The sequence below is a fragment of the Chromobacterium piscinae genome (assembly GCF_021129175.1).
Taxonomy (GTDB): Bacteria; Pseudomonadota; Gammaproteobacteria; order Burkholderiales; family Chromobacteriaceae; genus Chromobacterium; species Chromobacterium piscinae.
Genome location: NZ_JAJOHV010000027.1, coordinates 1 through 41,513, shown reverse-complemented (window position 1 = coordinate 41,513; position 41,513 = coordinate 1). Strand labels below are relative to the sequence as shown.

Annotated in this window: 41 protein-coding genes; 15 read left to right on the top strand and 26 right to left on the bottom strand. The window is 65.0% G+C overall.

Features of this window, described 5'->3' with window-relative positions; genetic code table 11:
* Both mmsB and LQR33_RS09950 read left to right on the top strand, forming a co-directional pair.
* A partial coding sequence (mmsB, locus tag LQR33_RS09955; RefSeq protein ID WP_231468757.1) for a 3-hydroxyisobutyrate dehydrogenase occupies positions 1–749 on the top strand: 749 nt, incomplete at its 5' end.
* A gap of 141 nt (positions 750–890) precedes the next feature.
* Positions 891–3,404 (top strand): alpha/beta hydrolase family protein, encoded by a 2,514-nt coding sequence (locus LQR33_RS09950; RefSeq protein ID WP_231468755.1) that lies wholly within the window; start codon positions 891–893, stop codon positions 3,402–3,404.
* 57 nt (positions 3,405–3,461) lie between these two features.
* On the opposite strand, the gene rsgA is transcribed toward LQR33_RS09950, so the two are convergent.
* Positions 3,462–4,487: a ribosome small subunit-dependent GTPase A gene (rsgA, locus tag LQR33_RS09945; protein WP_231468753.1), complete on the bottom strand. Its 1,026-nt coding sequence runs from the start codon at positions 4,485–4,487 to the stop codon at positions 3,462–3,464.
* 424 nt (positions 4,488–4,911) lie between these two features.
* Between rsgA and LQR33_RS09940 the strand changes: the two genes are divergently transcribed.
* The gene (locus LQR33_RS09940) at positions 4,912–5,277 is read left to right on the top strand and encodes a hypothetical protein (RefSeq protein ID WP_166440768.1); all 366 of its coding nucleotides are present in this window, start codon (positions 4,912–4,914) and stop codon (positions 5,275–5,277) included.
* Positions 5,278–5,322: 45 nt separating this feature from the next.
* On the opposite strand, the gene LQR33_RS09935 is transcribed toward LQR33_RS09940, so the two are convergent.
* From LQR33_RS09935 to rpoE, 21 genes are all read right to left on the bottom strand, one after another.
* On the bottom strand, positions 5,323–6,129 hold the full coding sequence (locus LQR33_RS09935) for a carcinine hydrolase/isopenicillin-N N-acyltransferase family protein (protein WP_231177973.1): 807 nt from the start codon (positions 6,127–6,129) through the stop codon (positions 5,323–5,325).
* 303 nt (positions 6,130–6,432) lie between these two features.
* Positions 6,433–6,984 carry a hypothetical protein gene (locus tag LQR33_RS09930; RefSeq protein WP_231468751.1) on the bottom strand — a complete coding sequence of 184 codons (552 nt, stop codon included), beginning with the start codon at positions 6,982–6,984 and terminating at the stop codon, positions 6,433–6,435.
* Positions 6,985–7,076: 92 nt separating this feature from the next.
* Positions 7,077–7,832, bottom strand: coding sequence for a competence/damage-inducible protein A (locus tag LQR33_RS09925; protein WP_231468749.1), 756 nt, complete (start codon positions 7,830–7,832; stop codon positions 7,077–7,079).
* Positions 7,832–8,260 carry a hypothetical protein gene (locus LQR33_RS09920; protein WP_231468747.1) on the bottom strand — a complete coding sequence of 143 codons (429 nt, stop codon included), beginning with the start codon at positions 8,258–8,260 and terminating at the stop codon, positions 7,832–7,834. Before LQR33_RS09920 ends, LQR33_RS09925 begins: the two co-directional genes overlap by 1 nt.
* On the bottom strand, positions 8,247–8,732 hold the full coding sequence (locus LQR33_RS09915) for a hypothetical protein (RefSeq protein ID WP_021478020.1): 486 nt from the start codon (positions 8,730–8,732) through the stop codon (positions 8,247–8,249). The genes LQR33_RS09920 and LQR33_RS09915 overlap by 14 nt, the downstream gene beginning before the upstream one ends.
* A 1-nt stretch (position 8,733) precedes the next feature.
* Positions 8,734–9,822 carry a beta-N-acetylhexosaminidase gene (gene nagZ / locus LQR33_RS09910; RefSeq protein WP_166440772.1) on the bottom strand — a complete coding sequence of 363 codons (1,089 nt, stop codon included), beginning with the start codon at positions 9,820–9,822 and terminating at the stop codon, positions 8,734–8,736.
* Positions 9,823–9,933: 111 nt separating this feature from the next.
* Entirely contained in the window at positions 9,934–10,311 is a 378-nt protein-coding gene (gene acpS, locus LQR33_RS09905; protein ID WP_166440773.1) for a holo-ACP synthase, read from the bottom strand.
* Positions 10,308–10,871, bottom strand: a complete 564-nt coding sequence (locus LQR33_RS09900; protein WP_221666342.1) for a metal-dependent hydrolase — start codon at positions 10,869–10,871, stop codon at positions 10,308–10,310. Before LQR33_RS09900 ends, acpS begins: the two co-directional genes overlap by 4 nt.
* On the bottom strand, positions 10,871–11,599 hold the full coding sequence (gene pdxJ, locus LQR33_RS09895; RefSeq protein ID WP_231468759.1) for a pyridoxine 5'-phosphate synthase: 729 nt from the start codon (positions 11,597–11,599) through the stop codon (positions 10,871–10,873). The genes LQR33_RS09900 and pdxJ overlap by 1 nt, the downstream gene beginning before the upstream one ends.
* Positions 11,600–11,624: 25 nt before the next feature.
* Positions 11,625–12,362 (bottom strand): DNA repair protein RecO, encoded by a 738-nt coding sequence (gene recO, locus LQR33_RS09890; protein ID WP_221668780.1) that lies wholly within the window; start codon positions 12,360–12,362, stop codon positions 11,625–11,627.
* On the bottom strand, positions 12,359–12,634 hold the full coding sequence (locus LQR33_RS09885) for an antibiotic biosynthesis monooxygenase family protein (protein ID WP_221666344.1): 276 nt from the start codon (positions 12,632–12,634) through the stop codon (positions 12,359–12,361). Before LQR33_RS09885 ends, recO begins: the two co-directional genes overlap by 4 nt.
* Positions 12,634–13,527 carry a GTPase Era gene (gene era, locus LQR33_RS09880; RefSeq protein WP_021478027.1) on the bottom strand — a complete coding sequence of 298 codons (894 nt, stop codon included), beginning with the start codon at positions 13,525–13,527 and terminating at the stop codon, positions 12,634–12,636. The genes LQR33_RS09885 and era overlap by 1 nt, the downstream gene beginning before the upstream one ends.
* Positions 13,524–14,234, bottom strand: coding sequence for a ribonuclease III (rnc, locus tag LQR33_RS09875; RefSeq protein ID WP_051238483.1), 711 nt, complete (start codon positions 14,232–14,234; stop codon positions 13,524–13,526). The genes era and rnc overlap by 4 nt, the downstream gene beginning before the upstream one ends.
* Positions 14,235–14,241: 7 nt before the next feature.
* The gene (locus LQR33_RS09870) at positions 14,242–14,601 is read right to left on the bottom strand and encodes a DUF4845 domain-containing protein (RefSeq protein ID WP_104947022.1); all 360 of its coding nucleotides are present in this window, start codon (positions 14,599–14,601) and stop codon (positions 14,242–14,244) included.
* A 40-nt stretch (positions 14,602–14,641) separates the two neighbouring features.
* The gene (lepB, locus tag LQR33_RS09865) at positions 14,642–15,613 is read right to left on the bottom strand and encodes a signal peptidase I (protein ID WP_021478030.1); all 972 of its coding nucleotides are present in this window, start codon (positions 15,611–15,613) and stop codon (positions 14,642–14,644) included.
* Entirely contained in the window at positions 15,614–17,407 is a 1,794-nt protein-coding gene (gene lepA, locus LQR33_RS09860; RefSeq protein ID WP_104947021.1) for a translation elongation factor 4, read from the bottom strand. It abuts the gene before it with no gap.
* Positions 17,408–17,565: 158 nt separating this feature from the next.
* Positions 17,566–17,805 (bottom strand): glutaredoxin family protein, encoded by a 240-nt coding sequence (locus LQR33_RS09855; RefSeq protein WP_021478032.1) that lies wholly within the window; start codon positions 17,803–17,805, stop codon positions 17,566–17,568.
* Entirely contained in the window at positions 17,802–19,214 is a 1,413-nt protein-coding gene (locus LQR33_RS09850; protein WP_221668782.1) for a DegQ family serine endoprotease, read from the bottom strand. Before LQR33_RS09850 ends, LQR33_RS09855 begins: the two co-directional genes overlap by 4 nt.
* A 262-nt stretch (positions 19,215–19,476) precedes the next feature.
* Positions 19,477–20,373, bottom strand: coding sequence for a MucB/RseB C-terminal domain-containing protein (locus tag LQR33_RS09845; RefSeq protein WP_221668783.1), 897 nt, complete (start codon positions 20,371–20,373; stop codon positions 19,477–19,479).
* Between the two features lie 68 nt (positions 20,374–20,441).
* Positions 20,442–20,924 carry a sigma-E factor negative regulatory protein gene (locus LQR33_RS09840; protein ID WP_231468745.1) on the bottom strand — a complete coding sequence of 161 codons (483 nt, stop codon included), beginning with the start codon at positions 20,922–20,924 and terminating at the stop codon, positions 20,442–20,444.
* 2 nt (positions 20,925–20,926) lie between these two features.
* A complete protein-coding gene (rpoE, locus tag LQR33_RS09835; protein WP_021478036.1) occupies positions 20,927–21,526 on the bottom strand; it encodes an RNA polymerase sigma factor RpoE in 600 nt (199 codons plus the stop codon).
* Between the two features lie 244 nt (positions 21,527–21,770).
* On the opposite strand from rpoE, the gene prpB reads away from it, so the two are divergent.
* From prpB to LQR33_RS09805, 6 genes are all read left to right on the top strand, one after another.
* Positions 21,771–22,649, top strand: coding sequence for a methylisocitrate lyase (gene prpB, locus LQR33_RS09830; RefSeq protein ID WP_166440781.1), 879 nt, complete (start codon positions 21,771–21,773; stop codon positions 22,647–22,649).
* Between the two features lie 49 nt (positions 22,650–22,698).
* Positions 22,699–23,847, top strand: a complete 1,149-nt coding sequence (gene prpC / locus LQR33_RS09825) for a bifunctional 2-methylcitrate synthase/citrate synthase (protein ID WP_021478038.1) — start codon at positions 22,699–22,701, stop codon at positions 23,845–23,847.
* A 55-nt stretch (positions 23,848–23,902) separates the two neighbouring features.
* Positions 23,903–24,469, top strand: a complete 567-nt coding sequence (locus LQR33_RS09820; protein WP_166440783.1) for a putative glycolipid-binding domain-containing protein — start codon at positions 23,903–23,905, stop codon at positions 24,467–24,469.
* A gap of 13 nt (positions 24,470–24,482) precedes the next feature.
* Positions 24,483–27,089, top strand: a complete 2,607-nt coding sequence (gene acnD / locus LQR33_RS09815; RefSeq protein ID WP_221666349.1) for a Fe/S-dependent 2-methylisocitrate dehydratase AcnD — start codon at positions 24,483–24,485, stop codon at positions 27,087–27,089.
* A gap of 56 nt (positions 27,090–27,145) precedes the next feature.
* The gene (gene prpF, locus LQR33_RS09810) at positions 27,146–28,336 is read left to right on the top strand and encodes a 2-methylaconitate cis-trans isomerase PrpF (protein ID WP_231468743.1); all 1,191 of its coding nucleotides are present in this window, start codon (positions 27,146–27,148) and stop codon (positions 28,334–28,336) included.
* Positions 28,337–28,533: 197 nt separating this feature from the next.
* Positions 28,534–28,884, top strand: coding sequence for a cupin domain-containing protein (locus tag LQR33_RS09805; RefSeq protein ID WP_161627494.1), 351 nt, complete (start codon positions 28,534–28,536; stop codon positions 28,882–28,884).
* A gap of 18 nt (positions 28,885–28,902) precedes the next feature.
* Here the strand turns inward: LQR33_RS09805 and LQR33_RS09800 are convergent, their stop codons facing one another.
* On the bottom strand, positions 28,903–29,979 hold the full coding sequence (locus tag LQR33_RS09800) for an NAD(P)-dependent alcohol dehydrogenase (protein ID WP_166440786.1): 1,077 nt from the start codon (positions 29,977–29,979) through the stop codon (positions 28,903–28,905).
* 287 nt (positions 29,980–30,266) lie between these two features.
* On the opposite strand from LQR33_RS09800, the gene LQR33_RS09795 reads away from it, so the two are divergent.
* The 3 genes from LQR33_RS09795 to dapA all read left to right on the top strand — a co-directional run bounded on the left by LQR33_RS09795 (position 30,267) and on the right by dapA (position 32,570).
* Positions 30,267–31,124: a DMT family transporter gene (locus LQR33_RS09795; RefSeq protein ID WP_231468740.1), complete on the top strand. Its 858-nt coding sequence runs from the start codon at positions 30,267–30,269 to the stop codon at positions 31,122–31,124.
* 79 nt (positions 31,125–31,203) lie between these two features.
* Entirely contained in the window at positions 31,204–31,590 is a 387-nt protein-coding gene (locus tag LQR33_RS09790; protein ID WP_166440788.1) for a lysozyme inhibitor LprI family protein, read from the top strand.
* Between the two features lie 77 nt (positions 31,591–31,667).
* Positions 31,668–32,570, top strand: a complete 903-nt coding sequence (dapA, locus tag LQR33_RS09785; RefSeq protein WP_231468738.1) for a 4-hydroxy-tetrahydrodipicolinate synthase — start codon at positions 31,668–31,670, stop codon at positions 32,568–32,570.
* An 80-nt stretch (positions 32,571–32,650) separates the two neighbouring features.
* On the opposite strand, the gene LQR33_RS09780 is transcribed toward dapA, so the two are convergent.
* Entirely contained in the window at positions 32,651–33,151 is a 501-nt protein-coding gene (locus LQR33_RS09780) for a YajQ family cyclic di-GMP-binding protein (protein WP_231468736.1), read from the bottom strand.
* Between the two features lie 130 nt (positions 33,152–33,281).
* Between LQR33_RS09780 and LQR33_RS09775 the strand changes: the two genes are divergently transcribed.
* Entirely contained in the window at positions 33,282–33,917 is a 636-nt protein-coding gene (locus tag LQR33_RS09775) for a LysE family translocator (protein WP_231468734.1), read from the top strand.
* 52 nt (positions 33,918–33,969) lie between these two features.
* Here the strand turns inward: LQR33_RS09775 and LQR33_RS09770 are convergent, their stop codons facing one another.
* Positions 33,970–34,308, bottom strand: coding sequence for a P-II family nitrogen regulator (locus LQR33_RS09770; RefSeq protein WP_011135593.1), 339 nt, complete (start codon positions 34,306–34,308; stop codon positions 33,970–33,972).
* Positions 34,309–34,455: 147 nt separating this feature from the next.
* On the opposite strand from LQR33_RS09770, the gene purL reads away from it, so the two are divergent.
* A complete protein-coding gene (gene purL / locus LQR33_RS09765) occupies positions 34,456–38,415 on the top strand; it encodes a phosphoribosylformylglycinamidine synthase (protein WP_166440793.1) in 3,960 nt (1,319 codons plus the stop codon).
* A gap of 78 nt (positions 38,416–38,493) precedes the next feature.
* Here purL and LQR33_RS09760 read toward each other — a convergent pair whose 3' ends face one another.
* On the bottom strand, positions 38,494–39,492 hold the full coding sequence (locus LQR33_RS09760) for an NAD(P)H-quinone oxidoreductase (protein ID WP_221666355.1): 999 nt from the start codon (positions 39,490–39,492) through the stop codon (positions 38,494–38,496).
* 143 nt (positions 39,493–39,635) lie between these two features.
* Here LQR33_RS09760 and LQR33_RS09755 point away from each other — a divergent pair.
* Positions 39,636–41,513 (top strand): heavy metal translocating P-type ATPase (locus LQR33_RS09755; protein ID WP_231468732.1); only part of this gene is annotated, 1,878 nt, incomplete at its 3' end.

The window sequence follows — 41,513 nt, the reverse complement described above, 5'->3', positions numbered from 1 at the left end:
CCTCCAGCGCCGCCGACGCGGCCGAGAGCGCAAGCGTGGTGATTTCCATGCTGCCGGCCGGCAAGCACGTGGCCGGCCTGTATCTGGGCGATAACGGCCTGTTCGCCAGGCTGCCCAAGGGTACGCTGATCATAGACTGCAGCACCATAGACGCCGGCACCGCGCGCAAAGTCGCCGAAGGCGCGCGGGAAAAAGGCCTGTCCATGCTGGACGCGCCGGTCTCCGGCGGCACCGCCGGCGCCGCCGCCGGCACGCTGACCTTCATCGTCGGCGGCGCGGCGGAAGACCTGGCCCGCGCCCGCCCGGTGCTGGAGGCGATGGGCAAGAATATCTTCCATGCCGGCGGCGCCGGCGCCGGCCAGACCGCCAAGATCTGCAACAACATGCTGCTGGGCATCCTGATGGCCGGCACCGCCGAGGCGCTGGCGCTGGGCGTCAAGAACGGCCTGGACCCGAAAGTGCTGTCCGAGATCATCAGCAAGAGCTCGGGCCGCAACTGGGCGACCGAGCTCTACAACCCCTGGCCCGGCGTGATGGACAACACGCCGGCCAGCCGCGGCTACGCCGGCGGCTTCATGTCCGAGCTGATGCTGAAGGACCTGGGCTTGGCCGAGGAAACCGCGCTGCAGAGCCACGCCGCCAATCCGCTGGGCGCGCTGGCGCGCAATCTGTACGAGGAGCACGTGCACCAGGGCAACGGCAAGCTGGACTTTTCCAGCATCGTCAAACACTTTCACTCGCTGAATTGAAACAGGTCCAGATAACTGCCACAGCGATATGACATGTGATAAATTCATGTCATGTCTGCGACAGGGAGGGCGCTCAGGCGCCCTCCTTTCTTGTTTCGGCAGCCCCGAATCGGATAAGAACAAAGTCTACCAAGGATGAATATGTCTCATTCCCTCGCCCTGAAAGGCATCGCCGCCGCGACGCTGCTGGCTTGCGCCTTGCCCGCCGCTATCGCCGCCGGCTACCAGCAACCGCCGGCCAATATCCTCAAAGTGATGCGCGCGCCATCTCTGCCCGGCCCCAGCCTCAGCCCGACCCAGGACAATATGCTGCTGGTCGCCTGGCAGGAATATCCGTCCATCGCGCGCGTGGCCGCGCCCTATCTGAAACTGGCCGGCACCCGGATCGAACCGGCCAACCGCAGCAAGCATGACACGCCGGGCGGCTACGGCATCGCCCCGTGCGCGGAAAGCTTAAAGCTGGTGAGCGTCCCCGGCGGCAAAGAAACGGCGATCGCGCTGCCGGCCGGCGCTTGCCCGGACGCGCCGGTCTGGTCTGCCGACGGCAAACGCTTCGCCTTCGCCAACACCACCAAAGACTCGGTCGAGGTGTGGGTGGGCGACGCCGCCAATGGGAAGATCCGCAAGATTCCCGGCATCCGCCTCAACCCGATGCTGAACGACGAGCTGCAATGGATGCCGGATCAGAAGACCCTGCTGGTCAAGGCGGTGCCGGCCAAGCTGGGCGCGGCCCCGACTCAGGCCAGGACGCAAGACGGCCCCAGCGTGCAGGACAGCGGCGGCGGCCAAGGCGAAAGCAGCACCTACGAAACCCGCGACACGCTGTCCAGCCCGCACGACGAGGCCTTGTTCGACTACTACGGCGCGTCGCAGCTGACGCTGGTGGACGCCGCCAGCGGCAAGGCGACGCCGCTGGGCCAGCCAGCCATCTACGACAGCGTGGGCCCGGCGCCGGACGGCAAGCACATCCTGGTGTCCAGCGTGCGCAAGCCCTACTCCTACGTCACCACCTACGAACGCTTCCCGCATGAAGTGGAAGTCTGGAACATCGCCAACCCCGGCCGCGTGGCCGTCCACGCCATCGCCTCGCTGCCGCTGGCCGACCGCGTGCCGGTGCACGGCGAGCCGCTGGGCCCGCGCGACTTCTTCTGGCGCGCCACCGAGCCGGCCACGCTGCTGTGGGCCGAGGCGCTGGACGGCGGCGACTGGAAAAACACCGTGCAGGCCCGCGACAAGGTGATGATGCAGAAAGCGCCGTTCACCGCGCCGCCGGTTGAAATCCTGCGCACCGCGCAGCGCTTCGCCGGCCTGGACTGGACCGAGCGCGCCGACATCGCGCTGGTCAGCGAGGTCGATCTGAACAAACACTGGCGTCAAACCCGCGTCGTCAACGTCGATCAGCCGCAGCAAGCCGGCAAGCTGCTGTGGGACCTGTCCTACGACGACAAATACGCCGATCCGGGCAGCCCGGTGCGCCGCGCCCTGCCCAGCGGAGAACGGGTGATCCAGCTGGACGGCGACGCCATCTACCTGTCCGGCGGCGGCGCGTCGCCGCAGGGCAACCGGCCCTTCCTCGACAAACTAAACCTGAAGACCGGCGACAGCCAACGCTTGTTCCGCAGCGACAAGTCCGCCTACGAACGCTTCATCGGCCTGTCGGCCAAGGGTAGCGGCAGCTTCCTCACCTGGCGCCAGACACCGGCCGAGGCGCCGAACGCCTTCTTGCGCACCCTGGGCGCGCCGGTCGGCGCCGACAAGGGCGAAGCCGCCTTCGCCTCTACCGAAACCGCCGTCACCCGCATCGTCGATCCGACGCCGGAGCTTCGCCAGATCAAGAAGCGGCTGGTGAAGTACAAGCGCGCCGACGGCTTGGACCTGTCGTTCACGTTGTACACTCCTCCGGGCTATCAGGAAGGCACTCGCGTGCCCGCCATCCTCAACGCCTACCCCCTGGACTACGCCGACGCGGCCAGCGCCGGCCAGATCAGCGGCTCGCAGCAAACCTTCACCCGCCTGTACCAATACAAATACCTGTTGCTGGCCGGCTACGCCGTCATCGACCAGGCGTCGTTCCCAGTGGTGGGCAACCCCAAGGCCGCCTACGACAGCTATCTGGACCAGCTGAAAATGGACGCCGAAGCAGCGGTGAATGAGGCGGTGAAGCTCGGCGTGGTCGATCCGGACCGCGTGGCGGTCACCGGCCACAGCCACGGCGCGCTGATGACGGCCAACCTGCTGGCGCACACCGACCTGTTCCGCGCCGGCGCGGCCACCAGCGGCTCGTACAACAAGACGCTGACGCCGTTCGGCTTCCAGAGCGAGCGCCGCTCGGTATGGGAAGCGCCGGACGTCTACCGCAAAGTGTCCACCTTCTTCTACGCCGACAAGCTGAAAACGCCGATCCTGATCATGCACGGCAGCGACGACGCCAACCCCGGCACCACGCCGCTGCAGGCCAGCAAGTTCTACGAGGCGATCCGCGGCAACGGCGGCACCGCCCGCCTGGTGATGCTGCCGCATGAGCCGCACTGGTACGCGGCCCGCGAATCGAACGAGCAACTGGTCTACGAGATGCTGAGCTGGTTCGACAAGTACGTGAAGAACGCGCCGCCGCGCGCGGTGAAGAGCGCGCAGAGCCAGCCGGCCCAGCTCTAAGCGCCCTTCGTTTCCAATCGAACGCCCCGTCCGCGGGGCGTTTTCACATCCGCCGCCCTAACCCCTCCGCGCCGCCTTGTTGCGGACCTTCCACTCACGCCGCTGTTGTTGCCGCTGCAGCGCGGTCTGCTCATGCCGCTCCATCTCGCGCCTCAGCTTGTGGTAGTTGCGCAGTCGATCCTCCTCCACGCCGGCCCTCACCGCGCAGCCCGGCTCCTCTCTATGGCTGCAGTCGCGGAACTGGCAGCGGCCGGCCAATTCCTCGATGTCGGCGAAGCTGCCAGCCAGCGCGCCCGCGTCCGGCGGAGCCTGCAAGGTGCGCACGCCAGGCGTGTCGATGATGCAAGCGCCGTCCGGGCACTTCAGCAGCGTGCGCGCGGTGGTGGTATGGCGGCCGCGGCTGTCGTCCGCCCTCACCCCGCCCACCGCCTGCGCCTCCTCGCCCAGCAAGGTATTGCTGAGCGTGGACTTGCCGGCGCCGGACGAGCCTAACAGAACCAGCGTCTGGCCTGCGCCCAGCCAGGGCCGCAAAACCTCGCGGCAGGCCGGATCGGTGCCGTTCAGCAGCAGAATGGGCGGCAGAGGCCGCAACCGTTGTTCCAGCTCGGCCAGCCGGGCTTCGGCGTCTGGGCACAGGTCAGCCTTGCTCAGCGCCACCACCGGCGTCACGCCCGCCGCGGCGGCCAGACCCAGATAGCGCTCCAGCCGCCGCGGGTTGTAATCGCCGTCCAGCCCCATCACCAGCAAGGCGGTATCGACATTGCTGGCGTACGCTTGCCGCGTTCCTTCGTCGTTGACGCGGACTAGCTGGTTAAAGGGTTCCAGACGCTCAAGCAAGCGCCAGGGCTCATGCTCCAGCGGCTGGCACAGCGCCCAATCGCCCACCGCCAGTGCGGCGTGAACGCCGGGCAAGGCATGGGCCGGATGCTCGTCATCGCCGTCATGCACCCACGCGCAGTCGCGCTGCACGCGGCATACGCGCGCCAGCTGCCACGCTTCATCGCCGGCCTTGGCCAGCGCCTGTTGCAGCAATACCGGCGTCAGGCCGATGGCGGCCAGACGCGGAAAATCGAAATTCAGCATTGAAACTCCCGCGAACGCTCGCAAGCCAACGCCGCCGGGCGCAGCCAGGCTCGATCAAGCCTTCGGAAATGGATGGGGGAAAACGCGCCTGATGGACAGGCTTAGCCACCGCGTGGATGCGGTGTGAGGAACATGCCGGGGAACGGCCGCCGAGCGGCGCCGCTTACAACTGGGAAACTATCGGGAAATGAAACGACCGGGGCGACGGTTCAAACGGCATGCCCTTGAAATTGGGTATCGCGGCTCATTGGATTCTCCTTTTAGCTATTCGGAACGAAAGAAGATTATGCCAATTGAAAATACCGTCCGCAAGCGGAATCATGTTCGCGCGGCATCGATCCCGGGAAAAGTTCTATAGATAGTAAGACGCCGCCGGAGAGGCGCGCATATCGGGCATCCGCCCCCATCTGGGAGAAATGAAGCGATGAAAACCCTGCCGCTACTGATCGCCGCCGCCATCGGCGCGGCCGCCTTGACCGCCTGCGCCAGCCCGGAGGAAATCCACGCGATGGATCAGCGCACCTGCTCCGGCTACGGCTTTCACCCAGGCACCGACACTTACGCCAACTGCATGATGAAGCAGGCGGACAAACGCGATCAGGACATGCGGGCGAACATGCAGAACATGTCTCACCCCGCCACCCAGCCCGCCGCCGCGCCAGCCGCCACCGTCATCGTCATCCCTGCCGAGGGCAAGCCCAAACTTCCGGACTGCCGGATGCAGGATCCCGGCGTCACGCTCAATATGGACGGCAAATGGGAAGGCCCCAACTGTACGCCGGCGCGCTAACCCAGCCTTTGTTCAAGGCCGGCCAGCAGCAAAACGCCGTTTGTATTACGGCAGCAGCGTTCGCGCCGGCTGCGACCAAAACGCCGCGTCCAGCACGTAATCCCGCTCCAGCGTTTGCTCTCCCGGATTGGCCAGCACCAGATGCAGCCTGGGCGCCGCGCCCGTCGGCAGCGCCATCTGCCAGCCGGCCAGCGTATGCTCGCGGCCGTATCGCCATAGGCTGTTGTCCGGGCCGTCATGATGGTCCTGGCTCAATCTCTCGAACTCCGCGAGCGCATGCGACGGGCGCTGATCCAGTAAAAGCCGGATGCGGGCGAGCCGAGCCTGGCTGCTGGGGCCGATTTTCTGCGCCCCGTCCAGCAAGGACAGATTGGAATAATGGTTGGTGTGCGCCAGCGTGCCATTTCGCTGGCGGCTGAGCTGGTAGCGTCCATTCTGGCCGATTTCCACCTGCATCAGGCCGCCGGCGTCGGCCAGCAGCAGAAACACCGGGCGCGTTTGCGGAAACAGCTTGTCCGCGGCGGCGGCCACCTCGTCCAGCGATCCGTAATCGCGCAGCAGCCGCGTCAAAACGCCATGGCGCGCGCTGTCGGCCCGCAGTTCGCGCGGCAGGCTGCTGGCCTCGGCGCCAACCACCGCCAGCCCCTTCTCATTGACGCCGGCCTTGATGCCCGGCTCGCGGCCATTGTCGGCGTACAGGCCCAGATAGGCGTAGCCATGTTCCGGATGGCGCAGCCGCAACGACTGCACATGGTCCGGCTTCCAGTCACGGTTCTTGGCCAGCAAAGTGCCATCCGCGCTAGCCGCGCCCGCCGCTCCCCACAAGGTGCAGGCCGCGACGGGCCAATGCATCAGGGCAAGCCATGCCGCCGCAGCCAACCATGAAGCGCGCATGACGATCTCCCGCGTGGCGAATGAAGCGATTCTGCCATGGCCGCGCCGGGGGATTTCAATCAACTTGCAAGCAAATGTGAGGCTGATGCGCGCAGCAGTCAGACCTCTGCGGCGGGAAAGACATACTCCAGCATCTCATCCCCGTACTTGTCGACCTGGCCGGTGGAGGCCCTACCGAGATAGCGGTAAAAGCCATGGGAGCGCACTGTGGGATCGCTGCTGCAACCCAATAACAACAGATATTAATCTATGAACTTCAGCTTATTCTATGCAATCAAGCCGTAATTGATCAGGCCAACATATCCTTCCCGCCCCCATATCAATCAACTTGCGTACCTTGGTTTCTTTGTGAAAATTTCGATCCGAAGTCACAAAAACATCATTTCCATAGTACAGGTGACACCACATAGTCAGCACATCACATATGCGATTCAACCATTTCCTATAAACTTTCGCATCCTCGCGCCCTATTGGACCATGCAAACTCGTTACATTTCCAAACAATACGCATCCAATTTCATCCATCAAGTTGGACATAATTTGGTCAGACCACACTGCGCGCTCCCAAAATGTGCAACCCCAAACTGCGACAGGAGGAAGACGAGAAAGTGAACCAATGCCAGCATCTTTCAAAAGTTCTTCGAACTTATCATATCTATCCGGAAATACGCCAAGCTCTCGCATCTCCGATGCGCCAACCTCCACCACAAAGACCTGATGCGTTCCACTATCGATAATCTCTCGCAACCCATCGACTCTTTCATTCCTCTGCATCAAGTCGATGATGACATTATGATCCAAAGTCAGCTTCATCAAGATCTCCATTCAAAATGGGCTGCGGAGGTTCAAGATGTAGAATATAAAAATGGAGGTCATAAGCAATGGATTACTCATGAAATATGCTTTTAATTATTTCTTACTTCATAACCCAGCGCCTGCAACGCCTTCACCCATTCGTCGATGGCGATCTCCACCAACGCTGGCTGGCCGGCGAAGCCGAATTCGATGTGCATCTCTGGAATCGCATCATTGCCGAAATTGGGCAGGCAGGACAGCCTCAGGGCCGGATAGCGAACGGTGAAGTCCTGCATCAGACCGATCAGGTCTCCCTCCCGGGCTTTGATCGCAATGCAGGATTGCTCGATGTCCGGCTGATCGTTGAACAGATGGCGGCAATGAGTATCCAGCACCCACTCCGCCATCGGCCAAGCCATGCTGGGAAAGCCGGGCAGAAAATGGATGCTGCCGCAGGAAAAGCCGGCGATCTGGTTGACCGGATTGGGAATGATGGCGGCGCCTTGCGGAAAATGGCCCATCAGGATGCGGTGCGGATAGGCTTCGGCGCCGAAGCGCCCCTCGATCAGCGCCTTGGCCTCCGGATGCAGCTCCAGCGGCGCGCCCAGCGCGCGGGCGGCGCAGGCCCGGGTATGGTCGTCCGGCGTGGCGCCGATGCCGCCGAAGCTGAACACCAGGTCGCCGCCGGCGAAGGCGCGGCGCAAGGCCGCTTCGATGCGGGCGGGATTGTCGCCCAGATATTCCGCCCAGGCCAGCTTCATGCCGCGCGCGGCCAGGATGCGGATCAAGGCCTGCATATGCTTATCCTGGCGTTTGCCGGACAGCAACTCGTCGCCGATGATCAGCGCGCCAACCGACATGGACATCACTCCTCTTCAATCAGACAGCGCCGTAAGCGCTCGGGCAACAGCCCGCGCCAGCCATTCCAATCCGCCGGCGGCCGCGCCCTGGCTACCAGACTGCCATTTTCCAAATCCTCGATGGTAAAGGATTGGCAATCGATTTCGGGCAGGCTGTCCTTGAGCAGATTGTAAGCGCGGCGCGCGACGGCGCCATCACGTTCCACAAATACGATCTCCACCCGCTCGCTCTTGCCATTGCTGCGGCAACAGGCGATGCGTCCACCCTCACCCAGAGCCAGCAGCATCGCCGCGCCCGCCGCCGACGGATAGGAAACCACGTGGTCAAAACCAACCAGTTCGCGCATGATCAGCCGAAATACCCGCCGCCCGCGAATGCTGGTCATGTCCGCAATGTACTCGCCAGCCAAGCGCTCCAGCTCAGCGCGATCCATCGCTCGCCCCCTGCTCCAGCATGCGCCGGCAGACAGCGTAGCAATCATCGATATGGCTGTTGCCGACATAGCGCATCGCGGCGAAGCCTATCGCCGCATTGGCTGCCCAGCCTAGCACCGGCACCAGTTTCAGCGCCTGCTTGCCGGCCCAGCGGCCCGCTGCGCGCCTGGCCACCGCCGCCAGAAGCGTGCGGGTGACTTCCAGCCCCAACAGCGCGCTGCCGGCGCGGCGGATCAACTGATACAGCATCTGCTTGCGCGCCGCGTCGTAACCGGCGATCTGCTCCGGCGCCACGCCGAAGCGCTGATTGATCGCCGGTATCAGCTGAAGCAAGATGGCGACGTCGGCGGCGATGTCGACGCCGGGAGCCGGCAAAGCCGACGCGCCTGCGGACAGCGCCGCGCGGCCGTTGACCATCGCCCGGCACTGGTCGCGGATGGCGTCCAGCTCGCGCAAGCTGGCGGGCAGCACCTCAGTGCGCCTCGCCTACCTGCGGGCCGGCCAGCGCGTCCTTGGGCATCGCCAATTGCTTCACCACGGCCTGGGCGGCGGCGAAGTCCGGCGTGGCGATCAGCCGCTGCCAATCCTCGGCGCGGCTCTTGCCCGCCATGCGCTCCAGGCGTTCGGCCAGCTTGGGCTGCGGCGGCGGAAGCAGCGCCGCCAGCATCGTGTCGGCCTCTTCCGGCTGATTGCAGACCAGCACCATGTCGCAGCCAGCCGCCAGCGCCGCGTCGGCGCGCTGCACGTAGGTGCCCGCGCCTGCCGCGCCAGCCATGTCCAGCGCGTCGGAGAAGATCACGCCGTCGAAGCCGATCTTGCCGCGCAGGATGTCGGTCAGCCACACCTTGGAGAAGCCGGCCGGTTGGCTGTCCACTGAGGGATACAACACGTGCGCCGGCATCACCGCGCCCATGCCGGCGTCGGCCAGCCGGGCGAACGGCACCAGATCATCCTGTTCGATCTGGGCCAGGCTGCGGTCGTCCTGCGGCATCAGGTGGTGGCTGTCGCCCTCCACATAGCCGTGGCCGGGGTAATGCTTGCCGCAGCTCATCATGCCGCCGCGGCCCAGGCCTTGCTGCAAGGCTTCGGCCAGCTCGGCCACCGCCTCCGGGTCGCGATGGAAGGAGCGGTTGCCGATCACGGCGCAGCGCTCCCAGTCCAGATCCAGCACCGGGGTGAAGGATAGGTCGATGCCGCAGGCCGACAATTCGGCGGCCAGCACATACCCTACCGTTTCAGCCAGCTTGCGCGCCTCCTCCTGATCCTGGTCCCAGGCCTCGCCCAGCACGTTCATCGGAGGCAGGCGGGTGAAACCGTCCAGGAAACGCTGCACGCGCCCGCCCTCGTGATCGACGGCGATCAACAGATGCGGCGAGCGCAAGGCGCGGATCTCGGCGGTCAACGCGCGCAGTTGCTCGATGTTCTGGAAATTGCGGCGAAACAGAATGATGCCGCCCACCAGCGGATGGGACAGCCGGGCGCGTTCCTGCTCGGTCAGCGAGAAGCCTGCGACGTCCACCATCACCGGGCCGCGCGGAAGATTCAAAGTCGTTTGGGTCATGGTTTCATCCTCGACCATTGCGGGGCGCGCATAGCCGCCCCGGGTATTGCAAAGACAAGCGCGGAGCGCCAACCGTTCCCGCGCTTGTCGCGCGAGAGGCAGTCTCCCGCCTTACGATTCAAGCACGACGAAGGCCAGCGCGTGGCTGCGTTCGTCGCTGATGGATAGATGCATGCGCGCGACGCCGCGCGCGGCGATGAAAGCCGCCAGTTCGTCCGACAAGACCAACAAGGGCTTGCCCAGCTCATCATGGCCGACGCCTATTGCCGTCAGCAAGGCCGGCGCCACCACGCCGGTGCCCAGCGCCTTGGCGAAAGCTTCCTTGGCGGCGAAGCGCTTGGCCAGAAAACGCGCCGGCTCGGCATGGGCGGCGAACTCGGCCTGCTCGGCTGCGGTCAGCAGCCGCCGCCCCGCCTTGTCGCCCCAACGCCGGCACCAGGCCTCCATCCGGGCGATTTCCACCAGATCGGTGCCGACGCCGTAAATCATGCGCGCGCCTCGCCGGCGCGGCGCAACGATAGCCATCGCCCCGCCCACAGCGCCATGCAAGGCAGCCAGACATAGACGAATTCGGTCTGGACCACTCGCTCGCCCTTGGGGCCGAACCAGCGTTTCAGGCCGATCGGAGCGCCTTCTATCGGTTTCCAGCCGCTGAGGTAGCGATGATCGGACCAGGGCATGAACAGCGCCGGGCCAAAGCTGGCGTCGCAGATCATGTCCAGCGCCGCGTGCGAAGCCACCGACAAAAACAGCAACAATGCCGCCGACGCGGCGCTCAGGCCCACCCGCAGCCACAGCGGGCGGCACAGCCAGGCCAGCAGGCCGGCGCAAACCGCCGCGGCCGCCAGCGAATGCGAAAAGCCGCGATGCCCCCACGGGCTAGCATAGGGGATGCCCAGCTTGAAGGTGACCACGTCCAGGTCCGGCAGCATCGCGGCCGCGCCGCACAACGCCAACCACGGCAACATGCCTGGCGTGGAGACTGACTTGCGGCTGGCCAGGGCAACCAAGGTGGCGCCGGCCAGCGCGTGGGTGACGACGGTGGGCATCAGCGGACGCGCGCGCTTTCCATCAGCGCCTTCATCTCGCGCACCGCCTGCGGGAAGCCGACGAACAGCGCATGGGCGACGATGGCGTGGCCGATGTTCAGCTCGGCGATCTGCGGGATGGCCGCGATGGGCTTCACATTATGGTAGTTGAGGCCGTGGCCGGCGTTGACCACCATGCCGAGGCTGGCGCCGAATTCGGCGGCGGCGCGGATGCGGACCAGCTCGGCCTCGCGCTCGCTGGCGTGCGGCGCGTCGGCGTAGGCGCCGGTGTGCAGCTCGATCACGCGCGCGCCGGCGTCGTAGGCCTTCTGGATCTGCTCGCGGTCGGGATCGATGAAGATGGACACGCGAATGCCGGCCTCGGCCAGCTTGCCGGTGTAATGCTTGACGTCGGCATAGTGGCCGCGCACGTCCAGGCCGCCCTCGGTGGTGACTTCCTCGCGCTTCTCCGGCACCAGGCATACGTCTTCCGGGGCGACTTCCAGCGCATGCGCCAGCATCTCCAGCGTCATCGCCATTTCCAGATTCATCCGGGTCTTCAGCACCGGTCGCATGGCTTTCACGTCCGCGTCCTGGATGTGGCGGCGATCTTCGCGCAGATGCAGCGTGATCAGGTCCGCGCCGCTGGATTCCGCCACCAGCGCGGCCTCCACTGGGCTCGGGTAGCGGGTGCCGCGCGCCTGGCGTAGCGTGGCGACGTGATCGATGTTTACGCCCAACAAAATCATTTTCATCCCCCTTGTCTATCCGCCATCAGTCCGAAAGGGACTGGATGGCCTGCAATAATTGGCGCGACGCCAGCGGCTCGTCGCCCAGCAGCGCGGACAACCATACCCGGCTGAGCTGGCGCGCGTGGCCGCGGGTATCCGGCCGGCCATAGTCGTCGGCGTCTATCGCCAGCAAGGCCTCGCCCGGCAACCTGACCGCACGGCCGACCGGCGCCAGTTCCGGATGCTCGTCCGGCTCCGGCATCGCCGCGTCGCGGCACAGATAATGGCGATCGGCGGCGATGGCCTCGCCGCGGCTGTCGCGGCCGAGCGCCGGCGCATAGCCCAGCACCTGGGCAAGCCGGAGCTCGTAGCGGCGCAAGGCCGTCGACAAGGGCGCGGCGCCGGCCAGCTCCCGCACCGCCCGGTCATAAACGGAAAAAGCCCGCGGTTCGGGATCGTCCCGCGCCGTGAGCTTCATCATCAATTCGTTCAAATAAAAGCCGCAGACCAACGGCAGCCCGGTCAGCTGCCGCACCCCGCCGTCCCAGTCCGCCGCGTGCAGCGTGCGCAACTCGCCCTTGCCGAACCACGACAAGGTCAAGGGCTGAAACGGCAGCAGCACCCCGCGCAGATCGGAGCGGGGCCGGCGCGCGCTGCGCGCCACCAAGCTGAAACGGCCATGGTCGCGGGTCAACACTTCCAGCAGCAGGCTGGTCTCGCGATACGGCTGGGTATGCAGAATATAACCCGACTGCTTGTCCACTCTGCCCGGCTGGCTCATGCCGTCACGCCCCGCCGGCTCACCTGGATGGAAACGGTCTCGCCGCCGCGCCCCAGCCGTTGGCGGGCCAGCAGCTCCACCCGGGCGCGCCAGGCGGCGATGGCCTCCACGCTGTCCCAATACGTGACCCGGTCTTCCGCAGTCACGCCCAGGCAGCCCGGCTGGCTTTCCGCCAGCCTCAGCGCGCAGCGCGACAGCTCTGCCGCCGCGCTGTCGCCGGAAAGGTTCGCCGCCCAGCAATCCTGCGCCGGCGGCCTATCCAATACTGTCATCAGTTCAAACCGAACTCGCGCAGGAAGCGGACATCGTCGGCCCAGCCGGATTTCACTTTCACCCAGACCTGCAGGAACACCTTGCCGTCGAACAGTTTTTCCATGTCGAGGCGCGCCTCGGTGGAAATTTTCTTCAACTTCTCGCCGGCCTTGCCGATCACGATGGGCTTCTGGTGTTCCTTGTCGACCAACACCGCAATGTGGATGCGGCGCAGCGCGCCGTCCATCTCGAACATTTCCACTTCCACGTTCATTTCGTACGGCAGCTCTTCGCCCAGGTAGCGGAACAGCTTTTCGCGGACGATCTCAGCGGCCAGGAAGCGCTCGTTCTTGTCGGTGACCATGTCCTCCGGATAGAGGGGCATCGATTCCGGCAGGTGTGGGCGCACCTGGTCCAACAGTTCGGCAAGGCGCTGGCCATGCTTGGCGCTGACCACTTCGACGCCGGCGAATTCGAATTCGGCAGTCACTTCGTCTATGAAGGCTTGCAAGGTCAGCTTGTCCTTGGCCTTGTCCAGCTTGTTCACCACCAGGATGACCGGAGTCTTCTTGGGCAGCAGCGCCATCACTTCCTTGTCGGCGGAAGTGAAGCGCATCGCCTCCAGCAGGAACAGCACGCAGTCGACGCTGCCGAGCGAGTCCTTGACGCTCTTGTTCAAGGCCTCGTTCAGCGCGCCCTTGTGATAGGTCTGGAAACCCGGCGTGTCGACGAACACGAACTGCGCCGTGTCCTCGGTATGGATGCCGGTGACGCGGTGGCGCGTGGTCTGCGATTTCTTCGAGGTGATGCTGATCTTCTGGCCGATCAGATGGTTCATCAACGTGGATTTGCCCACGTTGGGACGGCCGACGATGGCGACGAAGCCGCAGTGGAATTGGGGAGTATCGGTCATGATTTTTTCTTGCCTGCGGCGAGTTTCTGTTCCAGCAGGACCAATGCCGCTTCGGCGGCCTGCTGTTCGGCGGCGCGGCGGCTGCCGCCGTCGCCGGTGGAAATCAGGGCCAGCTCGCCCAGATCGCACTCCACCTTGAACCATTGTTCGTGGGCCTCGCCGCTCTGCGACAGGATGCGGTACTTGGGCAGCGCCAGCTTGCGCGCCTGCAGCGCTTCCTGCAAGCGGGTCTTGGCGTCCTTTGCCTGGCGCGTGGTGTCGATGTTGGCGACGCGCTGGCTGTACAAGCGGCGCACCACCTGCTCGGCGGCTGCGAAGTCGGCGTCGAAGCTGACGGCGGCGAAAGTGGCTTCCAGCGCGTCGGCCAGGATGGACGGACGGTTGAATCCGCCGCTCTTGAGCTCGCCCTCGCCCAGGTACAGGTAATCGCCGAGCGCTAGTTCCAGGGCGATTTCCGCCAGCGTGTTCTGGTTGACCAGGTTGGCGCGCAGACGGGACAGTTCGCCCTCGGTCAGCTGCGGAAACTGGTCATACAGCATGCGGGCCACGGTGTAATTGAGGATGCTGTCGCCGACGAATTCGAAGCGCTCGTTGTTCGTGCTGTTGAAGCTGCGGTGCGTCAGCGCCTGGCGCAGCAATTCCGGTTTTTGAAATGCGTAATCCAGCGCCTGGGACAGGCGCCGGAATCGATTGTCTATCTGGGTCACGGTATGGTTATTGCGCAGGCGGTTGACCCGCCTGGGTATCGAAATGGAAAAGCAGACTGACATTGCCGAACAGCGGCACCTCGCGCTGATACTTCGCGCGCAGATAATTGCTGCCGGCTCCGGCCACCACCATCAGATTCTCTCCCTTGACGGAAGTGACTCCGGAGACGTTGGCCTTGCCGTCGAACTCCTGCCGCAGCGTCTGCTCGCCGACATTGGTCTCGGTGGACAGGGCCGTCAGCGCGTTCTTGACATCGCCGTACTCGGTGTAGACCGGCACGATCTTGAACACCAGCATCAATCCGGCGCCGACGAGGGCCAGGACCAACAAAATCGCAATTACCGACAAGCCTTGCTGCTTCTTCATGCGTTTCTCCAGGTCATGGCCTCTCTTGGCCTGATTGTTTTTACTGTATCCGGGTGCCGATGCGCGACAACTGGGTGAAGTTCATCCAGATCATGAAGGCCTTGCCCACCATCAGCTTGTCGTCGACGAAGCCCCAATAGCGGCCGTCGGAGCTGTTGTCGCGGTTGTCGCCCATCATGAAGTAATTGCCCTGCGGCACCTTGCAGACGAAACCGTCGTCATCGTAGCGGCAATTGTCGCGGTAGGGGAAGTCCTGCACCTGGCTTAGCGCCACCACCGGCGCTTCGACGTTGTTCAATACATGGTAGGACTTGCCGCCCTGGTTTTCCCGGAAACGCTGCGCGGTGATCTGGGCCAGGCCTTGCTCGATGTAGTCGTAAGTGCCGTCGGCGACATCGGTCACCTGCTTGCCGTTGACGGTCAGGCGCTTGTTGCGGTACTCGACGGTGTCGCCCGGCAGGCCGATCACGCGCTTGATGTAATTCACCTTGGGATTGGGCGGATAGTTGAACACCACCACGTCGCCGTGATTGACCTTGTTGACCGGCACCAGCACGTTGTTAAGCACCGGCACGCGGACGCCGTAGGTAAACTTGTTCACCAGGATGAAATCACCGACCACCAGGCCCGGCCGCATCGAGCTGGACGGGATCTGGAACGGCTCCACCAGGAAGGAGCGCAGCACGAACACCACCAGGATCACCGGAAAGAAGCCGCGCGAATAATCGACGAAATGGCCGGGTTGCGCGCCGCTGGCGGCGCGCTTCCTGGCCAGCATCCACTTGTCCAGCGCCCAGACCACGCCGGTGATCACGACGAACACCAGCATCACCGCGGTGAAGCTCATGTAGTCGGACAGCAGGCCGAAGCCGCCGATCACCAGGGCCAGATAGCCCCACTGCACCGATTGCGGCCAATCCTTGGCGCCTTCCTGCTTCTTGCCGCCCAGCAAAATCAGCAACACGCCGACCACGACCGCGGCCGAGAACACCCAGAACAAGTTTGCGCCCACTTATTTGTCCCCTACTTGAAGAATCGCCAGGAAAGCCTCTTGCGGGATTTCCACGTTGCCGACCTGCTTCATCCGCTTCTTGCCGGCCTTTTGTTTTTCCAGCAGCTTTTTCTTACGGGTGATGTCGCCGCCGTAGCACTTGGCCAGCACGTTCTTGCGCAGCGCCTTCACCGTTTCGCGGGCGATGATGTGGCCGCCGATGGCCGCCTGCACCGCGATGTCGAACATCTGGCGCGGAATCAGCTCGCGCATCTTCGACACCAGTTCGCGGCCGCGGTACACGCTGGAGGCGCGGTGGACGATCAGGCTCAGCGCGTCTACCTTCTCGCTGTTGACCAGCACATCCAGCTTGACCAGGTCAGCGCTCTGAAACTCCTTGAACTCGTAATCCAGCGAGGCGTAGCCGCGGCTGGTGGACTTCAGCTTGTCGAAGAAGTCCATCACCACTTCGTTCATCGGCAGATCGTAGGTGAGCATCACCTGGCGGCCCATGTATTGCATATTGCGCTGCACGCCGCGCTTCTGGTTGCACAGCGTCATCACCGCGCCCACATAGTCCTGCGGCACCAGGATGGTGGAGGTGATGATGGGTTCCCGCAGGTCTTCATACTTGCCGGAGTCCGGCATCCGCGACGGGTTGGACACCACTTCCACCGTGCCGTCCCGCATCACCACTTCGTAGTTCACCGTGGGCGCGGTAGTGATCAGGTCCATGTCGAACTCGCGCTCCAGGCGCTCCTGGACGATCTCCAAGTGCAGGAGGCCGAGGAAGCCGCAACGGAAGCCGAAGCCCAGCGCCTGCGACACTTCCGGCTCGTACTTCAGCGAGGCGTCGTTCAGCTGCAGTTTTTCCAGCGCGTCGCGCAGCGCTTCGTAATCGTGGCTTTCCACCGGATACAGGCCGGCGAACACCTGCGACTGCACGTCCTTGAAGCCCGGCAGCGCCTCGGCGGCCGGCTTGGACACCAGGGTGATGGTGTCGCCCACCTTGGCCGATTTCAATTCCTTGATGCCGGCGATGACGAAACCCACCTCGCCCGCGTTCAGGCTCTGGCGCTGAACCGACTTGGGCGTGAACACGCCCACCTGTTCGCACAGGTGCTCGGCGCCGGTGGCCATGAACTTGATCTTGTCCTTGGGCTTCAGCGAGCCGTCGATCACGCGCACCAGCATCACCACGCCGACGTAGTTGTCGAACCAAGAGTCGACGATCAGCGCCTTCAGCGGGCCATCCGGGTCGCCCTTAGGCGCCGGGATCTTGCTGACCACTTCTTCCAGGATATCTTCGATGCCGATGCCAGACTTGGCCGAGGCGCGCACCGCTTCGATGGCCTCGATGCCGATGATGTCTTCGATCTCCTGCGAAATGCGCTCGGGATCGGCGGCCGGCAGGTCGATCTTGTTCAGCACCGGCACCACTTCCACGCCCAGCTCGATGGCGGTGTAGCAGTTGGCAACGGTCTGGGCTTCCACGCCCTGCGAGGCGTCCACCACCAGCAGCGCGCCTTCGCAGGCGGACAGCGAGCGCGACACTTCGTAGCTGAAGTCCACGTGCCCCGGGGTGTCGATCAGGTTGAGGTTGTACACCTGGCCATCGCGGGCCTTGTAGGTCAAGGCGGCGGTCTGCGCCTTGATGGTGATGCCGCGCTCCTTCTCGATGTCCATGGAGTCAAGCACCTGGGCGCTCATCTCGCGCAATTCCAAACCACCGCAGAACTGAATGAAGCGGTCGGCCAGGGTCGATTTACCATGGTCGATATGGGCAATGATCGAAAAATTTCGGATGTTCTTCATCGGTTTCCAGCAAAAGATAAGGGCACGCTAGCGTGCCCGGGGCTGCTGACGGATAGCCCTTCCGGGGGATCCCTGCGGATCAGACGGCGGCCGGAAGCCGATCAGCAAGCGGGGGCGCGACCAGCGCGCCCCCGGTTTTACTCACACTGGCGCGGATTTTAGCCGATTTCGCCCAAATGTGCAGCCAATCTCGCGCCGTCCAGATGCCAATGGCAGATTTCGGTCTCGCCATCCATCAGCACCGGCACCAACTCGTTGAAGCGGGCCTCCAGCGCCGGATCGGCGTCGACATCCACCACCTCGAGCTCGAAGCCGTGGCGCTCGCGCCAAGGGCCGAGTTCGGCCAGCATCTGATGGCACAGGCTGCAGTACTCGCGGAAATAAAGCGTCAGTTTCACTTGGCGTCATCCACGGTCAACGGCACGAACATCGTCACGCCCTGACGCATCACCTGCAAGGCGACCGCGCCGCCTTTCTTGGCTTGATTCAGCGCGCCCTTCAACTGGGCGAAGCTCTTCAGCGGATCGCTGCCGATGCCGACGATGATGTCGCCCTGCTGAATGCCGGCGCGCAGCGCCGCTCCGTTGGCGCCGCGCACCAGCAAGCCGTAGTCGATGCCGGCGCGCTGCAGCTGGACCGGATTCAGCTCCTGCAGACGCAGGCCGATCTGGGCTAGGCTCTGCTCGCTCTCCGCGCCCGGCTTGCGGTACTCGCGCTTGGCGACGCGGGCATCCTCCTCCACCAGTTCGTCAGGCACCACGCGGATGCTGGCCTGCGCTCGGCTGCGCCAGACATCCAGCGAGATGGCCTTGCCCGGCGGCAAATCGCTGATCAGGCGCTGCATGTCGCCACCGTTCTCTATCGTCTGGCCGTTGATGCGCAACACGATGTCGCCAGCCTTCAAGCCCGCCTTCTGCGCCGGCCCCTTGGGATCGAGCGCGTTGATCAACACGCCGCTGGGCTTGGCCAGTCCGAAGGACGCGGCCAGTTCCTTGCTCAGCTCCTGCACCACCACGCCGATGCGGCTGCGAGTCACCTTGCCCTTGGTCTTCAACTGATCGGCCACGTTCATCGCGGTATCGATGGGGATGGCGAAGGAAATGCCCATGAAGCCGCCGGAACGGCTGTAGATCTGCGAGTTGACGCCGACCACTTCGCCATTCAAGTTGAACAGCGGGCCGCCGGAGTTGCCGGGATTCACCGCCGCGTCGGTCTGGATGAACTGCACGGCGCTCTCGTCCGGCAGCATGCGGTTCTTGCCGGAAACGATGCCGGAGGTGGCCGTGTTTTCAAAACCGAACGGCGAGCCGATGGCCAGCACCCACTGCCCGACCTTCAGGCTCTTCGCATCGCCCATCCGCACCACCGGCAGGTTCTGGGCGTCGATCTTGAGCAAGGCCACGTCGGAGCGGGCATCGGAACCAATCACCCGCGCCTGGAATTCCCGCTTGTCGTTCAGTTTGACCGTGATCTTGTCCGCGCGGGCCACCACGTGGGCATTGGTCAGCACGTAACCGTCCTTCGAGATGATGAAGCCCGAACCCAGCGAGCTCTCCTGGTGCTCGCGCTGCTGCGGCGGCGCGAAGCGGCGGAAGAACTCGAAGAACGGATCCCCCTCCATGCCTTCCGGCAGGCCTGAAACCGTCTCCTTGACCGTGGAGGTGGTGCTGATATTGACCACTGCCTTGCCCTCGGCCTCGACGATCTGGGCGAAGTCCGGCAGCTCCGCCGCCATGGCGACGGGAACCGCCGCCGTCAGAATAGATGCCGACAGCATTGCGGAAACAATCAGTTTTTTGACCGACATGTGCGCTCCATCTTTGGAATGTTGTGGACTGAATGGGCCGGCGGACGCCGGCTGTGCAACCATCGGATCGGGAAGCGGCGCCTTGCCGCGCCCCTCACGCTCCCTTGCGACGCTCCTTGCGGACGCATCACGCAAAACTGGCCACTTCCGCATGCTTTCGATGGGAAATGGCCAGTCAAACTTTCATCGGCCGGAGGAAAGCCTGGCGCTGGCGGCGATCCCGCCGCCGGCAGCGAAGCTTTTCAGCCTGCCCGGCACGGGCTCACTCCCCCTTGCCGTTGACATGCAAACCCTTGAGCAGAGCCATCATCGCGGTTTGCGGCATATCGCCCACCGCGGTCAGCTGCATGTCGTTCTGGTAGCTGGTGGCCATGTTGATCGCCCCGTGCAGATTGCCCACCTTTTCCAGGCGCGCATGCTCCGGAGGAGGCGGCTCGACAAACACCGACAACATCACCAGACCGTCGCTCAGCACCATGTGCCGGACCGGCTTGCCGCCCTGTCCGGGCAGCACGCGCTGGACCGAACGCAGCACGCGGAAGCCCTGAGGCAGCCCGGTCAGCTCGCCCTGCGGCGCAGCCGCTTCCTCGCTGCCTCCCGACGCGCTGGAACGCAACTGGAAACGCTGCGACAGCTTGGAGACGTACGCCCGCTTATCCTTGGCCCCGCCCAGCTCCACATCGGTGAAGGTGAACTGCTCGACCGCGTCGCCGCGCGGCGACAAGGTCATCACTTTCAAGGGGAGATAGGTTGCCGGCTCAATGCACATCCGCATGGTGTAGCGCTGCGCGTCCCGTGGCTGCAAATCCAGCCACTGGCAGTCGCGCTTAGCCACGCGGTCGTGGCCGGTGCGCTTGAGGACATACGAGCGGGTGATATCGTCCAGATCGTCGGGCAGCAAGGCGGGGAACAACCGCATCGCGCTGATTTTGCACGCCATCAAGGCGCGCTTATCGGGCGCGAAGCAGGTCAGCCCCCTGCCCTTGCGAACCACCTCCCGCGTCGGACCGTCGAGCGAGGTGCGCTTTTCGCGCACATTGTCGCCCTGCCCCTGGCGAACGATGCGGAAGGTTTCCAGCGTGCCATTCATCTGATGCAGATAGGTGCCATCCAGCGGCTGCTGCCTGCCGGCGTTGCCGACACTACGCAGCAGCTGCATGTCATCCTCCGCATGGGCCGCGCACGCGGCCCCGAGCATCAAAACACCAATCAGAGGAACGACACGCATCAGTGGCGAGCTCCGTTTCCGTAGGACACGCGCATCACGCTCTGGTCGGCGGTCACCTCCTGGTGCGCCAGCACATAGGGATCATCCTGATCCAAGGCCACGGCAGGCTTGGCGATCTGCACCGGCACGCCGCGATCGGCGATGGCCGACGGCGAGGCGTTGCGGTGGGACAGCTGCTGCCAACCCACGACGGCGGCGAAGCTGACGCTCGCGGCCAGCGCCACCGCGCTCGCGGTGCGCGCCTTGCGCGGACGCGTCCAGCGACGCGGCGCCAGGACCGTCGGCTCGTCCGCCAGGCGAGCCGCCACCCTGGCCCTCACATTCAGCGAGGACAGGCGGTTGGCGCGCATGGCGTCGCCGATCAGATGGTACCCTTCCCAGGCATCATCCAGGTCCTTGTCTCCGGCGATGGCGGCGATTGCCTTGTCGGCATCGGGCCCGTCCAGTTCACCGTCCATCAGTGCGGATATCGTTTCTTTCATACTTACCACCTTCTGTTCTTGGCCGTATCCAGCAGAGGCCTGAGCTCAGCAGCAATCGCCTCGCGTGCGCGAAAAATCCGCGAACGCACGGTACCTATCGGACAATCCATCACCCTGGCGATCTCGTCGTAGGACAGCCCTTCCATCTCCCTAAGCGAGATGGCAGTGCGCAACTCCTCCGGCAAGGCCTCCACGGCGGCATTGACCGTAGCCAGAATCTCCTTGTTCATCAGCTCGGTTTCGGGCGTGTTCATGTCGGGAATTTGCGACGCCATGTCGAAACTCTCGCCATCCTCGTCCTCAATCTCGCTGTTCACCACCGGGCGTCGCCCGTTGGCGCTGAGGAAATTCTTGGCCGTATTGATGCCGATCCTATACAGCCACGTGTAAAACGCGCTCTCACCCCGAAACGATGGCAAAGCGCGATACGCTTTGATAAACGCCTCCTGCGTCACATCCTCGATGTCAGAACCGTCGCGTATGAAACGCGACAACAGCCTGGCGAGACGTCGCTGATACTTTGCAACAAGCAGATCGAAAGCTCTTTTTTCACCTCGCTGGGCACGTTCCACCAACTGTTGATCGATGTCCCGATCACTCATAGTCGTTGTTATGCTCCCTGGTTTGCCCACTGTTCTATGTGGTCGTTACGTGGACTGTGTACTAGACCACGGTTTAAAGCCCGAGTTCCCACTGGCGAGGACGTTGCGAAACATATCACTCCCGGCGCGAAACTTGAACATCCCATTATCAACTATTGCCAGCATTTTCTAGAGCCTTTACACTCCAACCAAGCACTTGCTTGAATGACAGGCAATTAATCCAATCCACCGTCAGGAGCATTTTATGAGCACTCCCGGGCAGCGTTTCCGCCAGGCCGTGGCCGCCGAAAAACCGTTGCAAGTGGTGGGGGCGATCAACGCCTACGCTGCACGTTTGGCCGAACACTCGGGTTTCAAGGCCCTTTACCTGTCCGGCGGCGGCGTCGCCGCCTCGTCCTGCGGCATCCCCGACCTTGGCATCACCACGCTGGAAGACGTGCTGATCGATGCCCGCCGCATCACCGACATCACCGACCTGCCGCTGCTGGTGGACATCGATACCGGCTGGGGCGGCGCTTTCAACATCGCCCGCGCCGTGCGCAGCCTGGAGAAGGCCGGCGTCGCCGCTGTCCACATCGAGGATCAGGTGCAGCAGAAACGCTGCGGCCACCGCCCAAACAAAGCCATCGTCCCGCAAGACGAAATGATCGACCGCATCAAGGCGGCCACCGACGCTCGCCGCGACGACAGCTTCGTCATCATGGCGCGCACCGACGCGCTGGCGGTGGAGGGCCTGGATGCCGCCATCGCACGCGCCGTCGCCTGCGTCGAAGCCGGCGCCGACATGATCTTCCCGGAAGCGATGACCGATCTGGCCATGTACAAACGCTTCGCCGACGCGGTGAAGGTGCCGGTGCTGGCCAATATCACCGAGTTCGGCTCCACGCCGCTCTACACCGCCGAAGAACTGGCCGCCAACGGCGTCGCCCTGATGCTGTATCCGCTTTCCGCCTTCCGCGCCATGAGCCAGGCCGCGCTTGAAGTGTACGGAGCCATCCGCCGCGACGGCACCCAGCAGGCGGTGGTCGACAAGATGCAGACCCGAATGGATCTGTACGACCACCTGGGCTACCACGAATACGAAAAGAAACTGGACCAGCTATTCGCCGCCGGCAAGCAATAACAATTCAAGGGCTGCGGCATCGCCCCAAGTCTGACAAAGGAGAAATTGCATGACTGAAGTGGTTCTGACCGGCAAACCGAAGAAATCCGTAGCACTGTCCGGTGTCGCCGCCGGCAACACCGCGCTGTGCACCGTTGGCCGCAGCGGCAACGACCTGCACTACCGCGGTTACGACATTCTCGATCTGGCCGACAAGGCGGAGTTCGAAGAAGTGGCCTATCTGCTGGTGCACGGCAAGCTGCCGAACCAGGCTGAACTGGCCGGCTACAAGAAGAAGCTGAAATCGCTGCGCGGCCTGCCGGCTTCGGTCAAGGCGGTGCTGGAAGCGCTGCCGGCCGGCGCCCATCCGATGGACGTGATGCGCAGCGGCGCCTCCGCGCTGGGCTGCGCGCTGCCGGAGAAGGACGACCACAACCTGGCCGGCGCGCGCGACATCGCCGACCGCCTGATGGCCTCGTTCGGCTCAATCCTGCTCTACTGGTACCACTACAGCCACAACGGCAAGCGCATCGACGTCGAAACCGACGACGACAGCATCGGCGGCCACTTCCTGCACCTGCTTCACGGCGTCAAGCCGTCGGCCGAATGGGTGCGCGCGATGCACACCTCTTTGAATTTATACGCCGAGCACGAATTCAACGCCTCCACCTTCGCCGCCCGCGTCATCGCCGGCACCGGCTCCGACATGCACAGCGCCATCACCGGCGCCATCGGCGCGCTGCGCGGCCCGAAGCACGGCGGCGCCAACGAAGTGGCGTTCGAGATCCAACAGCGTTACGAGAGCCCGGACGAGGCCGAAGCCGACATCCGCGCCCGCGTGGAGCGCAAGGAAGTGGTGATCGGCTTCGGCCACCCGGTGTACACCATTTCCGACCCGCGCAACAAGGTGATCAAGGAAGTGGCGCGCGAACTGTCCAAGAGCAACAAGGACATGAAGATGTTCGACATCGCCGAACGCCTGGAAACCGTGATGTGGGACGTCAAGAGAATGTTCCCCAACCTCGACTGGTTCTCCGCCGTCAGCTACCACGCGATGGGCGTGCCGACCGCGATGTTCACCCCGCTGTTCGTGATCTCGCGCACCAGCGGCTGGAGCGCGCACGTGATCGAGCAACGCCAGGACGGCAAGATCATCCGCCCGTCGGCCAACTACATCGGCCCGGAAGACCAGGCCTACATCCCGCTTGAAAAACGCTGAGGCAAGCAGCAAGCGACGCGGCCGCCCGGCCGCGTCGGCCATACTGGAGCAGTAAATGAAGCAAATGTTGTTCTGGCAGCGCCTGGACTGCCCGGGGCTGGAGCAGGCGGAAATCGAAACCAGCGCCGGCCTCTCCTTGTCCGCCTGCGGCACCCTGTTGCACGCCGACACCGGCGCCAGCCTGCGTTACCGGATGCAGTTGGACCACCACGGCAGGCTCAGCCACGCCCATATCGATGTTTCCGCGCCCGAACCCAGGCAGCTGACGCTGCAACACACCGAAAGCGGCCGCTGGCTGGTCAACGGCCAAGCGCAGCCCGCCTGGGACGGCTGCCAGGAGCTGGACCTGCAATCCTGCGGCCTGACCAATGCCTTTCCCATCCGCCGCTTGAAACTGGGCATCGGCGACAGCGTCGAGCTGTCGATGCTGTTCGTGCGCCTGCCGTCATTGACGCCGGCTATCTGCCCGCAGCGCTACACCCGCCTGCCGGACCACGACGGCATGCCCTGCTACCGCTACGAATCCCCGGGCTTCGCCGCCGACATCATCGTCGACGAGCAAGGCTTCACCCTGCATTACAGCGACTTTCTGCAACGGCTGCCCGACAGCGGCCGCGATTGAGCGAAAGACAGACATGAACCGCCAATACCGCACCGCCCTGCCCGGCTCCGGGCTGGATTACTTCGATGCCCGCGCCGCCATCAACGCCATCCAGCCCGGCGCCTGGGACAAGCTGTCCTACACCGCCCGCATCCACGCCGAAAACCTGGTCCGCCGCTGCGAGCCGGCCGTTCTAACCGAATGCCTAGAGCAGATCGTCCACCGCAAGCGCGAGCGCGACTTCCCGTGGTTTCCGGCGCGCGTGGTCTGCCACGACATTCTGGGCCAGACCGCGCTGGTGGATCTGGCCGGCCTGCGCGACGCCATCGCCGACCAAGGCGGCGACCCGGCCCAGGTCAATCCGGTGGTGCCGGTGCAGCTGATCGTCGACCACTCGCTGGCGGTGGAGTGCGGCGGCTTCGACCCGCAGGCCTTCGACAAGAACCGCGCGATCGAAGACAGGCGCAACGAGGACCGCTTCCATTTCATCGAATGGACCAAGACCGCTTTCGACAATGTCGACGTGATTCCGGCCGGCAACGGCATCATGCACCAGATCAATCTGGAGCGAATGAGTCCGGTGATCCACGCCGACAACGGCGTCGCCTACCCCGACACCTGCGTCGGCACCGACAGCCACACGCCTCATGTGGACGCGCTGGGCGTGATCGCCGTCGGCGTAGGCGGCCTGGAGGCCGAGAACGTGATGCTGGGCCGCGCGTCGTGGATGCGGCTGCCGGACATCGTCGGCGTGGAGCTGGCCGGCAAGCCGGCCGCCGGCATCACCGCCACCGACGTGGTGCTGGCGCTGACCGAATTCCTGCGCCAGCAGAAAGTCGTCGGCGCTTATCTCGAGTTTTATGGCGAAGGCGCGGCAGCGCTGACGCTGGGCGACCGCGCCACCATCTCGAACATGGCGCCGGAGTACGGCGCCACCGCCGCGCTGTTCTTCATCGATGCGCAGACCATCGCTTATTTGAAATTGACCGGCCGCAGCGACGAGCAGGTCAAACTGGTGGAAAACTACGCCAAGACTGCCGGCCTGTGGGCGGACAGCCTGAAAACGGCAGAATACGAGCGAGTGCTGAAATTCGACCTGTCCAGCGTCACCCGCAATCTGGCCGGCCCGTCCAACCCGCACAAGCGGCTGCCGGTCTCTCTGCTTGCCGAGCGCGGCATCGCCGCCAACCTCGCCGAAGCCCGCGCGCAGGAAGCGCAAGGCCTGATGCCGGACGGCGCGGTGATCATCGCCGCCATCACCAGCTGCACCAACACCTCCAACCCGCGCAACGTGATCGCCGCCGGCCTGTTGGCGCGCAACGCCAACCGGCTAGGCCTGGTCCGCAAACCGTGGGTGAAGTCGTCGCTGGCGCCGGGCTCCAAAGCCGTCGAGCTGTACTTGAAGGAAGCCGGCCTGCTGTCCGAGCTGGAACAGCTGGGCTTCGGCATCGTCGCCTTCGCCTGCACCACCTGCAACGGCATGTCCGGCGCGCTGGACCCGAAAATCCAGCAAGAGATCATAGACCGCGACTTGTACGCGACCGCGGTGCTGTCCGGCAACCGCAACTTCGACGGCCGCATCCATCCCTACGCCAAGCAGGCCTTCCTCGCCTCGCCGCCGCTGGTGATCGCCTACGCCATCGCCGGCACCATGCGCTTCGACATCGAAAAAGACGTGCTGGGCGTCGCCGGCGGCAAGGACATCCGCCTGCAGGACATCTGGCCGTCCGACGAGGAGATCGACGCGGTGCTGAAGCAGGCGGTGAAACCCGAACATTTCCGCCAGGTCTACGAGCCGATGTTCGCCATCCGTCAAAGCAGCGGCGAGAAAGTCAGCCCGCTGTACGCCTGGCGGCCGCAGTCCACCTACATCCGCCGTCCGCCGTACTGGGAAGGCGCGCTGGCTGGCGAGCGCGCGCTCAAGGGCATGCGCCCGCTGGCGCTGCTGCCGGACAACATCACCACCGACCACCTGTCCCCGTCCAACGCCATCCTGCTGGATTCCGCCGCCGGCGAATACCTGGCCAAGATGGGCCTGCCGGAGGAGGACTTCAATTCATACGCCACCCACCGCGGCGACCACCTGACCGCGCAGCGCGCCACCTTCGCCAATCCCAAGCTGTTCAACGAGATGGTGCTGAACGGCGATGGCTCGGTCCGCCAGGGCTCGCTGGCCCGCGTCGAGCCGGAGGGCAAGACGATGCGGATGTGGGAAGCGATCGAAACCTACATGGACCGCAAACAGCCGCTGATCATCGTCGCCGGCGCCGACTACGGCCAGGGCAGCTCGCGCGACTGGGCGGCCAAGGGCGTGCGCCTGGCCGGCGTCGAGGCCATCGTCGCCGAAGGCTTCGAGCGCATCCACCGGACCAATTTGATCGGCATGGGCGTGCTGCCGCTGGAGTTCAAGCCCGGCACCAATCGCAAAACGCTGGCACTCGACGGCACCGAAACCTACGACGTGATAGGCCAGCGCATGCCGCGCGCCGAGCTGACCCTGGTCATCCACCGCCGCGGCGGCGAAACCGTCCAGACCCCGGTGACCTGTAGGCTGGATACCGCCGAGGAAGTGTCGATCTACGAAGCCGGCGGCGTATTGCAGCGCTTCGCTCAGGATTTCCTGGCGGCGGCGCAAGCCTGATCAACCATTGCAGCCGGCCACCTCCGGCTGTTCAACAAAGAAACAGGATGGACAGCATGGCTCACCCGGCCCAGATCCGAATCCCCGCCACCTATATGCGCGGCGGCACCAGCAAAGGCGTGTTCTTCCGGCTGCAGGACCTGCCGGAAGCCGCCCGCCAACCCGGCGCAGCCCGAGACAAACTGCTGCTGCGCGTGATCGGCAGCCCGGACCCGTACGGCAAGCAGATAGACGGCATGGGCGGCGCGACGTCCAGCACCAGCAAGACCGTCATCGTCGCCAAATCCGCGCGGCCGGATCACGATGTCGACTACTTGTTCGGCCAGGTGGCGATAGACAAGGCCTTCGTCGACTGGACCGGCAACTGCGGCAACCTGTCCGCCGCCGTCGGCCCGTTCGCCATCGCCGGCGGCCTGATCGACCCGGCGCGCGTGCCGGACAACGGCATCTGCACCGTGCGCATCTGGCAGGCCAATATCGGCAAGACCATCATCGCCCACGTGCCGGTCACCCATGGCCAGCCGCAGGAAACCGGCGATTTCGAACTGGACGGCGTCACCTTCCCCGCCGCCGAAGTGCAGCTGGAATTTCTGGACCCGGCCGACGAAGGCGACGGCGATGGCGGCACGATGTTTCCCACCGGCAAGCTGGTCGACACGCTGGAAGTGCCCGGCGTCGGCGCCTTCCCGGCCACGCTGATCAATGCCGGCATCCCCACCATCTTCGTCAACGCCGCCGACATCGGCTATGCCGGCACCGAGCTGCAGGACGCGATCAACTCCGACCCGGCGGCGCTGGCGCGCTTCGAAACCATCCGCGCCCACGGCGCGCTGAGAATGGGGCTGATCAAGAGCCTGGACGAAATCGCCACTCGGCAGCACACGCCCAAGATCGCCTTCGTCGCGCCGCCGGCCGACTACTTCGCCTCCAGCGGCAAGCCGGTGAAGGCGTCTGACATCGACGTGCTGGCGCGGGCGATGTCGATGGGCAAACTGCACCACGCGATGATGGGCACGGCGGCGGTGGCGATCGGCACCGCCGCCGCCATTCCCGGCACGCTGGTCAACCTGGCCGCCGGCGGCGGCAAGCGCCAGGCGGTGCGCTTCGGCCACCCGTCCGGCACGCTGAGGGTGGGCGCGCAAGCCCGTGAGGAGCGCGGCGAGTGGGTGGTGACCAAAGCCATCATGAGCCGCAGCGCCCGCGTGCTGATGGAAGGCTGGGTGCGGGTGCCGGGCGACGCATTCTAACAAACCGTCCGCGCCGTCGAAAAAATAGCGGGGATGCGCAAGGCATCCCCGTTTTCACCTCCAGATGGCGATATTGCCGGCAGTTTCTCGCCAGATTTCGTGGGATAATGACAATCAGCCAGCGCGATACCGACGAGCATCCCAAAATCATTGCCATCCGCGCAGGCCTGATCGAACACCAAACGGAACCCGCAGCCATGAGCACCCCCGCCCCGATACTGACCTCCTCCACCGATTGGCACTGGAGCCCCACGCCCTTTCCTGGCGTGGACTTCACCTGGCTGCGCCGCAATCCGGACGGCGGCGGTTCGGCATTGCTGAAACTGGCCAAGGGCGCGAAGCTGCCGCTGCACCAACACCCGGGCACCGAACAGGTTTTCGTCACCGCCGGCCGGCTCAAAGTGGGGGAACATGTGCTGAACAAGGGCGACCACCTGTTCATCGACGCCCATGTCCCGCACGCGGTGGAAGCTTTGCAATCCGCCGTTTATCTGACGCTGTCGGAAAGCGATGGCGTGGAGCTGATGGAGCCGGATCAGGCTGGCTGATCCGGCCGTCAGAGCGGGCTAGAAAGGCTGGATCGCCACCTTCAGCACGCCGTCGCGCTGGTGGGAGAACAGGTCGTAGGCTTCGACGATCTGGTCCAGCTTGTAGCGGTGGGTAACCAGCGGCGACAGGTCCAGCCGGTCGCTCTCCAGCACATTCATCAGCCGCCGCATCCGCTCCTTGCCGCCCGGGCATAGCGAAGACACGATCTTCTTGTCGCCCAGGCCGGCGTTGAAGGCGTCCAGCGGAATCCTCAGATCGCTCGAATACACGCCCAGGCTGGACAATGTGCCGCCCGGCTTCAATATCCGCAGCGCGGATTCGAACGTGCCCTGGGTGCCCAGCGCCTCGATGGCCGAATCGACGCCGCGGCCGCCAGTCAGCTTCATGATCTCCGCGATCACATCCACCTGCCTGAAGTTGAGCGTGACATCGGCGCCCAGCCGCCGCGAAATCGCCAGCCGGTCGTCGATCCCGTCCACCGCGATGATGCACGACGCGCCGCGCAGACGCGCGCCCGCCACCGCGCACAAGCCTATCGGCCCCTGCGCGAACACCGCCACCACGTCGCCGATCTTGATGTTGGCCGCCTCCGCGCCGGAAAAGCCGGTGGACATGATGTCGGGACACATCAGCACCTGTTCGTCGCTGAGCCCGTCCGGAATCGGCGCCAGATTGGCCTGGGCATCCGGCACCAGCACGTACTCGGCCTGGGTGCCGTCTATGGTATTGCCGAAGCGCCAGCCGCCCATGGGTTTGTAGCCGTGGCATTCGCAGCCGCCGTCCTGCGCCGGGTGGCCGTCCTGACAACCGTAGGAGGTGAAGCTGGGACAGATCGCGCCGGCGATCACCCGCTGTCCCTCCCGATAGCCCTTGACGTCCGCGCCCAGTTTCTCAATCACGCCCACCGGCTCGTGGCCTATGGTCAGGCCGGACGCCACCGGATACTCGCCCTTGAGAATGTGCACGTCGGTGCCGCAAATGGTGGTGGTGGTGATCCGCACCAGCGCGTCGCCGGGACCGACCGCTGGAATCGGCTTCTCTCTAAGCTCTATCTTGCCGGGCGCGACGAATACTGTTGCCTTCATGCTGCTCATGGCTTGCCTCCTGTCGTGGCGGAGCCCGCCCGGCCATGACCGCTGCCGGCTCCAGGATGGAAACGAAACGCATCTTTAACACTAGGCCGTAAACCAGCGGCGCGGACAACTGCCCGATCAGTCCAAAACATGGACTCGTGATTTGGATCAAACGCCTTGTTGCCCTGCGGCCATGTCGGCGCGCCGTCACAGATGGCTGAAAACGATGCCTTTTGATGTAACAACTGGTTTACACTTCACCGTTCCACTTAAAATATCTCCACATAAAACAAATACGAGAGACATCGATGAATCAAGCGATGCTGTACGCGCTCGCCGCGATCGCCATGTGGGCGTCCGTCGCCACCCTCAGCGCCCTCACCCACACCTTGCCGCCTTTCTTCGTCGCCGGCATCGGCCTGATCCTGGGCAGCCTGCTGACCGTGCACCGCCTCGCCGACTGGAAGGTGCCCCCCAAGAACTTCGCCAACGGTGTTTACGGCATCTTCGGCTTCTACTTTTTCCTGTTCAACGCCTACCGGCTTGCGCCGGTGATGGACGCCACCGTGCTCAGCTACGTCTGGCCGCTGCTGATGGTGCTGCTGTCGCCGTTGCTGGTGCCTGGCACCCGGCTGGGCGCCAACCACATCCTGGGCAGCCTGATCGGCTTCGCCGGCGCGGCGCTGATCGTTACCGGCGGCAAGCTGTCGCTGTCGATGTCCGCGCTGCCCGGCTATCTGATGGCCCTGGGCGCAGCCGTGGTATGGGCCACCTACAGCCTGTTCACCCGCCGCCTGCCCGCCACCTCCGACAACGCCGTCGGCGGCTACTGCCTCGCCTCCGGCCTGCTGGCGCTGGCGCTGCACTTCGCCACCGAGCCCGCCGCCCACCCGTCGACCATCCAGTGGCTGATGATCGCCGTGCTGGGCCTGCTGCCGATGGGCGCGGCCTTCCTGTGCTGGAACCGCGCGATGCAATTGGGCGATCCGCGGCAGATAGGCGCGCTGGGCAACGCCACTCCCCTGCTGTCCACGCTGATGCTGGTCGCCTCCGGCCAAGCCGCGCTCAATGGCGGCTCCGCGCTGGCCATCGCCATGATCGTCGGCGGCGCGGCACTCGGCACCCTGCCGGCGGAACGGCTGCTGCCCGGCTGGCTGCGGGCCTGAACTGCGGTACCGGTAGCCGCAACGCCCTTGCGGGGCGGGGCTATAATCGCACGCTGTTTCCCCTCACAAGGAGTGCGCGATGAAGCCCTGCCTGTTCGCCCTGCTGGCGCTGTTCGCCAGCCATGCCGCCCTGGCCGAAGACGATCCCTGCCAGAACGCCAACAACACCCTGGAAATCAACGACTGCAAGCAGAAGCAGTTCGACGGCCGCGACAAGGCGCTCAACGAGCGCTATCGCGAGCTGCTGAAAAAGCTGCGCGCCGACGAAGCCCAGAGCGGCGCCAAGGACAAGCCGTCCGCGATGCTGGTCCAGGCCCAGCGCAAGTGGATAGCCTTCCGCGACGCCGACTGCAACGCCAAGTACCAGATCTACATCGACGGCAGCATCCGCAACGCCGTCTTCCTCGACTGCAAGATCGAGCGCACCGAGCAGCGCCTCAAGGAGCTGGACCCCAAGCTTTGGTGATCCGCCCGGGTTTCCCCTCCCTGAACCGAGGAGTATCATCCCGCCCTGTCTTCACGCAAAAATAAAAAGGGGCTGACATGGCAAAACACTGGGGCAAGGTGCTGACGGCGATGGTGACGCCGTTCGACAGCGATGGCCGGCTGAACCTCGACATGGCCTGTACGCTGGCGCGCCATCTGGCAGCCAGCGGCAGCGACGGCCTAGTGCTCGCCGCCACCACAGGCGAGGCGCCGACGCTCAATGACGCCGAACGCTTCGACCTGATCCGCGCGGTCAGCGAGGCGGTGTCCATCCCGGTGCTGGCAGGCACCGGCAGCAACGACACCCGCCACGCGCTGGAAATGACCGCCAAGGCCGAGGCGGCCGGCGCCGCCGGCGTGTTCCTGGTTTCGCCGTATTACAACCGCCCGCCGCAGGCCGGCATCGAGGCGCATTTCCGCGCGTTGGCCACCGCCACCCGGCTGCCGGTGATGCTGTACGACGTGCCCGGCCGCACCGGCCGCCGCATCGCCCACGACGTGCTGCTGCGGCTATTCCGGGAGGTGGACAATATCGTCGCCTTCAAGGACGCCACCGGCGACCCCGCCGCCGCCGCGCGGCTGGTGGCCGAAGCCGGCGACCATTTCGAGCTGTATTCCGGCGACGACGCGCTGACCCTGCCCCTGCTGGCCGTCGGCGCGGTCGGCGTGGTGGGCACCTCCACCCACTGGACCGCGCCGGAGTTCGCCGCGATGATCGCCGCCGTCGAACAGGGCGACGCGCGCCGCGCCCGCGAGATCAACGCCGCGCTGCTGCCGTCCTACGCCTACTCGAATACCGACGATTCGGTGTACTCGATGTCGGTGAAGGCGATGCTGCGCAGCCAGGGCCTGGCCGTCGGCGAATGCCGGCTGCCGCTGCCGGCCGCGCCGGCAGGCGTGGAAGCGCGGGCCGCCGAGGTGTGGAGCGGGCTGCAAGCCTGGCGCGCCGGCCAGCGCTGAGAACCTGCCCAGCCGCAGGCAATGAAAAAGGAGACCCGAGGGTCTCCTTTTTGCGTGACTGACGCGCCTCGCGGCGGGAATCAGTCGCGGAAGTTGTTGAACTGCAGCGGCGCGCCGTTTTCCAAATCGGCAGCGATGTCCTGCTTCAGCAGCGCGATGGCGTCCTGCAGCACATCGCGCTTGGCGCCGGACACGCGCACCGCCTCGCCCTGGATGCTGGCCTGCACCTTCATCTTGGAATCCTTCAGCAGCTTGACGATCTTCTTCGCCAGGTCGCTGTCCAGGCCTTCCTTGATCTTCAGCACCTTCTTCACCTTGTTGCCGGACACTTTTTCCAGCTTGCCGTAGTCCAGGCTGCGCACGTCGACGCTGCGCTTAGCCAGCTTGGCCACCATGATTTCATTGACCTGGTCCAGCTGGAATTCGGTATCGGCGAACAGCGTCACTTCCTTGTCGTTGAATTCGATGCGGGCGTCGCTGCCCTTGAAATCGTAACGGGTGGACACTTCCTTGTTGGCCTGGTCCAGCGCGTTGCGCACTTCCACCCTGTTTACTTCGGAAACGACATCAAAAGACGGCATAAAACGATCCTCGCTAATAACCTGCCGCATTCTAGTAGCGGCGTTGCCGCTTGTCACCCGTCATGCCATTGCCAAGGCCCTCCGGAAATGGTTTTATCGACGACAGTCAAACCAATCCCGAAAATCCGCCATGCTCGTCACCCTGCCGCAACTGGCCGCTTTCCTCGCCGCCGCCATGCTGATCACCGTCACCCCCGGCCCCGACAACCTGATGGTGCTGAGCCAGGGCATTTCCCGCGGCCGCCGCCAGGGCATGGCCTTCGGCCTGGGCTGCGCGCTGGGCTGCCTGAACCATACCTTGCTGGCGGCGCTGGGCGTCAGCGCGCTGATCGCCGCCTCGCCGCTCGCCTTCTCCGCCCTCAAGATCGCCGGCGGCGCCTATCTGGTCTACCTGGGCTGGGGCGCCATCCGCAGCTCCGGCACCAGCTTCGACGCCGATGCCCAGGCCGGCGGCCCGCAGGGCTCGCTGGGCGCCACCTTCCGCCGCGGCCTGATCGCCAACGCGATCAATCCCAAGGTGGTGCTGTTCTTCCTCGCCTTCCTACCGCAGTTCATCAACCCGGCGCAGGGGCCTGTCGGCCTGCAGACCGCCATCCTCGGCGCGCTGTTCACGCTGCAGGGCGCGCTGATCTTCGGCGCGCTCGGCTATTTTTCCGGCCATGTCGGCCAATGGCTGGCCAAGAGCCGCAAGGCCAGCCAGTGGCTGGACCGCATCGCCGGCGCTGTCTTCATCGGGCTGGGCCTGCGCCTGATCCTGGCGCGCTGAGCGCGCAAAAAAGGCGGCCCCAGGCCGCCTTTCGCCATTCATTCCGAGCGGGTCAGATCGCCTGCTCGTTGGTTTCGCCGGTGCGGATGCGCACCACCTGCTCCACCGGCACCACGAAGATCTTGCCATCGCCGATCTTGCCGGTGCGCGCGGTTTCGACGATGGTTTCGATCGCCCGCTCCACCAGATCGTCCGGCAGCACCACCTCTATCTTCACCTTTGGCAGAAAGTCCACCACGTACTCGGCGCCGCGGTACAGCTCGGTGTGGCCTTTCTGCCGTCCGAAACCCTTGACCTCGGACACGGTCAGGCCGTTGATGCCGATCTCCGACAAGGCCTCGCGCACCTCGTCCAGCTTGAACGGCTTGATGATGGCTTCGACCTTTTTCATTGCGCAATGCTCCCGAATAAAACCAATGACATTAGAGTAAAAAGCAAAAAATGCCGCGCGGCGGCGGTATCTTCCGTTGACGCCTTAAATGCAGCGATGTTTTGCTGTATTATGACGCCCTTTCCTGGTACTTGTCGCGGGTGTCTAATGTCTTACATTACCAAGCTGCGCGGTGGCGTTGCCCTGTCACCGTTTCGTCTCGAAAAACTGCAGGCGGCAGCGGCCGATGCCGGCCTGAAGGATATCTTCCTGACGGCTGAGCACTGGCATTTTGCGGAAAGCGACGGCGAGCTCTCGCTGGAGGAAATCGGCGTGCTGGGCCAGCTGCTCAGCTACGGCGAAGCGCCGCTGAGCACCGAACCCGAAGGCGAACTGTTCCTGGTTACGCCGCGAATCGGCACCCTGTCGCCATGGGCGTCAAAGGCAACCGACATCGCCCGGCATTGCGGATTGCCGAATATCCGGCGGATCGAACGCGGCACCGCTTTCCGAATCAAGTCCGCCGCTAAATCTTTAAGTGAAGAGGCTCGCCATACCCTGGCGAGCCTCTTGCACGATAGGATGACGGAAACCGTTCTGTCCTCGCTGGACGACGCGGAAAAGCTGTTCACCCATATCGACCCGCAGCCGATGGCCAGCGTGGACATCCTCGCCGGCGGCCGCGCTGCGCTGGAGGCGGCCAATGTCCAGTTGGGCCTCGCGCTGTCCGACGACGAAGTGGAATACCTGGTCGAGAACTTCATCAAGTTGAAGCGCAATCCCAGCGACGTCGAGCTGATGATGTTCGCGCAGGCCAACTCCGAGCACTGCCGCCACAAGATCTTCAACGCCCAGTTCATCATCGACGGCGTCGAGCAAGGCAAATCGCTGTTCCGCATGATCCGCGACACCCACGACGCCAACCCGCAGGGCACGCTGGTGGCGTATAAGGACAACGCCTCGGTGATCGAGGGCGCCTTCATCGAGCGCTTCTACCCGCAGCCGGGCAGCCACCAGTACGCGTACACCAGCGAACCCACCGACATCCTGATGAAGGTGGAAACCCACAACCACCCGACGGCGATCTCGCCCTTCGCCGGCGCGTCCACCGGCAACGGCGGCGAAATCCGCGACGAAGGCGCCACCGGCCGCGGCTCCCGCCCCAAGGCCGGCCTCACTGGCTTTACCGTATCCAACCTGAACATCCCCGGCTTCAAGCAGCCGTGGGAGGCCTACCGTGACGATCAGTCCGAGTACGGCAAGCCGGGCCGCATCGCCTCGGCGCTGCAGATCATGCTGGAAGGCCCGATCGGCGGCGCGGCGTTCAACAACGAATTCGGCCGCCCCAACCTTACCGGTTATTTCCGCGCCTTCGAGGAAGAATTCAACGGCGAGATGCGCGGCTATCACAAGCCCATCATGTTGGCTGGCGGCCTGGGCAGCATCCAACAGCAGCAGATCCACAAGAATGAAATCCCGGAAGGCGCGCTGCTGATCCAGTTGGGCGGCCCCGGCCTACTGATCGGCCTGGGCGGCGGCGCGGCCTCGTCGATGGACACCGGCGCCAACAGCGAAAACCTGGACTTCGACTCGGTGCAGCGCGGCAACCCGGAAATCGAGCGCCGCTGCCAGGAAGTGATCGACCGCTGCTGGCAGCTGGGCGAAGCCAACCCCATCGTCTCCATCCACGACGTGGGCGCCGGCGGTCTGTCCAACGCCTTCCCAGAACTGGTCAACGACGCCGGCCGCGGCGCCATCTTCCATCTGCGCAAGGTGCACCTGGAAGAAAAGGGCATGACCCCGATGCAGATCTGGTCCAACGAGGCGCAGGAGCGCTACGTGATGGCCATCCTGCCCGAGGACCTGGACCGCTTCACCGCGCTGTGCGAGCGCGAGCGCTGCCCATTCGCGGTGCTGGGCGTGGCCACCGATGATGGCCATCTGCAGGTGCGCGACGACCACTTCGGCAACAATCCGGTAGACATGCCGCTGGAAGTGCTGCTGGGCAAGCCGCCGCGGGTGACCCGCGACGCCAAGACGCTGGAAACCGCGCTGCAAACCTTCGACGCGTCCAAGTACCCGCTGCGCGAAACCGCCTACCGCGTGCTACGCCACCCGACCGTGGCCGACAAGTCCTTCCTGATCACCATCGGCGACCGCACCGTCGGCGGCATGACCGCGCGCGACCAGATGGTGGGCCGCTGGCAGGTGCCGGTGGCCGACGTGGCCGTCACCACCATGGGCTTCAACACCTATCGCGGCGAAGCGATGGCGATGGGCGAACGCACGCCGGCCGCGCTGTTCGACGGCCCGGCCTCCGGCCGCATGGCCATCGGCGAGGCGCTGACCAATATCGCCGCCGCCTTCGTCGGCCATCTGGGCAACGTCAAGCTGTCCGCCAACTGGATGGCCCCGGCCGGCCACCCGGGAGAGGACGCCAATCTGTACCGCACCGTGCAGGCCGTCTCCGAGCTGAGCCAGAGCCTGGGCGTCAGCATTCCGGTGGGCAAGGATTCGCTGTCGATGAAGACGGTGTGGCAGGAAGACGGCGAGCAAAAAGCCGTCACCGCCCCGCTGTCGGTGGTGATTTCCGCTTTCTCGCCGGTGGACGACGTGCGCAAGACCGTCACCCCGGACCTGAAGGACATCAAGGATAGCGACCTGATCCTGATCGACCTCGGCTACGGCCGCTGCCGCCTGGGCGGCTCGATCTACGGCCAGGTGTGGAAAGACATGAAGGGCCGCGCGCCGGACGTGGAAAGCCCGCTGCAGCTGGGCGCCTTCTTCGGCGTGGTGCAGTCGCTGTTGCGCGACGACAAGCTGCTGGCCTACCACGACCGCTCCGACGGCGGCCTGTTCGCCGCGCTGGCGGAAATGATGTTCGCCGGCCACGTCGGCGCCAGCATCGATCTGCAAGAGCTGGTGATCGAGCGCCAGAACACCCAGCGCATCATCGACGACTACGTGCAGCCCACGCTGGAAGCCGCCACCCATGGCCGCATCATGCGCGTGCTGTTCAACGAGGAGCTGGGCGCGGTGCTGCAGGTGAAGAAGGCCGACACGCCGGAAGTGATCTCCCGCTTCATGAAGGCCGGCATCGGCCGCGAGCTGTTCGTCATCGGCCGCACCAACAGCCACGACCGCCTGGTGATCAAGCACAAGGGCAAGGACCTGTTCAGCGAAAGCCGCAGCGAGCTGTTCTGCGCCTGGTCCGAAACCAGCGCCCGCATGCAGCGCCTGCGCGACAACCCGGCCTGCGCTGACAGCGAGCAGCTGCTGCGCAGCCACGCCAAGCCGCGCGGTCTGTTCGCCCAGCTGTCCTTCGACGTGCACGGCGACCCGGCCGCGCCCTACATCGGCACCGGCAAGCGTCCGCGCATGGCCATCCTGCGCGAGCAGGGCGTCAACGGCCAGCTGGAGATGGCCGCGGCGTTCGACCGCGCCGGCTTCGACGCGGTGGACGTGCACATGAGCGACATCATCGCCGGCCGCGTGCAGCTGGCCGACTTCAAGGGCCTCGCCGCCTGCGGCGGCTTCAGCTACGGCGACGTGCTGGGCGCCGGCGAAGGCTGGGCCAAGAGCATCCTGTTCAACCCGCGCGCCCGCGAGCAGTTCGAAGCCTTCTTCAGCCGCGGCGACACCTTCGCGCTGGGCGTGTGCAACGGCTGCCAGATGATGTCCAACCTGTCGTCCATCATCCCGGGCGCCGAGCACTGGCCGAAGTTCCACCGCAACGCGTCGGAACAGTTCGAGGCGCGATTCGCGATGGTGGAAGTCACCGCGTCGCCGTCCATCTTCCTGGCCGACATGGTGGGCAGCCGCCTGCCGGTGGTGGTCAGCCACGGCGAAGGCCGCGCGGTGTTCGCGCCGGGCGCGCAAGACCAGGCGCTGGCCGCGCTGCGCTACATCGACTTCGACGGCCGCGCCACCGAGACCTATCCGCTGAACCCCAACGGCTCGCCCGCGGGCATCACCGGCGTCACCACGGCGGACGGCCGCTTCACCATCATGATGCCGCACCCGGAGCGCGTGTTCCGCGCCGTGCAAAACAGCTGGCATCCGGCGGAATGGGGCGAGAACGGCGGCTGGTACCGGATGTTCGCGTCTGCCCGCCGCTGGGTGGGTTGATCTCCAAGCCCAAACACGACGCAAAACAAACGGAAGCCCTCGGGCTTCCGTTTTTTCATGCGCGCGACCAAAAACCGCTTAGCCGCCGGCCATCACCGGAAACAGCGTCAGCACCACCTTGCCCAGGTTGCGGTTGTCGGCGACGTAAGCGTGCGCGTCCCGCACCTGGGTCCATGGATAGCTGCTGTCCACCACCACGCGCGCCCTGCCTTCCAGCAGGGCCGGCAGGATCAGGTCGCGCAGCGCGGCGGCCAGCTCGGCCTTCACCTTGACCGGCTGCGGGCGCAGCGTGGAGCCGATCAGGCTGATGCGCTTCATCAGCAGTCGGCCAAAATCGAGCTCGGCCTTCACGCCGCCCATCAGGCCGATGTTGACCAGCCGGCCATCCGGATTCAGCGCCTGCAGGTTTTCCGCCAGATGGCTGGCGCCCACCGGGTCCAGCACCGCGTCGGCCCCGCCCCACTCCCGCACCCGCGCGGAGAAAGCCGGTGTTTCGTGGTAATTGAACACCTGGCTCGCGCCCAGTTCGCGGCAAAAGGCCAGCTTCTCGGCGCTGCCGGCGCTGGCGAAGGCTTCCGCGCCCAGGAAACGCGCCAACTGGATCGCCGCGACGCCGACGCCACTGGCGCCGGCATGGATCAAGGCTCGCTCGCCAGCCTTGAGGCCGGCCTTGACCACCAAGTTGAACCACGCCGTCATCCAGGCTTCCGGCAGGCTGGCCGCCTCCACCCAGGACAGTTGATCCGGCTTGGCGATGGCCAGCGGCTCATCCAGCAGCACGTATTCGGCGTAGCCGCCGCCGTCCACCAGGCCGAACACCGCGTCGCCCGGCTGGAAGGCGGAATCGCCCCCCACCTCTTCCACGACGCCGGCCACCTCTAGCCCCATCAGCGGGCTGGCGCCCGGCGGCGGCGGATAGCGGCCCTCGCGCTGCATCAGGTCGGCGCGGTTGACGCCGGCCGCCATCACCCGCACCAGCAATTTGCCGGGCGCGGCGCGCGGCTTGTCCCACTCCCCCATTTCCATCGTTTCGACGCCGCCCGGCGCCTGCTGCACGATGGCCAACATCTTGTCCATTCGGCCTTCCCCCTTGATTGATATCCGACAAATGCGGACGGATGCCCCAGCCACAAGCTCCGCGCGGAAATAATCCGCATTGAAAAACACTGCCATGCGCTGGATCAAGCATTGCGCGCCGGCTTTGATTACAATCCTACGTCATGAGCGAGAACTGTTTCCATTGCGGTTTGCCGGTGCCCGCCGGCGCCAGCTTCCCCATCCTATACCGCCAGCGCGAAGAGCCCGCCTGCTGCGCCGGCTGCCAGGCGGTGGCGTCCACCATCATCGAATCCGGCCTGTCCGACTACTACAAGCACCGCACCGAGGGCGCGGCCCGCGCCGAAGCGCTGCCGCAGGCGCTCCTGGAACAGATCAAGCTGTACGACAGCGAGGAGCTGCAGCGCAGCTTTGTCCGCGTCGAGGCAGAAAACGTCCGCGAGGCCGCGCTGATATTGGAAGGCATCACCTGCGCCGCCTGCATCTGGCTGAACGAGCAGCACATCCGCCGCCTGCCCGGCGTGCTGGGGGTGGACATCAACTACACCACCCAGCGCGCCCGCGTGCGCTGGGACAATAGCCGCGCGCAGCTGTCCGCCATCCTGGAGGCGGTGGCGGCGATAGGCTACCGCGCCCATCCCTACGACGCCGACCGCCAGGAAAAGCTGCAGCAGAAGGAGCGCAAGCAGGCGCTGACCCGGCTATGGGTGGCCGGCCTGTCGATGATGCAGGTGATGATGTACGCGGTGCCGGTCTATCTGGCGCCGGACGGCGACATCGCGCCCGACTTTCTGTGGCTGCTGCACTGGTCCAGCTTCATCCTGACGCTGCCGGTGCTGCTGTATTCGGCGCTGCCCTTCTACCGCAACACTTGGCGCGATTTGAAAACCGGCCGCGTCGGCATGGACACGCCGGTCAGCATCGGCATCCTCACCGCTTTCGTAGCCAGTTTCTGGGCGCTGATCCACAAGGTGGAGCACGGCATCTATTTCGACTCGGTGTCGATGTTCGTGTTCCTGCTCTTGGGCGGCCGCTACCTGGAAAGCATCGCCCGCCGCAAAGCCGGCGCCGCCAGCGAAAGCCTGGTCAAGCTGGTGCCGGCCTTCGCCCACCGGCTGGACGGCTGGCCGCAGAGCCGGGACAGCCGCGAAGCGACGGTTGCTGGCCTGAACCCCGGCGACGTGATCCTGGTCCGCCCCGGCGAGACCATTCCCGCCGACGGCGTGGTGCTGGACGGCCGCAGCGCCAGCAACGAGTCGCTGCTCACCGGCGAGAGCCGGCCCATCGCCAAAGCGCCGGGCGACTTGGTGATCGCCGGCAGCGTCAACACCGCCAGCCCGCTGGTGCTGCGCGTGGAACAGGCGGGCCAAGCCACCCGGCTGGCCGGCATCGTGCGGCTGCTGGACCAGGCGCTGGCGGAGAAGCCCAGGCTGGCGGTGCTGGCCGACCGCTTCGCCAGCTGGTTCGTCGCGCTACTGCTGCTGGCCGCCGCCGGCAGCTACCTGGCCTGGCATTTCATAGACCCGGACCGGGCGCTGTGGATCATGGTGGCGGTGCTGGTGATCTCCTGCCCCTGCGCGTTGTCGCTGGCCACCCCGGCCGCGCTCACCGCCGCCAGCGGCCGCCTGGCCTCGCTGGGCGTGCTGACCACCCGCGGCCACGCGCTGGAAACGCTGGCCAAGGCCGACGACGTGGTGTTCGACAAGACCGGCACCCTCACCCACGGCCAGATGCGGCTGCTGGAAACCCGCGGACCGCTGGACACGCCTCGCGCGCTGGCCGTCGCCGCCGCGCTGGAACAAGGCTCCGAGCACCCGCTGGCCCAGGCCATCCTGTCCGCCGCGCCGGCGGATAGGCCGCAGGCGGAGGGCCTGATCAACCACCCCGGCGGCGGCGTGGCCGGCGTCGTCGACGGCCGCGAGTGGCGGCTGGGTTCCGCGCCCTTCATCGCCGCCTGGCTGGGACGCGAGGTGGACGAAGACCCCGAATGGCTGCCGGATTGCACCCAGGTGCTGCTGGCCGACGCCGACGGTGTGCAGGCC

Bases quoted from the DNA above. Each gene is read 5' to 3' on its own strand.
- dapA (WP_231468738.1), top strand. From the start codon at position 31,668: ATGGCAAAACACTGGGGCAAGGTGCTGACGGCGATGGTGACGCCGTTC.
- LQR33_RS09800 (WP_166440786.1), bottom strand. From the start codon at position 29,979: ATGAGCAGCATGAAGGCAACAGTATTCGTCGCGCCCGGCAAGATAGAG.
- nagZ (WP_166440772.1), bottom strand. From the start codon at position 9,822: ATGACCCAAACGACTTTGAATCTTCCGCGCGGCCCGGTGATGGTGGAC.
- prpB (WP_166440781.1), top strand. From the start codon at position 21,771: ATGAGCACTCCCGGGCAGCGTTTCCGCCAGGCCGTGGCCGCCGAAAAA.
- rsgA (WP_231468753.1), bottom strand. From the start codon at position 4,487: ATGCTGAATTTCGATTTTCCGCGTCTGGCCGCCATCGGCCTGACGCCG.
- LQR33_RS09870 (WP_104947022.1), bottom strand. From the start codon at position 14,601: ATGAAGAAGCAGCAAGGCTTGTCGGTAATTGCGATTTTGTTGGTCCTG.
- LQR33_RS09805 (WP_161627494.1), top strand. From the start codon at position 28,534: ATGAGCACCCCCGCCCCGATACTGACCTCCTCCACCGATTGGCACTGG.
- LQR33_RS09950 (WP_231468755.1), top strand. From the start codon at position 891: ATGTCTCATTCCCTCGCCCTGAAAGGCATCGCCGCCGCGACGCTGCTG.
- LQR33_RS09900 (WP_221666342.1), bottom strand. From the start codon at position 10,871: ATGCCCACCGTCGTCACCCACGCGCTGGCCGGCGCCACCTTGGTTGCC.
- LQR33_RS09845 (WP_221668783.1), bottom strand. From the start codon at position 20,373: ATGCAGCTGCTGCGTAGTGTCGGCAACGCCGGCAGGCAGCAGCCGCTG.
- rpoE (WP_021478036.1), bottom strand. From the start codon at position 21,526: ATGAGTGATCGGGACATCGATCAACAGTTGGTGGAACGTGCCCAGCGA.
- LQR33_RS09760 (WP_221666355.1), bottom strand. From the start codon at position 39,492: ATGGACAAGATGTTGGCCATCGTGCAGCAGGCGCCGGGCGGCGTCGAA.
- LQR33_RS09790 (WP_166440788.1), top strand. From the start codon at position 31,204: ATGAAGCCCTGCCTGTTCGCCCTGCTGGCGCTGTTCGCCAGCCATGCC.
- LQR33_RS09840 (WP_231468745.1), bottom strand. From the start codon at position 20,924: ATGAAAGAAACGATATCCGCACTGATGGACGGTGAACTGGACGGGCCC.
- acnD (WP_221666349.1), top strand. From the start codon at position 24,483: ATGAACCGCCAATACCGCACCGCCCTGCCCGGCTCCGGGCTGGATTAC.
- LQR33_RS09925 (WP_231468749.1), bottom strand. From the start codon at position 7,832: ATGTCCATGTCGGTTGGCGCGCTGATCATCGGCGACGAGTTGCTGTCC.
- LQR33_RS09930 (WP_231468751.1), bottom strand. From the start codon at position 6,984: ATGAAGCTGACTTTGGATCATAATGTCATCATCGACTTGATGCAGAGG.
- acpS (WP_166440773.1), bottom strand. From the start codon at position 10,311: ATGATTTACGGCGTCGGCACCGATCTGGTGGAAATCGCCCGGATGGAG.
- purL (WP_166440793.1), top strand. From the start codon at position 34,456: ATGTCTTACATTACCAAGCTGCGCGGTGGCGTTGCCCTGTCACCGTTT.
- LQR33_RS09820 (WP_166440783.1), top strand. From the start codon at position 23,903: ATGAAGCAAATGTTGTTCTGGCAGCGCCTGGACTGCCCGGGGCTGGAG.
- LQR33_RS09775 (WP_231468734.1), top strand. From the start codon at position 33,282: ATGCTCGTCACCCTGCCGCAACTGGCCGCTTTCCTCGCCGCCGCCATG.
- recO (WP_221668780.1), bottom strand. From the start codon at position 12,362: ATGAGCCAGCCGGGCAGAGTGGACAAGCAGTCGGGTTATATTCTGCAT.
- pdxJ (WP_231468759.1), bottom strand. From the start codon at position 11,599: ATGATTTTGTTGGGCGTAAACATCGATCACGTCGCCACGCTACGCCAG.
- LQR33_RS09780 (WP_231468736.1), bottom strand. From the start codon at position 33,151: ATGCCGTCTTTTGATGTCGTTTCCGAAGTAAACAGGGTGGAAGTGCGC.
- era (WP_021478027.1), bottom strand. From the start codon at position 13,527: ATGACCGATACTCCCCAATTCCACTGCGGCTTCGTCGCCATCGTCGGC.
- prpF (WP_231468743.1), top strand. From the start codon at position 27,146: ATGGCTCACCCGGCCCAGATCCGAATCCCCGCCACCTATATGCGCGGC.
- LQR33_RS09795 (WP_231468740.1), top strand. From the start codon at position 30,267: ATGAATCAAGCGATGCTGTACGCGCTCGCCGCGATCGCCATGTGGGCG.
- LQR33_RS09770 (WP_011135593.1), bottom strand. From the start codon at position 34,308: ATGAAAAAGGTCGAAGCCATCATCAAGCCGTTCAAGCTGGACGAGGTG.
- lepA (WP_104947021.1), bottom strand. From the start codon at position 17,407: ATGAAGAACATCCGAAATTTTTCGATCATTGCCCATATCGACCATGGT.
- LQR33_RS09940 (WP_166440768.1), top strand. From the start codon at position 4,912: ATGAAAACCCTGCCGCTACTGATCGCCGCCGCCATCGGCGCGGCCGCC.
- LQR33_RS09920 (WP_231468747.1), bottom strand. From the start codon at position 8,260: ATGGATCGCGCTGAGCTGGAGCGCTTGGCTGGCGAGTACATTGCGGAC.
- LQR33_RS09935 (WP_231177973.1), bottom strand. From the start codon at position 6,129: ATGCATTGGCCCGTCGCGGCCTGCACCTTGTGGGGAGCGGCGGGCGCG.
- prpC (WP_021478038.1), top strand. From the start codon at position 22,699: ATGACTGAAGTGGTTCTGACCGGCAAACCGAAGAAATCCGTAGCACTG.
- LQR33_RS09885 (WP_221666344.1), bottom strand. From the start codon at position 12,634: ATGACAGTATTGGATAGGCCGCCGGCGCAGGATTGCTGGGCGGCGAAC.
- LQR33_RS09850 (WP_221668782.1), bottom strand. From the start codon at position 19,214: ATGTCGGTCAAAAAACTGATTGTTTCCGCAATGCTGTCGGCATCTATT.